Raw genomic sequence first — 57,671 nt, 5'->3', positions numbered from 1 at the left:
CAAGTTCATCAGGTGTTTTTGAAGTGATGGATTTATAAAAATCATCAAATTCAGAACGGTTTACACAGTTTCTCTTCTCGTATCTGGCATCGGTAGATTTGAGGGTGCCAAAATGATGAAGAGTCATATACTTGACAAAACTTTGAAGCTGATTTCCCATTGCAATAATATTTTTTACTTTACGGCTCTTTAAGTAAAGCTGCACGAAAGTATGCAGTCCGTGGGAGATATAGTCGTATACAAGATTCTGGTAATTGTCTGTCTTATACTGCATATCCTGTAAAACTTCCTGTATTCTCAGAGAACCGAGCATGATATTCTGCGTTGTAATTAAAGTTTTCTTGTCATAGAGAGATAACTGGATGCTGCCGCCACCGACATCGACAAGAAGCGTTCCCTCCTTTATAAGGCTATGGAAAGAATTTTCTTTAAGGGCTAATGATTTGTAACAAAGATAGCGCTGTTCAGAATTGCTAAGTATTTTTATTAAGAAGCCAGTGCGTTGCTTTACCTGGTCGAGTACAATTAAATTGTTGTCGGCTTCACGCAATGCACTGGTAGCAATTATCATATAATCATGTATATCATATTCTTTCATTTTATTTGAAAAACCGTTTAATATATTACATAGTTTATCTATGGTAGTATAGCTAATGTGTTTGGTAGAGTACGTTTCAAGACCGAGTCTGGCTGTATGGTGAACATATTCGATTTCGTGTACACCATATTTTTTTGAAATTTCATAAATGCGCATTGATGTTTCATGCGAACCTACATCAATTGCTGCGAAAATAGTAACTGCCATATGCTCCCTCCTTAAGTATTTTAATATTGTATATATTTTATGCTAATGAAGGAAAAAAAACCAGTGGTTTTACAAGCATTTTGAAAAAAATTACATGTTCTTTACATATGAGATTAAGCCATTTCAGCAATCCTGCTGACACCAACATAAATCTCAGAAATTTTATACCATGTCGGAAAGTCCGTTACTCCGGTTTGTGGCAGTCCAAACACTTTTTGGAATACTTTTACGGCATCGGCAGTTCTTTCACCATAAATACCATCCTGTGAGATTTTGGGGATAAGAGGGTATGCATCGGCTATAACATTTAACTGCTGCTGCAGTTGCAGAACTTTACTTCCGGATGCACCTATTGTTAAATCGTAACCGGGCCAGGAAGATGGGATTCCTGAAATTTCAGTTGAGCTGTTTATATAAACGGAATTACCATAAAATGCACGAAGTATCTCGATGGCAGAATATCCCTGGTCGCCAAGATATTTTGAATCCCACTGACGCATCCAGTCAGGGCAGGAAACCATTTTGCCATCGCAGTACTGCGTAAAAAGAGGCTGCCTTACATTAGGTCTTGAAATATAATTTGTAAAAATATTATCAACTATTCTTGAAATGTTTTTAAAAATATTTCTTCCGGGAATCCACTTTTGGTCGTAGGCGGTGGAAGATGTGATGGTGAAATTATAGCCTTTATTTCGGTACCATTCCGTATACACCCTGTTCAAAGTAATAGATTGTATAGCCAGAATATTTGCGGTAAGTGTTGCCTCGGGCCATGTTGCATAGATTTCGCTTGATGCAACATTTTTAATGTAATCTTTATATGTTACATAATAATCTTTGGCACGGCTGTCAGAAGGAGGTCCGTCGTGCACGATTACATATTCGGGGGTGTGTGTGCGATACTATGTAAATGGAAAGGAAATATAGATGTTTAAAATCTGATTGCATATGAAAAATTAACACTGTGATAAAGTCTCGACATATCGAAATCGTATTTACCCTTTAAAAATAAAATTAGATAGTATATAGTATATGGTATATGCAAACATCTAAGGAAGCTTTATTAAGTTTTGTGAAAAAGTGGAGTGATTTCCACGGAATGATTTTGATGGAATTATTTCAATGGGAGTAGTTCCATAGTAACTAGGAATGGGGAAAGTTTATGAGAAAGCGTAAACATAAAAATAAAAATTGGGAGAAACTTGACAATACAGCAGTGCTTTTCCCGGCAATAGCATCAGAAGAAACGACAAATGTGTATCGTATATCTGTCAATCTTACTGAGGAAGTTGATGCAGAACTATTGCAAAAAGCACTGGATATGGTGCTCCCGGGTTTTGACACATTTAATGTGTGCATGCAGAAAGGTATATTTTGGTATTATTTTGAGACAAATAATAAGCCTGCACCTAAAGTGGTAAAAGAACATGATTTTCCATGCCGATATATTGAGCCATACAGCAATAACAACTATTTGTTCAGGATTACTTATTATAGGAAAAGAATAAATCTTGAAGTATTTCATGTTCTTGCAGATGGCATGGGCGGCATAAATTTTTTGAGAGAAATTACTTATCAATATCTTAGACTGAAATATTCGGATATAGCTGCGGTAAAGAAAGACAGGCTTTCAGATTACACATCACTAAATACAGAAGATAGTTATGTCAAAAATTATAAGAAGAGCCATGCAAAAGGATATGCGACAAAGAGAGCTGTTGAAATAAAAGGCGAGAAACTTTCGAGAGGTGAGCTGGGTGTAATTCACGGCTATATGAGTGTAAAGCAGATAAAAGAGGCAGCAGGAAAATATGATGTAAGTATAAATGAATATTTTGTGATAGTCTTTATATACAGTATTTATGTTGAATATCTTAAAAGAATGAAATCGGATAAAGCTATTGTATGTGCCGTGCCGGTGAATTTAAGACCTTATTTTGATTCGATGACAACAAGAAATTTTTTTGTAATGGTAAGTGCGATATTTAAGCCGGATAATGAAGAGTATTCTTTTGAAGAGATTGCTGAAATTATTAAAAAAAGTTTAAGAGGCCAGATAGTAAAAGAGCATCTTGAGGAATTGTTTTCGTACAATGTATCAAATCAGAAAAATATTCTTTTACGTTCAATTCCGTTTTTTATAAAAAAAATAGCAATGAAGTTGGTTTATCTTTCATCTGCAAAAGCAAATACTTCAACTGTTACAAATATCGGAAACATAAAGACGGATAAAGAGTATTCACCGTATATAAAGAGTTTTCATGCAATGATATCGGTATCTGCAGGTCAGAATATAAAAGGTGCAATATGTTCATACGGCGATACGATGGTATTCACATTTACATCGATTTTAAGGGACACATCTATACAGAGAAGATTTTTCAGAAAAATAGTTGAAGATGGCGTTGATGTAGAAATAGAAAGTAATGGGGTGTATTATGATTGAATGTAAAAACTGTGGCATAAAAATAAAAGATAAAACAAAAGTATGTCCCATGTGTGATATGGTTTTGTCAGGTGATGATAAGCATAACGAAAACACATATCCCGATGTAAGACAGAAAACAAAGATACTTAGAAGAATAGTAAGCATCTTTTCATATTTTGCAATTGTTTTGGAGATAGTTTTTGTTGTCATAAATTATTATAATTTTAACGGAGTTAAATGGTCTGAAATATCAGGCGGTGCAATACTATATCTTATTTTGATGCTTCATTTCATAATAAATGACCATTACGGTCATATCAAAAAAATGTATGTGGGATTTTTAGGGGCATTATTTTATATTATGCTTGTTGACTTTGTGCTTGGGTATAAAGGATGGTCATTAGGGGTAGGTATGCCTGTGATTGTTCTTGTGCTTGATGTGATAATCATAATATGCATGATAATAAACAGGCAGAACTGGGAGAGTTATCTGCTTCTTCAGATATTTTGTGTTATACTCGGAATAGTCCAGATGTTACTCTATTTTACAAAGGTACTTCAAAGTCCGGTTCTGCCGTGGACAAGTTTTTTGATTTCACTTATACTATTTACTTCAAGTGTAGTTATTGGAGACAGAAAGGCAAGAAATGAATTAAAGCGCAAATTTTATATTTAATGCTGATGAGAGGTTGGTAATGATAAAAGAGATTGATAATATAAGTTTACGTGCAAAGATTGTAAGAAATATAATAAACTTGGTTTCATCGGGGTTTATAATAGGTCCGGCGATAAAAAAAGGCACTATAAGAAGGAGATTAGTTGAACCGCCATGGCATTGTCCTGGTGGTTATAAAATAACAAAAATCAGTATGAAACGTTTTGAGATGGAACTATTGTCTCCTGAAAACATAAACAGCAGGTTTGTTGTGTTGCAGCTTCACGGAGGCGGTTATATCGGCAAAATGAGAAATGTATACAGGAATTTCGCAAAGGAATATTGTGATATGCGTGGCGGTATAAAAACATTGTCAATAGATTACAGAGTTGCACCAAAAAATCCGTTTCCTGCAGCTCTTGAGGATGCAGTGGCAGCGTATAAATGGCTCCTTGCAACCGGATATGAAGGGAAAGATATAATTGTTGCGGGAGATTCGGCAGGCGGCGGGCTTAGTCTTGCACTGGGTCAGTTTTTAAGGGACAATGATATGCTGCTTCCGGCAGGATTTGTATTGATGTCACCCTGGACGGATCTTACGGCATCAGGTGTATCTTATGAAGAAAATTACACACTTGACCCTATGTTTGGAAATACAAGAGAGAGTATGATATACAGTGGGGAATATCTTGGAGGATATTCGCCGAAAGAACCTTATATATCACCTCTGTTCGGTGATTTTTCAAAGCTTCCACCAATGCTTTTTCAGGTCGGGGGCATCGAGATGCTTTTGAGCGATTCAATATCTGCCGAGAAAAAAGCCAGAGAAGCAGGATGCAAAACAAACATTACGATATATGAAGAAATGTTTCATGTTTTTCAGATGGGACTTGATAAACTCGAGGAGTCCAAAGAGGCATGGGAAGAAGTAAAGAGATTTGTTGAAGATTTTGCGGAGTAATAAACATCATGAATATTACATGAATATTTTATTGTCTTTTTGCATAAACGGAAATAATAAAAATAATATATAAAGAGCCTATATTTTAAAGTTTTTAAGTTGGTAAATCAGATGGAAGAAAAAAATATTATTGAAGATATTTCAAAAGAGAATGATATTTTTGAAACAGATGATAATGCGCCTGACTGTTATGAATTAGCGGCTCTTTTTTTTGTATATAAATTTCTTTTTATGGGAGAGTGTGATGGAATGTGTAACATATTTGAGAATTTCAAAAAATGATGCTGCAAAAGAAAGTATGCTAACTGAAAGTGCAGTTTTGGAGGATATCTGCAACAGTAATAACGCTGCTGACAGTATTAAAAATCAAAGAAAACTGCTTGAACAGTATATTCATAAAAATGGTCTGTTACATGTCGGTGAGTTTATTGATGAAGGATATACGGGTACAAATTTTAACAGACCCGGTTTTACAGATATGCTCGAATGGATTGAAAAAAACAATGTCGGGTGCATTATAGTTAAAGATTTGTCAAGACTTGGAAGAGATTATATCGAGACGGGCAGACTGCTTGAATATTATTTTCCTACGAAAAATATCAGGGTTATATCGGTAGCAGACGGTTATGACAGTGAAAGAGCCGATTATCATGAGAGAAAAATAACAATTCCCATTTTAAATCTGTTAAATGATTCATACGCGAGAGATATATCCTGTAAGGTAAGGTATTCACAGAAAGTAAAACGGGAAAGTGGAAAATATATAGGAGCATTTACGGTTTATGGATATAAAAAGGCTGACGGTGATAGAAACCGACTTGTCATAGATGATGCTGCGGCTAAGGTAGTGAGGCGTATATTTGAATTGCGTATTGCGGGATATTCCGCTGAAAAAATTGTGAAGATATTTAATGAAGAAAAAATATTATCTCCGTATATGTATAAAAAAATGAATAAAAGCAGGTACCGGACTTCTTTTAAAGGTTCAGAAGTCACATTATGGCAGCCGTATGCGGTAAGGAGAATATTAAAAAATGAAGTTTATACAGGTGTTTTGATACAGGGTAAAACAAAGAAAATAAATTATAAAATTGATAAGCGTCTGAAACTTAGTAAAGAAGAATGGATACGCTGCGAGGATGTTGTTCCTGCGATAATCTCTAAAAGTCAGTTTTTGGATGCAAATAAAAACGCACTCCATCGGGGATTACCACGCGGCTGAGAACGACCTCGCCTGATTCGTTTGTTTCTTTGATTTCATCTTCAGGGATTTTAGGAGGATATTCAGCATAAAGTGTGTGTGGAGGTATAACAAATACTTCCGCACTCTCAGGTTCGCTTTCATCAATAGGTATTAATTCAATATTTTGGATTGAAGTCTCACCGGGGAGAACTTCAGTACCTGATATTTCTACTTCTTCATATCCACGTGCACGCACAAGCACATTATATACTGAATATGGCTGATTGCTAAGAGGTGTCATGCTGTATTGAAGAGGTGGTGTTCTGAGTGTTATAACAGGCGTTTTACCGGATGCGTCTGTAGTCAGATTGTCTATGGCGCTATCACTAAAATCGGGGTATGTTATCTCAATTGAAGCATTTTCAACGGGTCTGCCTGAAACAGAGCTTGTTACAAATGCCTGAAAATAGCCTTTGTTGCTTATGTTATCATTATTCTGCAGGGGTGTCTCATTTATATCGGGTGTCTGTTCGTTTGTCGTGGTGTCCATGTTTAATAGCTCCTATTGATACAAAAAAGTTTATTAAAATATATTCACAGGGGATGAAAATGTGATAAACTGATATGGTGTTGTTTAAAAGGACAGATATAGATTATTTAATTATAATTTATAATAGATGTAATGCTGTTGGGGGCAAAAGGTATTTTAACCATTACATTATATAAATTTAAAATATGGAGGAAATCATGGAAACGATAAAAATAAAATATTTTTCGGATAAGATTGACAAGCTTGAGTATATTGGTGGAAAATCTGACTGGATAGATCTTCGTGCATCAGAAGAAGTTACACTTAAAAAAGGAGAGTTCGCACTTATTCCGCTTGGTGTCGGAATGAAACTTCCTGAGGGATATGAGGCTCATGTAGTGCCGAGAAGTTCTACGTTTAAAAACTTCGGTATTATACAGACAAATCATATGGGTGTAATCGATGGTTCTTATTGCGGAGATAACGATATGTGGCGTATGCCGGTGCTTGCAGTCAGAGATACGCAGATTCATGTGAATGACAGAATATGTCAGTTCAGAATTATGAAAAATCAGCCTGAGATAAACTTTGATGAAGTGAAACATCTTGAAGAAACAGACAGAGGAGGTTTTGGGAGTACGGGAAAACGCTGAGCATTATCTTGACAGTCAATAAAAAACTGATATATACTGTATTTTATATGGGTAAGAAAAATATTATATATTATTCTGAAAGGAAGATGATTTATGAACTACAAAGTTGCAGTAATAGCCGGTGATGGCATTGGACCTGAAATTGTGCGAGAGGCAAGAAAGGTTCTTGATAAAATTGGTGAAAAGTTTGGACATACATTTGAGTATAAGGAGCTTCTTATGGGTGGCTGCTCTATAGATGCTTATGGTGAGCCACTTACAGATGAGACGTTGCAGGCAGCAAAGGAGAGTGATTCGGTTCTTCTCGGTGCTGTCGGAGGAAATGTAGGACAGTCAAACTGGTATCAGTTACCGCCTGACAAGCGTCCAGAGGCAGGTCTTTTAAAGATTAGAAAAGGGCTTGGACTTTATGCAAATGTGCGTCCTGCTATTCTCTTTGATGAACTTAGTGGGGCATGCCCATTAAAAGAGGAAATTACAGAAGGCGGTTTTGACTTTGTAGTTATGAGAGAGCTTACAGGCGGACTTTACTTCGGTGACAGAAAGACAGTCGAGGAAAACGGTGTGCTTAAAGCTATAGATACACTTACATATGATGAAAATGAAATTCGCCGTATTGCAAAGTGGGGATTTGAATTTGCAATGAAAAGAAACAAAAAAGTCTGCAGTGTAGATAAGGCGAATGTTCTTGATTCTTCAAGACTTTGGAGAAAGGTCGTTAAGGAAGTTTCTAAAGATTATCCTGAGGTTGAACTTACAGATATGCTCGTTGACAACTGTGCCATGCAGCTTGTGCGTGATCCTAAACAGTTTGATGTCATCCTTACGGAGAATATGTTTGGTGATATATTGTCAGATGAGGCAAGTATGGTTACAGGTTCTATAGGAATGTTATCATCAGCAAGTCTTGGTGCTACAAAGCTTGGTCTTTATGAGCCTAGCCACGGTTCTGCACCTGACATTGCAGGACAGGACAAGGCAAATCCTATTGCAACTATTCTTTCAGCTGCAATGATGCTTCGTTATTCATTTGACCTTGAAAAAGAGGCAGATGCAGTTGAGGCAGCAGTTAAGCAGGTACTTAAAGACGGTTATCGCACAGTTGATATTATGGATGAAGGAAAGACACAGGTAGGGACTATCAGAATGGGTGACCTTATCTGTGAGAGAATATAGTAAAATTTCAGGAGGAATACAAAATGAGAAGTGATGTTGTAAAAAAAGGTATGCAGACAGCTCCACAGAGATCTTTGTTCAATGCATTAGGTCTTACTGAGGAAGAACTCGAAAGACCGCTTGTAGGTATCGTAAGCTCATACAATGAGATCGTACCGGGTCATATGAATATAGATAAAATTGTAGAAGCAGTTAAAACAGGTGTTGCAATGGCAGGCGGTACGCCTATCGTTTTCCCGGCAATAGCAGTATGTGACGGTATTGCAATGGGACATATGGGTATGAAATACTCACTTGTTACAAGAGATCTTATTGCAGATTCTACAGAATGTATGGCACTTGCCCATCAGTTTGATGCGCTTGTTATGGTTCCAAACTGTGACAAGAATGTGCCGGGACTTCTTATGGCAGCAGCGAGAGTAAATGTGCCTACAGTATTTGTAAGCGGAGGCCCTATGCTTGCAGGTCATGTAAACGGACAGAAGACAAGTCTTTCATCTATGTTTGAGGCAGTTGGTGCAAATGCAGCCGGAAAGATGAGTGATGAGGAAGTTGACAATTATGTATGCAATGCATGTCCTACATGTGGTTCATGCTCAGGAATGTATACTGCAAACAGCATGAACTGCCTTACTGAGGCAATAGGCATGGGACTTCAGGGGAATGGTACTATTCCTGCTGTTTATTCACAGCGTATCAAGCTTGCAAAACATGCCGGTATGAAAGTTATGGAGCTTCTTGAAAAGAATATCCGTCCAAGAGACATTCTTACAAAAGAAGCATTTATGAATGCGCTTACTGTAGATATGGCTCTCGGATGTTCAACAAACACAATGCTTCATCTTCCTGCAATTGCACATGAAGCAGGAGTTGAGATAAATCTTGACATTGCAAATGAAATCAGTGCAAAGACACCAAACCTCTGCCACCTTGCACCGGCAGGTCATCATTATATGGAAGAACTTAATGAGGCAGGTGGAATTTATGCGGTTATGAACGAGCTTGCACAGGCAGGACTTTTAAATACAGACCTTATCACAGCAACAGGAAAGACAGTAGGAGAAAATATCAAGGGATGTGAAAATAAAAATCCTGAGATTATACGTCCTATCGACGACCCATATATGAAGACAGGTGGAATCGCTGTACTCCGTGGAAATATTGCACCTGACAGCTGTGTTGTTAAGCGTTCTGCAGTTGTACCTGAAATGATGGTTCACGAAGGTCCTGCAAGAGTATTTGACTGCGAGGAAGATGCTATAGATGCCATCAAGTCAGGAAAGATTGTTGAGGGTGATGTAGTAGTGATCCGTTACGAGGGACCAAAGGGTGGCCCTGGTATGAGAGAGATGCTTAATCCTACATCAGCAATCGCAGGTATGGGACTTGGTTCAAGCGTTGCTCTTATTACTGACGGACGTTTCTCAGGAGCATCAAGAGGAGCATCAATCGGTCATGTATCTCCTGAGGCTGCTGTAGGTGGACCTATCGCTCTTATCGAAGAGGGAGACATCATTGCAATTGATATACCTGCAAATACAATAAATGTAAAAGTATCAGATGAAGAGATGACAAAGAGAAAAGAGGCATGGACACCAAAAGAGCCAAAAGTTAAGACAGGATATCTTGCAAGATACGCATCAATGGTTACATCAGCAGATAAAGGTGCTATTCTTCAGATTAAATAAATAGAAGAAAAATATACAAAGTTTTAGAGAAGAATGGAGATAAAAATGCAGTTAACAGGTTCACAGATAGTTATAGAGTGTTTAAAGGAACAGGGTGTTGATACAGTATTTGGCTATCCCGGTGGTGCAATTTTAAATATTTATGATGAATTGTATCGTCATCAGGATGAGATAAGACATGTGCTTACATCACATGAGCAGGGAGCTTCGCATGCTGCAGACGGATATGCCCGCTCAACAGGAAAAGTTGGTGTGTGCATGGCAACGAGCGGCCCCGGAGCAACAAACCTTGTTACGGGTATTGCCACGGCTTACATGGATTCGGTTCCAATCGTTGCTATTACATGTAATGTAGGAATTTCACTTCTCGGAAAGGATTCTTTTCAGGAGATAGATATAGCGGGGGTTACAACACCTATTACAAAATACAGTTTTATAGTAAAAGATGTAAAAGACCTTGCACCTACACTTAGAAGAGCGTTTGAAATAGCTAAAACAGGTCGTCCGGGACCTGTACTTGTAGATATAGTTAAAAATGCTACAAGTGATGTCACGGAATATGAAAAGGAAATTCCAAAGCTCATACCGAGAATGACAGACAAGATTGATGAGACTGCCGTAGATGAAGCTATTAAGATTTTGAGAAAATCAGAAAAGCCGATGATTCTTGTCGGCGGAGGAGCAGTTATAGCCGATGCGGATAAAGAACTTGCTGACTTTGTTAAAAAAGTTGATGCGCCTGTAACAGATACACTTATGGGTAAAGGTGCATTCAGCGGCGATGAGGAATATTATGTCGGCATGCTTGGAATGCATGGAACAAAGACTGCAAATTTAAGCGTATCAGAGTGTGATACACTTGTGGTAGTCGGCTCGAGATTTTCTGACAGAGTTGCTGCCGATACAAAGAGCTTTGCCAAGAATGCAAAAATCATTCAGATTGATATTGACGAGGCAGAAATTAACAAAAACGTGGAAGTTGATTTAAGTATTATAGGTGACATTAAGTCTGTTCTTGATATATTTAATTCAAGACTTGAGCAGCTTTATCACAAAGAGTGGCTCAGCAAGGTGCTTGCAAGAAAGGATGCACTTCCTTTGAATTATCATCATGATGTGCTCACGGGACCGTATGTCGTTGAAAAACTTTATGACATAACAGATGGCAATGCTATTGTCGCAACAGAAGTCGGTCAGCATCAGATGTGGGCTGCACAGTATTATAAATACAAGAAACCGCATACACTTATAACATCAGGCGGACTTGGTACCATGGGATACGGACTTGGCGCAGCAATAGGAGCTAAGGCAGGAAATCCGGATAAAGTTGTGGTAAATATCGCAGGTGACGGATGTTTCCGTATGAATATGAATGAGATTGCAACAGCAGTAAGAGAAGATATTCCTGTTATTGAGATTATCTTTAACAACAGTGTGCTTGGCATGGTTCGTCAGTGGCAGACTTTATTCTATGGTGAGAGATACTCTCATACTGTCCTTGACAATAATGTTGACTATGTAAAACTTGCTGAAGCTATGGGAGCAAAAGGTTATCGTGTCACAAAACAGGATGAAGTTGAGACAGTGTTAAAAGAGGCAATAGCATCGGGAAAACCTGCTGTTATTGAGTGTATTATACAGAGTGATGACAAAGTATTCCCTATGGTTGCACCGGGTAAGGGATTAGATGAAGTCTTTGACGAAAAGGATCTCGAAAAAGGCATATAATTTTTTGACATTGACTATATTGTGATAAAGTCTTACAATAATATATGTTGTTGTAAAATGTCAGATATTTATTCTGGCATGAGATATAGCACAAAATATAACAAATTAGTAACCAATTACAGAAGGAGGCACATGAAAGTGAACAGAGTTTATAACTTTTCAGCCGGTCCGGCGGTATTACCGGAAGAAGTATTAAAAGAAGCTGCAGATGAGATGCTTGATTATCAGGGCAGCGGAATGTCGGTTATGGAGATGAGCCACCGTTCCAAAGTTTATGACAATATCATCAAAACAGCAGAAAAGGATCTTAGAGAGTTGATGAACATACCTGACAATTATAAGGTTATGTTTCTTCAGGGTGGTGCTTCGCAGCAGTTTGCTATGATACCTATGAATCTTATGAAAAATAAGGTTGCTGACTATATTATTACAGGTCAGTGGGCTAAGAAAGCTTGGAAAGAGGCTTGCAAATATGGTAAAGCAAATGCGATTGCATCTTCTGAGGACAAAACATTCTCGTATATTCCAGACTGTTCGGATTTGCCAATTTCTGAGGATGCAGATTATGTATATATCTGTGAGAACAATACTATTTATGGTACAAAATACAAAGAACTTCCAAATACAAAAGGCAAGACACTGGTAGCTGATGTTTCTTCATGCTTTTTATCAGAGCCTGTAGATGTGACAAAATATGGAGTTATCTACGGTGGAGTACAGAAAAACATCGGACCTGCAGGTGTGGTTATCGTTATCATGCGTGAAGACCTTATAACAGAAGATGTATTAGAGGGAACACCTACAATGCTTCAGTATAAGACACATGCAGATGCAGATTCTTTATACAATACACCACCTGCATATGGAATTTACATATGTGGTAAAGTATTCAAGTGGCTCAAGAAGATGGGCGGACTTGAAGCAATGAAAAAGAAAAATGAAGAAAAAGCAAAGATTCTTTATGATTTCCTTGACCAAAGCAAGTTATTTAAGGGTACAGTAGTTGCAAAAGACCGTTCTCTTATGAATGTTCCATTTGTGACAGGTGACAAGGAACTTGATGCAAAATTTGTTGCAGAAGCTGAAAAAGCAGGATTTGTAAATCTTAAAGGACATCGTACAGTTGGCGGTATGAGAGCGAGTATCTACAATGCAATGCCAAAAGAAGGTGTTGAGAAGCTTGTTGAATTTATGAAGAAGTTTGAGGAGGAGAATGCATAATGTTTAAGTATACATGTCTTAATCCTATCGCTGATATAGGTTTAAATAATCTTACTGATGAATATACAAAGACAGATGATTTCGCAGAAGCAGACGCAGTTTTAGTAAGAAGTGCGGCAATGCATGATATGGAGCTTTCTGACAATCTCTGTGCAGTTGCAAGAGCAGGTGCAGGTGTAAATAATATTCCCCTCGACAAATGTGCAGATAAAGGTATCGTAGTTTTCAATACACCGGGTGCAAATGCAAACGGTGTTAAAGAACTTTTTGTTACAGGAATGCTTCTTGCAGCTCGTGATGTTGTAGGCGGTATCAACTGGGCAAAAGAAAATGCTGATAATGAGAACATCAGCAAAGATATGGAAAAGGCAAAGAAACAGTTCGCAGGAACAGAGCTTATGGGCAAGAAAATCGGTGTTATCGGTCTTGGTGCCATAGGTGTCCTTGTTGCCAATGTTGCAAACCGCATGAAGATGGATGTATATGGTGTAGATCCATTCCTCTCAGTAAACAATGCGCTTTCTCTTTCAAGAGATGTAAAGATAGTTAAATCTTATGAGGAGATTTACAAGAATTGTGATTACATTACAATTCACGTACCGCTTCTTGAAGATACAAAGGGAATGTTAAACAAAGAAGCGTTTGACCAGATGAAAGACGGCGTTGTTATCTTAAATATGGCGAGAGACACTCTTGTAAATGATGATGACATGAAAGCTGCTCTTGAGTCAGGAAAAGTTGCAAAATATGTAACTGATTTTCCAAATCCTGCAGTTATGAAGATGCCAAATGTTATTGCTACACCACATCTTGGAGCATCAACAGCAGAATCAGAGGATAACTGTGCAGTTATGGCTGTAGATGAGATAAGAAATTATATGGAAAACGGAAATATTATAAATTCTGTAAATTATCCTAATTGTGATGCAGGAGTATGTGATACGAAGGGAAGAATAACAGTTTGTCATAAAAATGTACCTGCAATGCTTAACCGCATTACAAATGTATTTTCTGAGGCAAACATCAATATAGCACATATGACAAATAAGAGTCGTGGCGATTATGCATACTGTGTATTTGATATTGATTCTGAGTCTTCAAAAGAAGTAGCAGATAAACTTTCAGCTATTGATGGAGTGTTGAAGGTAAGAGTTGTAAAATAATTTTAGAGAACAACAAACGGAAATATAAAGCATTTTAACGGAGAAGGCTATATAATTAAAGTTAGGTTTCAAAACTGTATTGGAATATTTTGTACTGATATATTTAATGTTTTTGTTTGAAAATTACAAATATCTGTCGGTACGTGGTTTCTGATACAGTTTTGTTTCTATAATAAAAAATGTGCAGGAACGGAGACTGAAATGAATTATAGTGAAGCCGTAAATTATATAGAGAATCTGCAGGCTGAGGCCGGCAGTGACCTTTCACTTAAACAGGTAAAATATTTAGCGGATATGATAGGGAATCCGGAGAATAAATCGAGAATAATACATATTGCAGGAACAAATGGCAAAGGTTCTGTAGGAAATTTTATTGCAGGAATCTTAGCAATGTCGGGATATACAGTCGGAAGATATGTATCCCCTGCACTATTTGACTATAAAGAAAAAATACAGAAAATTACCGGAAATATATACGGATTGCAGAAAGAATATATATCGGAAGAGGAAGTGGCAGATAATATCACATATCTTGTTGAGAAAACGGAAGAGATAAAAAAAGAAGGAAAAAAGACTCCCACGGCATTTGAGATAGAGACAGTCATGGCGTATAAAGTATTTGCCGACTGGAAGGTAGATGTAGCAGTAGTCGAGACAGGTATGGGGGGAAGACTTGACGCCACAAATATAGTAGAAAAACCGGTTCTGTCCGTGATAACATCTATTTCAATGGATCATATGGGTTATCTTGGCGATACACTTCTTGCGATAGCGAAAGAAAAATATGGTATTATAAAAAATTCTGTTCCGGTGGTTGCAATGAAACCGGAGGCGGACTGTCTTGAAGAATTAAAATATACATGCAGACGGCACAGTGCAAATCTTAGCATTGTATCGCGTGATGACATAAGACCTTACGAATTTTCGGTAGACAGGACTTCTTTTATATATGAAAATGAAAAATTTACACTCGGACAGCCGGGAATTTTTCAATTGGATAATGCAAGGCTGGCACTTGAGGCAGCCAAATTACTAAATAAATCGGGATTCAGGCTCATAAACAAACAATCGGTAAAAGAAGCACTGATGATGTGCAGATGGTCAGGAAGATTTGAGGTTGTATCACACAATCCGTATGTTATTGTTGACGGTGCACACAATCCTGACGGTGCAAGAATGCTTAAGTATTCTTTAAATGCATATTTTCCGGGAGAAAAATTCATTTATATAATTGGTGTATTTAAAGATAAAGATTATATGCAGGTATTAAAAAATACACTTCCGCATGCAAAAAGAGTTTATACAGTGAGTGCACCTGCTCCGCGCGGTCTTCCGGCTGAAGAACTTGCGGGATGTGTTTCTAAAGTGTCTAACAATAAGATAAATCATGTTGAGGCGAAGAAAAGTGTGAGGGATGCGTTGAACACTATTTCCAGGGAAAGAATTTCAGGCAAGATTGTTGTTTTCGGTTCTTTATCTTTTTTACATGAGGTATATGAGTATTTTGGAACATCACATTAGTGTACTGTATCATTGACAATGATTTTTTAGATTGTTATACTTTTTAGGAGTAAAGACATGGATTTTTTTGAGAAAAAAACAGAAAAGAGTATATTTTTTGGAATTTTGATATTTGTATCTGTTTTTTTGTTTAAGACAGATTTATGTCAGTCTGCTACGGTTGTGGGAGAAACATCCATGGCAGGAATGACATTGTATCTTGATAAATATTATGCGGATTCTGTAAAAAGAGAAGCTGCAGAAAAGGCAGAGCAAAAAAACAACAAAAAAAATGAAATCAGAAAAAAAGCTGACAAAAAAACAGAGTCAAATTTAAATGATACATTGGCAGATGCAGGGTATAAATACAATAATTTAGGTGTAGCCAATGTAAACGGTTCGTTGAATGTTCATTCAAAGGCATCAGCTTCATCTCATGTGGTAGGCAAGATGACGAAAAACAGCGGATGTGACATCAAGAGTATAAACAACGGATGGGCATATATTTCATCGGGCAAAGTTAAAGGATATGTCTTAGCAAAATATCTTTTGAAAAAAGATATTGCCAGACAGCGCGCAAAACAGGTTGCGAGACTTAAGGCGGTAGTAAATACTAAGACATTGAATGTCAGGACACTGCCTTCTATAGACTCCAAGGTGTGTGATACATTATCGCGTGAGGAGGAATATACTGTAGGAAACGCCAACATAGAAAAAGAGTGGTTAAAAAAATATATAAAAACACATTTAAATAAATCATTCGGTAAAAAGCAGCTTAAAAATGTCAACAAAAAAGCGATGTATCAGGATTTAAATAACTGGATAATGCTCTCAATTGATGAAGAAGATGTGTTTATAAATAAAGATTTTTTACAGTTTAATTATGCTCTTGACAAGGCAGTGACATATACTGAACCGCAGAATGACTTCGGTGGAACTGCAAGTCATTATACGGAAAAGAAGTCACTGTATTCAAAAATGGTTGCATTTGCTATGAAATTTTTGGGAAACCGTTATGTATGGGGAGGTACAAGCCTGACTAACGGTACCGATTGTTCAGGATTTACGATGAGGATATATGAGCATTTTGGGTATAAAATACCGAGAAATTCAAGGGCACAGGCAGCATTTACAAAGAGTGTAAGTTCTAAAGATGTGAAGGTTGGAGATTTGTTCTTTTACGGAAGTAACGGATATATAAGCCATGTGGCTATGTATATTGGCAATGGACAGATTATTCATGCAAGCAACAGAAAAGACGGAATAAAAATTTCAAATGCTTATTACAGGAAACCTATAAAAATAGGCAGAGTTATAAAATAATGTACTCTTGGTATCTTCTCAAAACGAAGAATTTAAAGAGTACATATTAGAAATATGGAGGAATAATTTTATGCAGTTTCAATGGTATCCGGGACACATGACAAAGGCCAGGAGGGCTATGCAGGAAGATATCAAACTGATAGATGTTATAATAGAGTTAGTTGATTCAAGAGTACCGCTAAGCAGCAAAAATCCGGACATAGATACTCTTGCAAACGGGAAGTCGAGAATACTTCTGATGAATAAGTATGACCTTGCCGACAAAAACGTGTCAGACAAATGGACAAGTTATTATGAGAGCAAGGGATATTTTGTCGCTGCCGTTAACTCTAAAAACGGAAAGGGAGTTAAAGCAGTACATGATGTTATACAGAAAGCATGTAAGGAAAAAATAGAGAGAGACAGAAAAAGAGGAATTTTAAATCGTCCGATAAGAGCGATGATTGTAGGAATACCGAATGTCGGAAAGTCTACATTTATAAACAGTTTTGCCGGAAAAGCTTGTGCAAAGACGGGAAACAAGCCCGGAGTTACAAAGGGAAAACAGTGGATAAGATTAAATAAAAGTGTTGAACTTCTTGACACACCGGGAATCCTCTGGCCAAAATTTGAAGACCAGCAGGTTGGCTTAAATCTTGCGTTTATAGGTTCAATAAAAGATGAACTTTACAATGTTTATGAGCTTAGCCTTCTTCTGCTTGATTATCTGATAAAAAACTATCCCGGTATGGTTGCAGAGTTTTACGGAATAGAAGATTCTGAGTCAAATAATGAACTTCTTGAAAGAATTGCTGTTAAGAGAGGCTGCTTGAAAAGCGGAGCTGAGTATGATCTTGATAAAGCAGCAAGATGTCTTGTTGATGATTTTAGAAATGGACGTATTGGTAAGATTAGTCTTGAAATTCCTCAGTAGGATATAATTGGGAGCAGGATTGTATGTATGATTATGAACAGATAGAAGACAGTTTGAGATTTTGTGACAGAAAAATATACTTATCACATATTGATGACCATAATACTAAGAAATATTCTGAATCAGAGAAGAAAAAATGGGAAGATATTGCTAATGATATATTAAAAGAAAAAAATACACAAAATGAGACAGAATCCGTAGAAGATGAAGTTTCATATATTCAGGTTGCGGCGGATTACAGAAAAAGAGCTGATGAATATATTCCGTTTTACAAAAGAACAATCTGTAATCTGTTTGTTCTGGTATTTTGTATAGTCATCGCTTTTGGAGTGGCAGGTCTGATTACAAACTATGTGGCATTTCAGAGTACGGTTGAGGGAATTTCCATGCAGCCTGTACTTGAAAATAATGATTCTATCATAATAGATAAATTTTCGTATAAGATAGATTCTCCTAAGAGATATGATATAGTGGTATTTCCGATAGAAGATACTGACGCAGACGGTAAAAAAAGATATTTTATAAAAAGAATAATAGGTTTGCCGGGAGAAACGGTATATATTGATGATGGCAGGGTATACATAAACGGTTCTCTTTTGAAAAGTGAAAAGTATGGAAAGGAACTTATGAAAGAAGCCGGAACTGCAAGTGAACCGCAGACACTTGCCTCAGATGAATATTTTGTACTTGGGGACAACAGAAATATGAGCACGGACAGCAGAAGTGAAACAGTTGGACTGGTTAGAAAGGAAGATATAACCGGTAAAGCTGTATTCAGGATATGGCCGTTTAAAAAATTTGGAGGATTAAATTGAGTAAATCAATAAATGATATAAAAAACGAGCTTGCAAATGCCGATAAAGAAACAAGAGAGAGTCTGATTGAAGTTTATAAAGGCGATACAAGGAAAGGTGTGGCAAAACTTATAGAAAAGTATGAAAAACAGAAGATTGCACTTGAAAAAGAGTATAAGAGACTGGAACTTATGCATCAATTTGAAAACAAATATTCAGATTATGAGTTCATAGCAGGAATTGACGAGGCAGGCAGGGGACCGCTTGCTGGACCTGTAGTAGCGGCAAGTGTTATACTTCCTAAGGATTGTGAGATTCTTTATCTGAATGATTCAAAACAGGTGAGTGCAAAAAAAAGAGACGAACTTTTTGATGAAATTAAAGAAAAAGCCGTTGCTTATGGTATTGGAGTTTCGTCACCGGGAAGAATAGACGAGATAAACATTTTGCAGGCAACATACGAAGCCATGCGTGCAGCCATCAAACAGATGTCTGAGACTAAATCGCCTGACATACTGTTGGTTGATGCTGTTCACATTCCGGAAGTTCAGACAAAACAGGTTGGAATCATAAAAGGTGATGCAAAGAGTGTTTCTATTGCAGCAGCAAGTATCTTGGCAAAAGTTACAAGGGACAGATTTATGATTCAGATGGATGAGATGTACCCAATGTATGGTTTTGCAAGCCACAAAGGATATGGTTCAAAAGCACATATTGAGGCCATTAAAAAATACGGGCCGTCACCGATACACAGAGAGACATTTATAAAAAACTTTATAGATTAGGGGATTTATATATGGCAGATAACAGAAACAAAATGATTTACGGAAAAGATATTGTCGGAAAGAAAATACAGGATAAATCAGCAGTTGCTTTGGAATATACATTACATGATAAAGCACCTAAGGTTATTGCATCGGGAAAGGGCTATCTTGCCGAAAAGATTATAGATAAGGCAGAAGAGGAAGATATTCCTATACATCAGGATGCAAAGCTTGCCAAAAGTCTTGAGGATATAGAAATAGGAGAGTATATTCCTCCGGAACTTTATCATGTTGTGGCTGAAGTGCTGGTATTTGTTGATGCCATGGATAAGATAAAAGGGAAGGTAATGGACAAAAAAGATAATGAGAGAAATAAATAAAAGAAAAATTGGTTCTGCTTATGAGCAAAAGGCTGTGGAGTATCTTAAAAATCACGGCTATAAGATTGTCAGGCAGAACTATTTTTGTAGTTACGGGGAGATAGATATTATTGCAAAAAAGGATAATATAATTGTATTTGTGGAAGTAAAATATAGAAAAAGTTCAAAGTCGGGACTTGGGGAGTCGGCTGTCAATAAAAACAAGCAGATTCATATAATAAATTCGGCTAAAAACTATATGGCAGAAATATATAAAACAGATGAACTTCCATGCCGTTTTGATGTAATAGCGATAAACGGTAATCTGCTGCATCACATAGAAAATGCATTTGACGGGTGTTGACGGTAAATATAGACTATCAATTAGATGTAAAACGATTTTTAAGAGAGAAATGAGGATTATTATGTCTGATAACAAAAAGCGGATAGAACAAATGATAAATTCAAACGAGATAAGTAAAAAAGAGTGTTATTGTGTGGAAAATGAAGGCGTTCCTTTGATAAAATTTCACTGTCTCGACGAATATGGATTTGTCACATTAGCTTTCTCTACAAGATTTGGGGGTGTCAGCGGAGGAGAATATCTTTCAAGCCTGAATTTTGGATGGGACAGAGGTGACGATGATGCAAATGTAAAAGAGAATTATAAGAGAATGTGCAAGGAATTGAAAGCAGATTATAAAAAACTCGTACTTTCAGACCAGGTACATGAAGACAAGGTTGAGTATGTCGATGAACAATATACAGCAGGTGAGGAAATAAAGAAAAAATTAAAAATGACGGACGGAATGGTGACGGATAAGAAAGGACTTGTACTTGCAACGTCATATGCTGACTGTGTGCCGTTGTTTTTCGTTGACACAAAGAATAAAGCTATAGGTTCATCACATTCAGGATGGAGAGGGACGGTTGCACAAATAGGCAGAAAAACTGTTGAGAAGATGAAAAAATGTTTTGGAACTGATGCAAAAGACTTAATCTGCATAATAGGACCATCTATTTGTCAGAATTGTTATGAGGTCAGCAGGGACGTAGCGGTAGAATTTGAAAAGGTATTTAAAAAAGATACGGAAAGGGTTTTGAAACGAAATCCGGGAACAGCTGATAAATATCTGTTAAATCTTTGGGAGGCAAACAGGATAATTCTTGAAAAAACAGGTGTACCGTCAGAAAATATACATGTGAGCGGACTTTGTACATGCTGCAATCCTGATATATTATATTCTCACAGGGCGAGTGGCGGAAAGAGAGGAAACCTGAACGGTTTTATAATGCTTGAAGATTAAAAAGAATAAAACAGGGCAAAACGCTGGTTTTGCCCTGTTTTTCGCTATGTTGCGAGTATTTTTCCTATAAAAAATTATTTGATTATTTATTGTTGTGTTTCTGTACGATATCCTGAATTCTCTGAGTTGCATCTATAAGGTCGTTTACGCTTGTGTCGTGATTGAGGGTATCTATAATGGCTGAAATATATTTACTAAGGTCAACGCTGTGATAATATGGTTTGTTTTTAACTTCATCAGGACAGTAACTTAAATTTGTAGTGTAAATTGAGTCAAAGATGTTTTCATCATATGCGGCATCTAACTCAGCTGTACCATTTGAAAACAAACCGAAAGTTACACATATAAATATTCGGTTTGCACCGCGTTCTTTCAATCCGCGTGCAACGTCTAAGATAGTGTGGCCTGTGGCTATCATATCGTCGATAAGAAGTATGTCTTTGCCTGAGACATCGTTGCCGAGAAATTGTGTTGATACAACAGGGTGTTCACCGTCAACAAGTTTTGAATAGTCCATTCTCTTATAGAACAATCCCATTTCAACACCTAATGCACCGGCGTAGTAAACAGCTCTCTTCATGCCGCCAAGGTCAGGAGATATTACCATAATATGCTCAGGGTCGATTTTTATATCCGGATTTGCCTTAACCACTGTGTCTATAAATTGGAAAGAAGTAAAGAAATTGTCAAAACCGTGATTAGGGATTGCATTTTGGACACGGTTGTCATGTGCATCAAAAGTGATAATTGTTTCAACACCCATAGATACAAGTTCCTGAAGTGCCTGTGCACAATCGAGTGATTCATTTATATAGCGGATGTGCTGTCTGCCCTCATATAGATACGGCATTATGACAGTGATTCTTCTCGGATGGCCGCTGCATGCCATAATGACACGTTTCAAGTCCATGAAAAAGTCATCGGGAGACATGTTAGTAGTCTTGTTTCTCATAGTGTACTGCTGTCCGTAATTTACCGTGTCAACGATTATGAAAAGGTCGACGCCTCTCATGGATTCGTTGATGACACATTTTGCTTCACCTGTGCCAAATCGTGGACAGTCATACGATACAAGATAATTTTGTGTGTCATATCCCGTCATTTTAAAATCAGGTTTTTGCATCTCAGAAAGTGCTTTGTGGCGTCTTGCTATTATTTCTTTGTTTATCTTTTCGCCGAGTTCCTGTTGATTGCCAATAGCGACTATTTTAAGCGGAGCAAGTGGCATGGAATCCTTAAATTTTCTACTAGACATTGTTAACCTCTCTCTGCATCAGAATATATGCGTTTATTTTAAGTTCATGAATTAGTTATACATAACTACCTTAAAATAATATAACTTTTTTATGAAATATCGTCAAGGGCTTAAAGATAACGAGGTTGATTTTTTGTTGAATTTGTGGTATAAAATAGTTTGTTGTGTTTTGCTTTAAAACAATATTTAAAAGTGAATATTGTTGGCAATATAACATTACAAAAATAATATATAATATTTGGAGGAATTATTTTGAAGAAATATAGTAAATTACTGGCAGTAACACTTTGTGCATCGATTGCACTTGCATCTACAGGATGTGGGGGCACAGATAAGCTGAAAAATGCGATTACAAATAATAAGACAGCGTCCTCTGACAAAGCTAAGGATAGCAGCGATGGAAATGTAAAATGTCTTGATTATGTTACACTTGGCGATTATTCAACGATTAACATAAAAAAGAGTGAGATAGACAAATCTACAAAAGAGCAGATTACTAAAAATATCAAGAGCACAGGTGATTATACTAAAGTAAAAAAAGGAAAAATAAAAAAAGGTGATATAGTAAATATTTATTATGTCGGAAAAGTAAACGGCAAGACATTTGAGGGTGGCAGCCTCACAAAAAAGACAAATAAGGCAGGATATGATCTTGAAATAGGTTCAAATACATTTATTGACGGTTTTGAGGATGGTCTTATAGGCAGGAAAATAGGTTCAAAATGTAAGATAAAGGTGACATTCCCTGAACAGTACAGCCAGAATCAGGATTTGGCAGGAAAAAAAGCCGTATTTTCTGTTACTATCAATTTCAAGGAAGTATATCCTGAACTTTCAGACAAGTTTGTAAAGAAAAACATGAAAGATTTTGACAAGGATTACGAAAATACTGCAGCCGGATATACAAAATATGTAAGAGATAATCTTTTAGCTGAAAAAGCATGGAGTACATTTTATGATACATGTAAAGTAAATGACTATCCTGAGTCAAAAATGAAGACAATGAAGACACAGTTAAAGACATCTATAACATATTATCTTCAGAATAACGGTTATACACTTGAGAACTATCTTAAGTCACAGAACTCATCAATGTCTGATTTCAACAAACAGCTTGAGACAACAGCTAAAACAGATGTTGGAAAACAGCTTGTTTATGGTGCTGTTGCAGAGAAAGAAAATATAACAGTTTCAGATAAGCAGTATAAAGAAGAAGTTAAAACATATCTTACAAATTATAATTGTAAAAACGAAAAGGAACTTAGTTCGACATTCAAAGATTATTACGGAGTAGATGCAAAGACAATCATCACTGAAGATATCTTATATAAGAATGTAAAGAACTTCCTTATAAAAAATGTAAAAGAATCTTAAATCACACATGCAAAACGATATTGAAAGTGTGTTATTAAGGTAGAAACGGAGATTTAAATGGCTAAACCAATAGTTGCAATAGTTGGACGACCAAATGTTGGAAAATCAACGCTTTTTAATATGCTTGTGGGTGAACGTCTGTCGATAGTAAAGGATACACCGGGAGTTACAAGAGACAGGATATACGCCGATGTAAATTGGCTTAATTATCACTTTACGCTTATGGATACAGGAGGAATCGAACCTGAGACAAACAACCAGATGCTGCGTCATATGAGAGAGCAGGCTGAGATGGCAATTGAGATGGCGGATGTTGTAATGTTTGTTGTCGATGTTAAGCAGGGTGTTGTCGATGCAGATTATAAAGTTGCGGAAATGCTCAGAAAAGCGCAGAAAAAGATTGTTCTTGTTGTAAACAAGGTAGATAATTTTGACAAACTCATGCCTGATGTGTACGAATTTTATAATTTAGGTCTTGGAGACCCATATCCTATATCATCAATTGGAAAACTCGGAATAGGTGATATGCTTGACGAAGTTACGGCTCTCTTTCCGGAAAATGAGGATGATGCTGAAGATGAAAGACCAAGGATAGCCATAGTTGGAAAGCCAAATGCAGGTAAGTCATCTATCATCAATAAACTTTTAGGTGAAAACAGGGTTATTGTATCTGATGTTGCCGGAACTACAAGAGACGCTGTAGATACGGCTGTAAAGTGGAATGGTAAAGAATATGTATTTATCGACACGGCAGGTCTTAGAAGAAAGAATAAGATTAAGGAAGAGATAGAGAGGTATTCGATACTAAGAACCGTATCAGCAGTGGAAAGAGCAGATGTTGTTGTTCTTGTAATTGATGCAACTGAGGGCATAACAGAGCAGGATGCAAAGATAGCAGGAATTGCCCATGACCGTGGACGAGGCATGATAATTGCCGTAAACAAATGGGATGCTATAGAGAAAAACAACAAGACAGTATCAGAATATACACAGAAAGTAAGAAATATATTATCGTTTATGCCGTATGCAGAAATTATGTTTATATCGGCGCTTACGGGACAGAGACTTCCAAAATTATTTGATTCCATTGAGGTTGTAATACAGAATCATTCTCTTAGAATTGCCACGGGAGTTCTAAACGAAATTCTTACTGAGGCAGTAGCAATGCAGCAGCCACCTTCAGATAAGGGACGAAGACTCAAAATTTATTATATGACACAGGTAAGTGTTAAACCGCCTACTTTTGTTATATTTGTTAATGATAAGAGACTTATGCATTTTTCATATACGAGATATTTGGAAAACAAGATAAGAGAGGCATTTGGATTTGCCGGTACACCTCTTAAATTCATAATAAGAGAGCGTAAAGAAAAATAAAAAGTGTATTAATTTATGCACTACAATAGTTGCGTGCAAAGGAGGCTCATAAAATGGGCGAAAGTATGATTCACAACATTATATGTTTAGTGATAGGTTATTTTTGCGGATGTATATCAAGCGGATATTTTGTCGGAAAATTTCATCATATTGATATAAGAGAGCATGGGAGCGGCAATGCCGGAACGACAAATGTTTTGAGGGTTTTAGGAAAACTGCCTGCGCTCATAACATTTGTCGGTGACCTGGCAAAGGCAGTTCTGCCAATACTTGTCATAAGAGTGTTTTTATCACCTGACAACTGGTATCTTTTGTGTTTATATATTGGTCTTGGTGTTGTACTTGGACATAATTATCCGTTTTATCTTGGATTTAAAGGTGGAAAGGGTATTGCTGTTACGGCGGCTGTTGTAATGTCGGCTGCGCATCCTCTTTTTATACCCGTCGGAACATTGATATTTGCTTTGATAGTTGCACTGACTAGGTATGTATCGCTTGGGTCGCTTGTGGTTGCATGGTACATACCGGTAAATACAGTGCTTATGCATAGAAATGACAGTGAATTTGTACATATGATGGTAATCAGTCTTTTGTTTACGGCTTTTGCATATTTTCAGCACAGGCAGAACATAGTAAGATTGATTCATGGAAAAGAAAATAAGATTGGTTCAAAGAGTGATAAATAACAAAATAACACGAAAGAATGATTTTTACATATAAAATGACTTTTATGTGCAAAATGACTTTTGCATACAATAAAGTTGTTTGGAAATGAGGTTAATTATGAGTAAAGTCAGTTTTTTAGGTGCCGGCAGCTGGGGAACGGCACTTGCAATAATGTTGGCAAATAATGGTCACGATGTGACTCTTTGGTCTGCTGTTGAATCGGAAGTTGAGATGCTGCAGACACACAGAGAGCATAAAGACAGACTTCCGGGTGTAAAACTTCCTGAGTCCGTAGTTGTGACAAGTGATCTTGAAAGTGCGTGCAAGGGTTTTGATTTGATAGTTTTTTCGGTGGCTTCGCCTTATGTCAGAGTAACAGCGAAAAATGCTTCAAAGTTTATTCCTAAGGGTCAGAAGATAGTTAATGTTGCAAAGGGAATTGAAAATGATACATTGATGACACTTAGAGACATTATCTGTCAGGAAATGCCTGAAAGAGATGTATGTGTATTATCGGGTCCAAGCCATGCAGAGGAAGTTTCAATCGGTATGCCTACTACTGTAGTGGTTGGTTCTACAACGAAAGAAACAGCAAAGTATGTCCAAAAGATATTTATGAATGACCGTTTCAGGGTTTATACAAGTCCTGACATAATAGGAATAGAGCTTGGTGGCTCAATAAAAAATGTCATTGCACTTGCGGCAGGAGTTTGTGACGGACTTGGACTTGGAGACAACACAAAAGCAGCTCTTATTACAAGAGGTATAACTGAGATAGCAAGACTTGGTGTAGCCATGGGCGGACATATGGAGACATTCTGCGGTCTTTCAGGAATCGGAGACCTCATTGTCACATGTACAAGTACACACAGCCGTAACCATAATGCAGGGGTGCTTATTGGAAAAGGAATGTCTATGGATGAGGCAATGAAAGAAGTAAATCAGGTTGTTGAGGGTGTGTATTCAGCGAAAGCTGCATATTCACTTGCAAAGAAATACAAAGTGTCAATGCCTATAGTAGAACAAATAAATGAAGTTTTATTTGATGGAGTTTCTGCTACCGATGCAATACAGGCATTACTTACGCGTGAGGAATGCCACGAGTATCAGGGGCTTGTTTGGGAAGACGATAAATAAACTTTTAAATTCTTAGATTTGTCATATGTAATCTGACATAAAGTATTATCGAATTATAGAATAAAAGTATTTGTGGTATGAAGTAATTTATGTCGGATAAAGTGCATAATCTTAAAAAAAGATTATGTGGTACAAATTATGAATGGATATGATAATAATGAAGAAATGCCAGTTGATACACGTTCTCAGAAAATTTTGAGAGCGCGGCTGGCATTTTCTGACAATTACGAGGAAACAGAGGAAAGTGGCAGAGAAGCAAAGTCGCTTATGACAAAGATTACATTGCTTTTGCTTCTTTTTTCGGCTGTTCTTGTTTTGTGTTTTGGAGACCTGACAATTGGAAATTACAGTAATAAACCTATTAAACAGGCATTATCGAAAGAGGGAACAGTCTGGCATGATATGGTTGAATTTACCGGAAACATTATAAGTGACGTTATGGAGGATTTGAATGAGAAAACTTGCTTTAAGTGATGAGATATTATTATCAGTTGATAAGCCGGCGAGATATATCGGTGGTGAGATTAACATGGTAAAAAAAGATCCGTCAAAAGTAGATATACGATTTTGTATGTGCTTTCCCGATGTATACGAGATAGGTATGTCACATCTTGGCATACAGATTTTGTATGATATGTTCAATTTGAGGGATGACATATACTGTGAAAGAGTTTATTCCCCGTGGGTAGATTTGGATAAGATAATGCGAGAACAGGATATTCCGCTTTTTGCATTAGAGAGTCAGGAGCCGATAAAAAATTTTGATTTTCTTGGAATAACGCTGCAATACGAGATGTGTTACACAAATATTTTACAGATTCTTGATTTGTCAAAGATACCTCTTTTAGCAAAAGACAGGACAATGGATGACCCATTTGTTATAGGCGGAGGTCCATGTTCGTACAATCCTGAACCTATAGCAGATTTCTTTGATATTTTTTATATAGGAGAGGGAGAAACGGTTTATTTTGACCTTATGGATGCCTATAAAGAGTGGAAAAGATCAGGCAAAGACAGAGTGGAATTTTTGAAAGCGGCGGCTAAGATACCGGGTATGTATATACCACAGTTTTATGAGGTACAGTATAATGAAGACGGTACACTGAAAGACTTTTATCCTATCGTGGAAGAAGCACTAGAAACAGTTATCAAGCAGGTTGAACTTGATATGTCAGAGACATATTATCCTGAAAAGCCGCTTGTACCGTATATCAAAGTTACCCAGGACAGAGTTGTGCTTGAAATCCAGCGTGGCTGCATAAGAGGCTGCCGTTTCTGTCAGGCGGGTATGCTTTACAGACCTATTAGACCGAGAAGTCTTGATTTTCTTAAGAAAAGAGCGGCTGCAATGCTTAAAGCAACAGGTCATGAGGAAATTTCATTGAGTTCATTAAGTTCAAGTGATTACAAAGAACTTCCTGAACTTGTTTACTGGCTTATAGACGAGTATAGGGACAAGGGAGTAAACATATCACTTCCGTCACTCAGAATAGATGCGTTTGCACTTGATGTAATGTCGAAAGTACAGGATATAAGAAAGTCAAGCCTTACATTTGCACCGGAGGCAGGAACACAGAGGATGAGAAATGTTATAAACAAAGGTCTTACCGAGGAAAACATTCTTACAGGTGCGATGGATGCGTTCAGGGGAGGATGGAACAGGGTAAAACTCTATTTCATGCTCGGACTTCCGGGAGAGACATATGATGATATAGAAGGAATAGCGGTTTTGTCTGACAAGATTGCAAGAGAGTATTATACGATTCCAAAAGACCAAAGAAACGGAAAAGTAAGCATTGTCACAAGTACATCGATATTTGTACCAAAGCCGTTTACACCGTTTCAGTGGTCACCTATGAATACGAAGGAACAGGCGAAAGACAAGAGGAATTTCCTGCTTGGAAAAGTCAGAGAGCAGCTTAACCAAAAGAGTATCAAATACAATTGCCATGACGCGGATGTATCGGAACTTGAGGGTGTATTTGCAAGAGGTGACAGACGCCTTAATAAAGTTATACTTGAAGCTTACCAGAGCGGATGTTTTTATGATGCATGGTCAGAATATTTTAAATATGAAAACTGGATTAAAGCATTTGAGGACAACGGACTTGATATGGCATTTTATATTGGTCGTGAAAGACCTGCTGACGAGTTGTTCCCTTGGGATTTCATTGACATAGGTGTGACTAAAAAGTTTATGCGCAGAGAATATGAAAATTCATTAAAGGCACAGGTTACACCTAACTGTCGTGAAAAGTGCGCCGGATGTGGAGCTATGAAATTTAAGTGCGGTGTCTGTGTTGAAAATCTTACGGGCAATGATGAGAAAGGAACGGGTGAGTGACATGAAAGCAAGATTAAAATTCAGTAAAGTCGGTTCAATGCGTTTTATCGGTCATCTTGATGTAATGAGATATTTTCAAAAGGCATTCAGGCGTGCTGAAATTGAGGTAAGTTACAGTAAAGGTTTTTCGCCGCATCAGCTCATGTCATTTGCGTCACCGCTTGGAATAGGACTTAGCAGCGATGCAGAATATCTTGATGTGACACTTGAAAAGAGTGATTCTCCTGAAAAGATGACAGAGCGTATAAATGCTGTTATGAATGATGAAATAACAGTTAAAGATTTCACTATACTTGATGATGATGCAAAGCCTTCAATGGCAATGCTCTCGGCATGTGATTATATGATATGCATAAAACCTGATAAGGACAATCCGCTTACTGATGACGCATTTGCTGAGGAAGCAGTAAGAAAGATAAAAGAAGCAGAAAAAATTGAAATATTAAAAAAGACAAAACGCTCAGAAAAAATAGTTGACATAAAGCCAAATATTTATCATATTGAAACTGATATTGCGGCTTTTTATGATGATACGAAAAATGAGTATGGCAGACTTGAAATAGACACATCATTTTATAAGCCTGTAATATATTGCCAGCTCACAGCAGGAAGTGTCGTAAACATAAAGCCTGAGCTGGTTTTAGAAGCTGTCATGCAGATGAATGGTTTTGAATATAATCCGCTTGATTACCAGATACACAGGCTTGAAATGTATGCAGATGAGACTGCTAAAAAGGGTGAGGTTCATCTGCTTGGTTCAGAGATACCGTGTAAACTTGTACCGTTATCAGAGTTTGGGAAACAGGAGATGGCATAGCAATGGCAAATCAGTTATTGATAACTAAAAAGGGCAGTGGCGTGTTATCTGTGAAAGTTGAGGATGGAAAGATAGCACAGATACAGGCTCAGCCTGAAAATGAGCAGGCACTTTTAGGAAATATTTATGTCGGGAAAGTTAGAAATATTGTCAAAAACATAAACGCAGCTTTTGTGGAATATGAGCTGGGAAAGATGGCGTATCTTTCGTTAGAGTCAAGAGTATGTCCGATACATACGGATGGTGTTGTGTCAGATGGGACAAGGGTGCTTATCGGTGACGAGATAATCGTTCAGATAGAGAAAGAGGCGGTAAAAACCAAGCCGCCCACACTTTCGGGTGCTCTCAATTTCCCGGGAAAATATGTTGTACTTATATATGGCGAAAAGACGGTTAGCATATCTTCAAAGATAAAAGATTTCGAAAAAAAACAGCGGATAAAGGAACTGCTTCAAAATAACATAGACGGAGATTATGGCTTTATAGCGAGGACAAACAGTAAAGATGCATCGGAAGAAAAGATTTTAAATGAGATAGCATTTCTTAAAAAACAGCTTGAAGACATAAAAAAATTTGGTATTCACAGGACAAAATTTAACTGCCTTTATCATGCACCTGCTGCCTATCTGTGCGATATAAGGGACTCTTATGATTCGCTGCTTGAAAGTATAATCACAGATGACGATGTAATATATGAAAAGATAACGGAGTTTGTAAAAGTATATCAGCCGGAAGACATAAATAAAATCAGGCGATGGGATGAAAATGACGGAAAACTCGATGCAGTTTATGATGTTACAAAGACTTTGGAACATGCACTCATGCCAAAAGTCTGGCTGAAAAACGGAGGTTATCTTATAATACAGCCTACAGAGGCACTGGTATCTGTCGATGTCAATACCGGAAAAGCCATCTCAAAAAAGAGGGATGTACAAAAAACATTTTTGAAAGTAAATCTTGAGGCTGCCACACAGATAGCAAGACAGTTGAGACTTAGAAATCTGTCAGGTATGATTTTGATAGATTTTATTGATATGAAGAGTCCTGAGTACAACAAACAGCTTATGGACAGGCTTAAGAGCGAATTTGCCAAAGACCCGGTAAGAACAATACTTGTCGATATGACAAAACTTGGACTCATCGAAGTCACAAGAAAAAAAGTGAGAAAACCACTTTATGAGCAGATAAAGGAAATTGAAGTTTAATAAATCATGACATTAACGCCATGAATACACAAATAAATTACAGTTTAGGAGGAACAGATATGGATTTTTATATGCCAACAAAAGTATGTCAGGAGAAAAATGCAGTAAAAAATCATGGTGCCGAGATTGCATCATTTGGAAAAAAGGCACTTATTGTCACAGGTAAGTCATCATCAAAGAAAAATCATTCTCTTCAGGATGTCATAGATGTACTTAACGAAAATGCTACAGAGTACGTTGTATTTGATGAGGTGCCACAGAATCCGTCAGTGGAGCTCATAATGAAAGCGAGCGAGTTTGGACGCAATGAGGGCGCAGACTTTGTTATCGGAATAGGCGGCGGTTCACCTATGGATTCAGCAAAGGCGATAGCACTTATGATACAGAACAGGGATACAGACGAGGAGATATTATATCAGAACATAGAACTTCGTGCGATTCCTGTCGTTGAGATACCTACAACTTGTGGAACGGGTTCGGAAGTTACGCCATATGCCATACTTACAAGACACGATAAAAATACGAAACAGAGTATTAGTCATAAGATTTATCCTGAACTTGCATGCATCGATCCGGAATATCTTTCGGCAGCACCGGAAAGCGTGATTAAGAATACGGCAGTAGATGCACTTGGACATATGATAGAAAGTTATTTTAACTCTAAGGCAACAGATTTCAGCAGAATGTTATGTCAGTATGGAATATCAGTGTGGGCAGAAAACATACCTGTACTCCTCGGAGATGAAGCTGACTATGAGGCATATGATTCTCTTATGCTCGCGTCATGCCTTGCAGGAATGGCAATCACACATACAGGCACATCAATACCTCATGGACTTAGCTATTATCTTACATATAATAAAGATATACCACATGGAAAGGCGGTTGGTCTGTTTTTGCCGGGCTACCTTAAAGTTATCCAAAAGGAGATGCCTGATGAAGTATCAGAGGTTCTTGCAATGCTTGGATTTGATGAAATTGAGCAGTTTGCATTCCTTATAAAACAGCTTCTTGGTGATTATGAGATAACGAATGAGGACGTAAAGAAAATGACAGACGAGATAATGGCAACACCTAGAAAATTAAATGCCGTTCCGTTTAAGGTTGCAAGGGAAGATGTAGAGGATATGGCGGCTTACTTGGCGTAGGTTTTTTTGTTAGTGAAACTGTTGCAGATTGTGAAGTCAGATAAGATATAATATTTAATACTGCAGGCACGCTTTCGTTATATTGTCACTTGCAGCGGAACATAAAATTTATAAATGAACAGATACTTTGGATATGGAATGGAGTGATACGATGCAGCAGGATGAGATAATTTTGAGAAAAGGGATAGTACATATTCTGGATGGAGAACTTGGGTATCCGGTTTATTCGGAGCAGCAGATTGATATTACACCTGATCTTAATGATTTTTTTACCGGACATATTTTTAAGATAATGTCCGGTGATGATATGAAAAAATGTTATTTTGATGAGGATGGTTCAGATATTTACAAATTGCTTAAGGATTTCTCTGAGGATGATTTTATAGAGTTCAGCAAAGATATTACAAAGAGGCTTTATGACATAATGAACAGTAATCTTGCAATACCGTCGGCTGATCTTGCCGTTATATCATTCAGTCTGCACAGTGTCATGTATCTTGCCATTTTAAAGATGAATTACAAAGAGAGCTTTGTTCATATGACGCAGTCGGAGGAAATTGGCAATGTAAATAGTATAATTAAGTACCGTTCGACACTTCCTGCATCTTCATCAAAACTTTCAGAAGCAGTTATAATAAATTTAAGTGATTATACGGTAAATATAATCGAGAAAAAGTATGAAGTAAACGGTGAAAAATGCAATTATCTCTCAGAACGTTATCTTAACTGCCATGCGGCAATGTCATCAAAATCAAAACTTGCTATAGTGACAAAAGCGGTTGAACAGGTCAATAAAAAGCACTTTGAGGAAGAACCGGTAAAGCAGATGGAGGCAAAGCGCATTATCAAAGAAGAAATCGAGGAGACAGGCGCAGTTGATGTCGAAAAGATAAGCGAAAAGCTTTACGGTAAAACTCCCGACATAAAAGAAGAATTTGACGCAAAGATGGAAAAATATCATATGGAGAAAGCTCAGGTAAAACCGCAGAGCAGTGCGACTACAAAGAAGTTTGAAAAACAGTATTTAAAGACGGACACGGGGATAGAGATAAATATTCCTATGGAGCAATATCAGGACATAAATCAGGTTGAGTTTATATCAAATCCTGATGGGACAATATCCGTTATGATAAAGAATATCAATAAAATATCAACAAGATAAAAGAATGGAGAAAATGATGTTTCGCTTATGGGCAAAGAAGTTTAAAGACAACAGAATGCTTGATGATATAACAATAACAGACCAGTCAAAGGAAAAGAACAGGACGAAGAAAGTGTTCGACAGTTTAGATGAAGTATGTTACGCATTTGATTTAGGGCGTCCGATATGGCTTGACAAAAACATAAAAGAATTTAAGAAGATGGACAAAACACGCTTTGACAGTGATAATTTCATAGAGGGAATAGACTTTGATTATCTTGAAATTCATGTAATAGAGGAAGATGAAATTTGGGAGTAGGAATGTGTCTGATTGAAATCTGTGAGCAGGAAAGTAGGTATTTACATTTTTCTTTCGACATGATAAAATACTTCGGTAATGAGTAGCACAGACAATCGCGGCTGCAAATGCCGAAAGGCTGCAGGTGAGGAAAGTCCGGGCTTCATAGGGCAGGATGCCGGATAACGTCCGGTGGAGGTGACTCCCAGGCCAGTGCAACAGAAAATAACCGCCTGTTTATGCAGGTAAGGGTGAAAAGGCGAGGTAAGAGCTCACCGCGCTTCTGGTAACAGAAGTGGCTGTGTAAACCCCATCCGAAGCAAGACCGAACAGAGATGATACGGCTGCCCGTCGTGTCTCGGGTAGGTTGCTTGAGCCTGATGGCAACATCAGGTCTAGATAGATGATTGTTTTGATACAGAACTCGGCTTATAGTGTTGCTCATTTACTTTTTATTGAAAAATAATATACAATTTACAATTGATTTGATACTTATATAAAAATATAGAAGAAGAGGAAGATAGTGATGCCACTTACACCAATGATGCAAAAATATATGGAAACCAAAGAGGAATACAAAGATTGTATTCTTTTTTATCGCTTAGGGGACTTTTATGAAATGTTCTTTGAAGATGCGAAGATATGTTCAAAAGAACTGGAACTTACGCTTACCGGAAAGAGCTGCGGACTTGAAGAGAGGGCACCTATGTGTGGTGTTCCTTTTCACGCCGTAGATACATATCTTAATAAGCTTGTAAGCCGTGGTTACAAAGTGGCAATCTGTGAACAGGTTGAGGATCCTAAACAGGCAAAAGGTCTTGTAAAGCGTGCAGTTGTAAGAATTGCAACACCGGGAACGAACCTTAATACACAGTCTCTTGACGAGACAAAAAATAATTATCTTATGTGCATCGTTTATACGACAAATGCATATGGGGTATCATATGTTGATGTTACGACAGGTGAATATTATGTGACAGAATTTGACAGTGAAAATAAGCTGCTTGATGAGATTTTTAAGACAGCCCCATCTGAAATTATATGTAATGATTCGTTCCTTGTTTCAGGCATTGATTTGGAGGAACTTCATATCAGATTGAATGTCGTGGTATCGGCTGTTGATAACTGGCATTTTGATGAGAGTAAATGTGAGCAGGCTCTTATGGAGCATTTTGGTGTGTCATCGCTTGACGGACTTGGTCTTGCAGATTACAGTATCGGTGTTACAGCTGCCGGTGCAGTTATGCAGTATCTTACTGAGACGCAGAAAACTTCAATGGATCATATTACGTCTATAAGACCATATATCACAAACCACTATATGCTTCTTGACCGTTCGACAAGAAGAAATCTTGAATTATGTGAGACTATGCGTGAAAAGTCAAAAAGAGGTTCTCTGTTCTGGATACTTGATAAAACTAAAACTGCTATGGGTGCGAGATTGCTCAGAAATTCCATTGAACAGCCGCTTATAAATATTGATGAGATAAATACACGTCTTGACATGATATCGGAATTTAATGACAATGCTATATCAAGAGAAGAACTTAGGGAATATCTAGGTCCGATATATGATATTGAGAGACTTATAAGTAAGATAAGTTACAAAAGTGCGAATCCAAGAGATCTTATTGCATTCAGGCAGTCGCTTTCAATGCTTCCTCACATAAAATATATACTTTCGTCATTTTCTGAATCTAAATTAAAAGAATACGGAGAAGAACTCGACGAACTTTCGGATATATACAAGCTTATTGACGAGTCCATAATTGAAGAACCTCCGATAACCGTAAGAGAGGGTGGAATTATTAAGGACGGATTCAATGAGGAAGTCGATAAATTAAGAAAAGCAAAGACCGAGGGAAAACAGTGGATTGCTGATTTGACTGAGGAAGAGAAAGAAAAGACAGAGATTAAAAATCTTAAGATTAAGTATAACAAGGTATTTGGCTATTTCTTTGAGGTTACAAATTCATACAAAAACCTTGTACCGCCTGAGTGGACTGTAAAGCAGACATTGTCAAACTGCGAGAGATATATTACACCTAGACTTAAGGAACTTGAAGATACAATTCTTGGTGCCGAGGAAAAATTGTTTACACTTGAATACAATATATTTAACGAAACTCTCGATGCGATATACAGTGAGATAGGAAGAATACAGCAGTCAGCAAAGATTATTGCGCAGATAGATATGTTTGCATCAATGGCAGTTGTTGCAGAACAGAATAATTATGTACGTCCTGATATGAGTACGGACGGATGTATTGATATAAAAAACGGCCGCCATCCGGTTGTTGAAAAGATGATAAAAAATGACATGTTCATCTCAAACGATACTTTCCTTGACAATGACAACCACCGAATTGCTATTATCACAGGGCCTAATATGGCGGGTAAATCTACATTCATGCGTCAGACTGCACTTATTGTCCTGATGGCACAAATCGGCTCGTTTGTTCCGGCTGAGAGTGCAAAAATTGGCATTGTTGACAGGATATTTACAAGGGTAGGAGCTTCGGATGACCTTGCGAGCGGCCAGAGTACATTTATGGTTGAGATGACTGAAGTATCAAATATTCTTAGAAATGCGACTAAGAACAGCCTTATAATACTGGATGAAATAGGAAGAGGAACTTCTACATTTGACGGTCTTTCCATAGCATGGGCAGTTGTTGAGTATATAGCAAATACAAAACTTCTTGGAGCAAAAACTCTTTTTGCCACACATTACCATGAACTTACGGAGCTTGAAGGAAAACTTGACAGTGTAAATAATTACTGTATTGCCGTCAAGGAGCAGGGCGACGATATTGTTTTCCTCAGAAAGATAATAAAGGGTGGAGCGGACAAGAGTTACGGAATACAGGTGGCGAAACTTGCAGGTGTTCCGGAGACTGTTCTTGACAGAGCGAAGGAGCTTGTTGAAAAACTGAGCAACAATGATATTGCAAACAAAGCAAAGGAAATAGATGTTGAGTACGAGCCTGATGACTATAATTATGATATAGAGAAGCAGACTAAGCATAAAAAGCGAGGTAGAAAAAAGACATCTTCAGAAATAGAGTCGGAGCAGCTTGGACAGATATCAATGTTTGATATGGGAGGTTCAAATGTGAAAACTGAGGATATAATACTTGAACTTCATGACCTTGACCTCTCAACGACAACTCCTATTGACGCAATGAATATTTTGTATAAGATGCAGATGAAATTAAAACAGAGAATTTAAATTTATGATGCAAGGGTCAAAAGCAGATAGCAATGAAGCAATTCGTGGCATTATTATAGAATATTCAGAAAGAGAAAGGAGGCGTGGATTATGTCTATTATATTGCTTGACCAGGACACGATTAACAAAATTGCAGCAGGAGAGGTTATTGAAAGACCTATGGCTGTTGTCAAGGAACTTGTTGAAAATTCAATTGATGCGGGTGCAAATATGGTGACTGTTGAGATTAAGGACGGCGGCAAGAATTTTATCCGCATTACAGACAATGGCTCAGGTATTGAAAAGAGTGATATTGAACTTGCGTTTACTCCGCATGCAACGAGTAAGATAAAAGGTGCCGCGGATCTTCTCGAAGTTTCAACACTCGGTTTCAGGGGTGAAGCACTAGCGAGTGTGGCGGCGGTTTCTCATCTTGAGATGATTACAAAAGTTAAGAGTGAAGATGTGGGATACAGATACCAGATTGATGGCGGTGAAAGAAGAGAACTTGAGACTGTAGGGTGCCCGGATGGAACTACTATCATAGTCAGAAATCTGTTTTACAATACACCTGCAAGACTCAAATTTTTAAAATCACATCAGACCGAGGCAGGTTATATAGGTGGTGTAATTGAACGTCTTGCTCTTTCACATCCTGAGATTTCTTTCAGATTTATTGCCCAGGGTCAGACAAAACTTCACACTTCGGGAAATGGAAACCTGAAGGATACGATTTATCAGATTTACGGCAGAGATATAACTTCAAATGTTCTTACAGTTGACTTGTCAGATGAAGTATGCAGCATTGGGGGATTTATCGGGAAACCGGTTGTATCAAGGGGAAACAGGGCATATATAAATTATTTTATAAATGGCAGATATATAAAAAGCAATATAATAAATAAAGCGATTGAAGAAGCGTATAAACCGTATACAATGCAGCACAGATACCCTTTTACGGTACTTCATTTTCAAATTAAACCTGAGTTTATTGACGTAAATGTTCATCCGCAGAAGATGGAAATTCGTTTTACAAATGAGAGGGAATTATATAAGACCATCTATGACTGCATAACAGCGAGACTTACGCACAGGGAATTTATTCCAGAAGTGACATTTGAAGAAAATAAAAATGCTAAAGTTACTGACATCAATAAAAGTGCCGGTATTTTCGACGATAATGAAAGCAATAAAAATGCCGGTATTCCCGGCGATAATGAAAGCAATAAAAGTGCCGGTATTCCCGGCAACAATGAAAACAAGAATAGCAGTGAAGAAGCTGAGAAAATTGCAATTGTTGAAAAAAAGGTGATTGATGCTGGTGAAACACTTTCGAGAATAGGAAAAGTGGAACTTCACAGACCTGATGAATACCAGAAGAAGCAGATGTTTGCTGAACTTATGAAAAAAAAGGAAAAGCAGGATGACGGTCTTGCTAAATCCGGACAGTCAGGTGTTATTGCAGCAGAAAAAAATATTGAAATATTACATGAAAAAGCTCCTTACAATATAAAACAGGAGACACTTTTTGAGACTGGAGTTTTACAGGAAAACAAGACAAAGGATATAAGAATTGTCGGACAGGTATTTTCAACATATTGGATATTACAATATGAGGATAATATGTATATGGTTGACCAGCATGCTGCACATGAAAAAGTATTATACGAAAGATTTATGAAACAGATTTCAGAAAATAAAGTGATGGTGCAGATGGTAAATCCACCGATAGTTTTAAGTCTTTCAATGGTTGAACAGCAGGTTGTCGATGATAATATTGAAATTTTTAAGGAACTTGGATATACGATAGAGGCGTTTGGAGGCAGGGAATATATAGTGACAGGAATTCCTGCACAGCTTCCGGATATAGCTACGACAGACCTTCTGATGGAGATTATAGATGACCTTGTCAACGGGAAAACCAGTCTCTCTAAGGATGTGCTTCTTGAGAGGGTTGCAACAATGTCATGCAAGGCAGCGGTCAAGGGAAATAATGAACTGCCTCTCGAGCAGGCTCATGAGCTTTTAAAAGAACTTATGTCGCTTGAAAATCCATACAATTGTCCACATGGAAGACCAACAATGATACGCATGAGCAAATATGAGATAGAAAAGAAATTTAAACGAATTGTTTAGGAAACAGTATATCGGAAATCCAGCCGAAATGACTCGTTTTGAGAAGATACCGAGAGTACATACGGATATGAGGGAGAAAATGATGGAAAAGAAACCTCTTATAATAATTACAGGGCCAACGGCAGTTGGAAAAACAGAACTTTCAATTTTGCTTGCAAAAAAAATCGGAGGAGAGATAATATCAGCCGATTCAATGCAGGTATATAAAGATATGGATATAGGCACGGCAAAGATAATGCCTGAAGAAATGCAGGGAGTAAAGCATTATCTTATAGATGAGTTAGAACCTGATGAAGAATTTAACGTGACTGTTTTTAAACAGAAATGTGATAAATATATAGAAGAGATATACAGTAAAGGAAAAATACCGATAATTGTCGGTGGGACAGGCTTTTATATACAGGCGGTTTTATATGATATAGATTTCACAAAAACTGATGCAGCCGATTCATATAGAAAAGAATTGCAGAGATTTGCCGATGAAAATGGAAATATAGCTTTACATGACAGATTGAAAGAAGTTGATGAAAAATCGGCTGCACATATTCATCCGAATAACGTAAAGAGGGTTATAAGGGCATTGGAATATTTTGAGCAGACGGGTGAAAAAATATCAGAGCATAATGACGAGCAGCAGCAGAACGAATCACCGTTTAATTTCAGATATTATGTTTTAAGACTTCCCAGAGAAATATTGTATGAGCGCATAAATAAGCGTGTGGATATTATGAGGGAAAAAGGACTTACTGAGGAAGTAAAAAGACTTATGGACATGGGCTGTACTAAGGATATGGTGTCAATGCAGGGAATAGGTTACAGGCAGATTATTGACGCACTTGAGGGAAGATGCAGTATAGATGAGGCATATGATAAGATAAAGCTTGATACAAGGCATTTTGCAAAAAGGCAGTTTACATGGTTTAACAGAGAAAAAACTGTTACATGGATTGATAAAGATAAATTTAAGGATGAAAATGAATTGTTGGAATATTGTTGTTCAGATCTGAAAAGCATAAAGATTGAGAGATGGAGGATAAAAGCATGAGTGATTTATTAAAAGAACAGTATATGGCAGCAGGAATAAGTGAGGATGTTTATGATTTCTGCGAAAGTATAGCAGACAGTTTGAAAGAAAGATTTGAAAAAATAGATGAAGTGGCACAGATAAATCAAATAAAAGTTCTTCGTGCCATGCAGAAACAGAGGGTAAGTGCCGGATGTTTTGAGTCTTCTACAGGTTATGGATATGATGACCTTGGAAGAGAGACACTCGAAGCGGTATATGCAGACGTTTTCCATGCGGAATCGGCACTTGTGCGTCCACAGCTCACATGTGGTACACATGCACTCACAACGGCATTGTCGGCAGTTTTGAGACCGGGAGATGAACTTTTGACACCTGTCGGCAAACCATATGATACTCTCGAGGGAGTTATAGGAATTAAAGGTGATGATAATCCGCCGGGGTCTTTAAAAGAATTTGGAATAAGCTACAGACAGGTTGATTTGCTTGAGGACGGTTCATTTGATTTTGATGCAATCAAAAAAGCAATAAACGAAAAAACAAAACTTGTAACTATCCAGCGTTCAAAAGGCTATGCGACAAGACCTACACTTTCGGTTGAGAGAATAGGTGAGCTTATAAAATTTATCAAATCGATAAAGCCTGAAGTAATATGCATGGTTGATAATTGTTACGGTGAGTTTGTCGAGACTATAGAACCGACTGATGTCGGGGCAGACATGTGCGTGGGCTCTCTTATAAAAAATCCGGGTGGCGGACTTGCACCTATAGGCGGTTATATCGTAGGAAAGAAAGAGCTTATAGACCTTTGTGCGTACAGACTTACCGCACCGGGACTTGGAAAGGAAGTCGGTGCAACTCTCGGGGTAAATAGAGCATTTTATCAGGGATTTTTCCTTGCACCTACAGTTACGGCGGGAGCTTTAAAAGGTGCGATATTTGCCGCTAATGTGTATGAGAAGCTTGGATATAAGGTTGTGCCTGACAGCACGGAGTCAAGACATGACATTATACAGGCGGTTACACTCGGTTCACCTGAGGCAGTTATTGCATTCTGCAAAGGAATACAGGCTGGCTCGCCGGTTGACAGCCATGTTGCCCCGGAACCTTACGCAATGCCTGGGTATCACAGCGATGTAATTATGGCAGCAGGTGCGTTTATACAGGGCTCATCTATAGAACTTAGTGCAGACGGGCCTATAGAACCACCGTATGCAGTATATTTTCAGGGTGGACTTACATGGTATCATGCACGTTTCGGAATCACAATGTCACTTCAATATATGAAAAATGAGGGCATAATAAGCCAATTGTAATAAAAAATTAAAAAATGCCGTTTTTTGTTGAAGAATAGTGTTTTTTGGTATATAAAAAAGAAAAATACACATATTTTTCATATATGAATGCTATACAAAGATTTTTTTTTGTGATAACATTGTGGATATGTGATATAAATGTCATTTTCCTTTTGATTAAGGAGAAAAATATGGCAAAAATAAATGTAAAACAGCTTCCAATATCAGAGAGACCATATGAGAAATGCCTTAAATATGGTGCATCAAGCTTATCTGATGCAGAACTTATGGCTGTCATCATAAAAGCAGGCACGAAAAAAGAAAATTCAATTCAGCTTGCTTCTAAGGTGTTAAGCAGAATTCCCGGAGGAAAAATAAGTGGATTATTCCAGATGTCTGCCGTACAGCTTATGGATATTGACGGTATTGGTAAAGTCAAAGCGATACAGCTTTTATGTCTTACGGAGATTACTAAGCGCATGATGTCAGCTTCATACAGTGATGAATTATTTGTGTGCGACAATCCTGAAAAAATCGCACTCCGTTTTATGCATGAAATGCGGTTTGAGGAGACAGAGCAGGTGAGGGTTCTTCTGCTCAATGGTAGAAATGCATTGATAAAAGATGTTGTACTGTCGAACGGTTCTTTCAATTCGGCTATGGCATCACCGAGGGAAATCTTTTATAATGCATTGAAAAACAAGGCTGTGTCGATTATAGTTATGCATAATCATCCATCGGGCAATCCGATGCCGAGCAAGGAAGATATACTGATAACAAAACGTCTTATAGAGGCAGGAAAACTAATCGGAATAGAACTCCTTGACCATATAATACTTGGTGATAACAGGTATATAAGTTTAAAAGAAAGCGGATATGCATTTTAGGTATATACCGTATATAAAAAGGAGATTTTGTAATGGCACAAAAGACCTATGGTATAGATTTTGGTACAGATACCATCAAGATATATAAAAAGGGACAGGGAATAATTCTTCTTGAAAAAAATGTGGTGTCTACCGTCGGAAAAGAAAGACGTCCTGTTGCGATAGGTGAGGAAGCGTTTGAAATGTTTGAAAAGGTTCCGCCCAGTATAAATGTTTCATTCCCATTAAGCCATGGCGTTGTATCAAAAATTGACGATATGATAGCATTGTGGAGTTTCATGGGTTCCAAAATAGCACGAAGCAGGAGAATGAAAGGATTTCAGTTTTATATAGCTGTTCCGGCAGACATAACCGAAGTCGAAAAGCATGCATATTCAAGAATTGTTTCTGAGAGTGATTCAAAACCTAAAAAGGTATGTCTTATAGACAAGCCGATTGCAGATGCGTATGGACTCGGACTTGATGTTGAAAAGGCTAACGGTATTCTCATTGTAAACATTGGTGCCGACACGACAGAGATAAGTGTATTAAGCCTTGGCGGTATTGTTGTATCAAGACTTTTGCCATATGGCGGGAAATATTTTGATGACCAGATTAAAAACTATATAAGAAAACAGTATAATTTTGTTATTGGTCTTAAGACTGCCGAGCAGATAAAGAAAAAACTTGTATCGGCTTTTCCGACCGATGGGGAAATAGAAGTTATGGGAAGAGATGTTGTAAAAGGACTTCCAGGAAAACTCAATATAAATGCTGCGGAAATTTTTCCGCTGGTAAATGATGTCTTTTACGAAATCGCTGTATCTGTTAAAACCATACTTGAGAGAACACCCCATGAGATTTCTCATGATATTGTACATAACGGAGTTTATCTCACGGGAGGTTCATCATGGATAAGCGGACTTGACCAGCTTATCGCAAATGAGACATTTCTTAAAGTCAACACTACAAGAAATGCCCAAAAAACAGTTGTGACGGGGCTTGGGTATTTGGCAGAACATCCGAAACTTGCTGCAAAATATGCAATTGAACTTAAATAAAAGGAAGGAATATAGCAATGCGCAAAAAGACTAAAATGATTATAGATCCGAAATATATTCTGATTGCCATTTCTGTGATCTGTGCCATTCTGATAGTTGTTTCTTTTAAATTTCAGGATAAGATGGGACCTGTTCGTTCTATAGTAGGTGATGTTGTGACACCTATGCAAAAAGGAATAAATACAATCGGAGTAAAAATATCAGACAAGATTGATTATATAAACAGTGTTAAAAAGCTTACCGATGAAAACAAATCGCTTAAACAAAAGCTTGATGAGACAAATGCGGAGAATAAACTTTTGCAGCAGGACAAGTATGAACTTGAAAATTTCAGAAAACTGTATGACCTCGATGAGCAGTATGCGAATTATCCAAAAGTTGCGGCAAGAGTAATTAGCGGTGAACCTGATAACTGGTATAATGAATTTATTATTGATAAAGGGACAAGCGACGGTCTTGCAAAGAATATGAATGTAATGGCAGGAGACGGTCTTGTCGGAAGAATCGTAGAAGCGAATAAATCTTATTCAAGAGTACGCTCAATAGTCGATGATTCAAGTGAAGTCAGCGGAAGCTTCCTTAAAACATCAGATAAGTGTATCGTAGAGGGAAATTTATCTATGATGAAAGAAGGTAAAATTAAAATTACCGGACTTGACAGGGATGCAAAAATTAAAGATGGTTATGAGGTGGTAACTTCACAGATAAGCAGTGTTTATCTGCCGGGAATATTGATTGGATATGCAAAGAATATAAAGAAAGATGCAACAAATATAACGCAGTCGGGAGAACTTATTCCGGCGGCAGATTTTTCAAGTCTTGATATGGTGCTTGTCATAACAAAGGTTAAGAATTCAAAGGACTTAGAGGAGATACTTAGCAAATGAAAAACTACATAAGTATGTTTATTATGATAATAGTTGGTTTTGTTCTGCAGACAACAATATTCAGGAGTTTACAGATTGCAGATGTTTCTCCAAATATACTTGTTATCCTGACAGCCATAGCCGGTACAATGTACGGGCAGTATAACGGACTGTTTACAGGGGTGGTATGTGGACTTTTCATAGACCTTATGTACAGTTCAGTTGTGGGAGTAAATATTTTTATATATGCGGTGATTGGTTTTATTATGGGTATTACAAACAAAGTTTATATAGAGGATGACATTATACTTCCGATAATGACAATCACGGCAGGAGATTTGATATACGGAGTGCTGTTTTATATATTGAAGTTTCTTTTGAGAGGAAGACTTGAACTTTTAGAGTATATCAAAAATACTATACTTCCGGAATTGATATACACAGTTATAATAGGTGTGTTTGTATTTAAATTTGCACGTTTAATTGACAAAAAACTCAATCCGCCTAAGCAGGTTAATCTTGGAGTTGAGAGTGAGTTAAAGGATGATTAAAATATAAAGACTTGCTTTCTGAAAGAGAGGTTTGTATATGTGGGAAACAATTAAAGATTATCTAAAAGGATTATTTAATTCCCGTATTGCGATAATCGTCATAATATATATCATATTTTTTGCCATTATTGGCAGTCGTTTGTTTATGCTACAGATTGTTGATGGTGAAAAATATACAAGTGAGGCTCAGAAGAGCACACAAAAGACCAGAACAATAAAAGCTACAAGAGGAAATATATATGATTGCAACGGAGTGCTGCTTGCATATAACAAGCTGTCGCACAATGTAACATATGAGGAGACAGACGCAACAGCAAAAATGACATCGGAAGAAAAAAATGACATGATATGTAAACTTATCCGTGTCATAGAGAGCAACGGAGGAACATTATCCGTAGATTCATATTTAAAGCTCAACGATAAAGGTGAGCCTGAATTTACCGTGTCAGGAAATACTCTGCTCAGATATAAGGCAGAAGTGTACTCAATAACCGTAAGCGAATTGAAGAAAAAAGAGAATAAAGAGCTTATGGATGCAACGGCAAAGGATATATATGAATTTTTGAGATATGATATGAGTTCGCAGAGCCCGAAATTCGACATATCAGATAAGTATGATGATAAAATGGCAATTAAAATTCTTGATATAAGATATGCGATTTTTATAAACAGGTATCAGAAATATCTTCCTATTACAATTGCTCAAAATGTAAATGATAAGACTGTTGCGGCAATCAAGGAAAATAATAATGAACTTATAGGTGTAAACATAAGAGATGATACAAAGAGAGTTTACAATAAGAGCAAGTATTTTGCACATATGCTTGGTTACACCGGAGCAATAACATCCGAGAAACTTGAACAGATAAAGAAAAAGGATGCAAAGACAGATTACACAACAGATGATCAGGTGGGTATTTCAGGACTTGAAAGTGTTTACGAAGATTACCTTAAAGGAAAAAAAGGTAAAGAAAAGCTGAGCATAAATTCAAGTACAAGCCGCGTTGTCTCGGTTGATGAAACAATAAGCCCGACAGCGGGGGATGATTTATATCTGACTATAGATGCAAAACTTCAGGAGGAATGTTATAATCTTTTGGAAGAAAATCTTGCCGGAGTTCTGATAAGCAGAATAAATAACAGTTCAAGTGCCGGTTCAAAGGGAACAAACTCGACAGATATAAAAATCCCGATATATGATGTATATGAGGCATTATATAAAAACAATATTATAGATGTAACGCACTTTACTGATAAAAAGGCAACTTCTTTGGAGAAAAAGACATATCAGAAGTTTAAAAGCAAATCTAAGAGTATTATATCTGATATGAAAAAGCATCTTGCAGCTAATTATACAAAAGGTTCAAATAAAATTTCAGATGATATGAATGATTTTCTTGATTATTTTTATGAACTGCTCAAGAAAAACAGCATTGTACTTGTAAATCAGGTTGATACCACAGATTCTGTTTACAAAGGTTTTGTTAAAGGCAATACAAGTCTCAGCCAGTTTTTACAATACGCTATTTCAAAACAGTGGATAGACCAGGAAAAAATTGATATAAAAAGCGGTTATTACACATCAGAAGAGATTTATGGAAAACTCTTAGAATACGGTTTTAAAAACATAAAGAATGACACGGGATTTGCAAAACTGATTTATGGATATTTGATTCATCATTATGAACTTTCGGGCAAGGATACATGTCTTTTGCTTATGGATCAGAAAGTTGTCAAAAAGAGTGATACAGATTACACAAATTTACAGACAGGAGCGTTATCACCATATTCATATATTATAAAACAGATAAAGAAGCTTCAGATTACACCGGGAGATTTAGGTCTTGAGCCGTGCTCAGGCTCACTTGTGGTGACTGATGTAAAGACAGGTGATGTAAAGGCTATGGTCACATATCCAAGCTATGACAATAATAAGATGGCAAATAAGGTTGATTCAGAATATTACAATAAAAAGCTTATTGAAAATTCGTCATCACCGCTTTTAAACAGACCGACTATGCAGGAGATGGCTCCGGGTTCAACATTTAAAGTAATATCATCTATTACGGGACTTGAGGAGGGAGTAATATCACCTTCTACGCACATATATGACCATACTGTATTTTCGGATATAGACCACCCGGCTAAGTGCTGGAGTACGGTTTCACACGGAGACCTTACAGTTTCATCGGCTATCGAAGTGTCATGTAACTATTTCTTCTACAAAGTGGGATATATGCTTTCCGGAAAGACATCTTCCGGCAGCATAAATTATCCAAGAGGTATAGCAAGGCTTAAAAAATATGCAAAAAAATTTGGACTGACTGATAAATCAGGCGTTGAAATTCCAGAGATTTCACCTCATTTTGCAACAACAGATGCAGTAAGAGCTGCAATTGGTCAGGATACACATGCATATACACCGTCACAGCTTTCAAGATATGTGACAACTGTTGCAAACAGTGGAACATGCTATGACCTTACACTTGTAGATAAGATTAAAAATGTAAACGGAAAGACGGTTTTAAATAACAAAGCAAAAGTGAGAAACAAAGTAAATATAAAGCAGTCCTCGTGGGACGCGGTGCACAAGGGGATGAACCTTGTTGTGAACGGTTCAAGAAGTTCCATAAGTTTTATGTTTAAAAATGTAAAAGCAACAATTGCCGGAAAAACAGGTACTGCACAGCAGAGTAAATTCCATGCGAACCATGCATATTTCATATCGTATGCCCCATATAAAAAGCCGGAAATTTCAGTAACATGCGTAATTCCAAATGGATACGCTTCTTCAAATGCGGCACAGACGGCGAGAGATGTGTATAAATATTACTTTGGAAAAAAAGGTTCAAAAGCTAAGAAAAAGGTGTCAGGTTCTGTCAAGATGCCTGAATCAAGCATATCACATATAGATTAAAGAATAAGGAGGGGGAAAACAAATGAAAGAGACAGTTGTTATCAAGGGAACAAAATCAGGACTCATCCTTGCACTCGACAGTTCCATTCCATATGAGCAGTTGAAAAAAGATGTTGCAGAAAAGTTTCGTTCATCCGATGAGTTTTTGGGAGAAGCATCGAAGGCAATAAGTTTTCAGGGAAGAATACTTGATGATGAACAGCAGGAAGAGATTATTTCAATAATACATGAAAATTGTCATTTAAATATAGTGTGCATAGCACTTGATGACCCTGCAAAAGAGGAACAGTTTTCAAAGGCAGTAGAAAATAAATTTGCTATGCAGGATGCCAACACGGGTCAGTTTTTTAAGGGAAATCTCCGCTCAGGACAGGTTCTTGACGTGGAGACAAGCATAATAGTTATAGGTGATGTGAAAGCAGGCGCAAAAGTGGTGTCTAAGGGAAATGTAATAATACTTGGTTCTCTAAACGGAACGGTATATGCAGGTTCTACAGGAAACAGTAATGCATTCGTGATTGCACTTGATATGAATCCGATGCAGATTAAGATAGCAGATGTGATTGCAAGGGCACCCGACAAACCGGCAAAATTAAAAAAGAAGAATAAACCTGAGACTAAGATTGCCTTTTTGGAGGATGGAAACATTTATATTGAGACATTAGATAAAGATGTAATGGACGATATAAAATTGTAATTGTAGACATAAAATGTTTTTTTTGATAAAATTATTATTAAAATATTAAATTTCTTTTAACAGGAGGAAACAAAAAATGGGAGAAGTAATAGTAGTCACATCCGGAAAAGGCGGTGTTGGAAAGACAACTACGACTGCCAATCTTGGCACAGGTTTGGCGATGGAGGGAAAGAAAGTTGTTCTTATTGACACAGATATAGGACTTCGTAATCTTGATGTTGTAATGGGACTCGAAAACAGGATTGTATACAATCTTGTGGATGTAATCGAGAATAACTGCCGCATAAAGCAGGCACTTATAAAGGATAAAAGACATCAAAATCTGTATCTGTTACCTTCAGCACAGACAAAGGATAAGACTGCAGTAAGTCCTGAACAGATGAAAAAGCTTGCAGATGAACTTAGGAATGAATATGATTACATAATTATGGACTGCCCTGCCGGGATAGAACAGGGATTTCAGAATGCCATTGCAGGTGCAGACAGAGCATTAGTTGTCACAACACCTGAGGTATCTGCGGTAAGAGATGCTGACAGGATTATAGGACTTCTCGAAGCAAACGAAATATCAAAGACCCATCTTATCGTAAACAGATTGAGATCTGATATGGTTAAAGAGGGTAATATGATGTCAAGTGATGATGTCGTGGATATACTTGGCATCGACCTTATAGGAATTGTACCTGATGATGAGCACATTATCACATCAACAAACAACGGAGAACCTTTAGTAGGCTCTAACTGCCTTGCAGGACAGGCATATATGAACATATGCAAGAGAGTTATGGGAGAAGATGTTCCTTATTTGAACCTTGATGTTAGGGAAGGATTTTTCCAAAAATTATCAGCAATTTTCAAAAAGAATTAAATACTAAATTTTAAATTATAAATTTTATGGAGGAGCATGATGGGCATTTTCTCAAATTTTTTTAGGAGCTCCGAGAGCAGCAGCGATGTTGCAAAAAGGAGATTAAAGGTAGCCATCACATCGGACAGGGCAGTGTGTTCGCCGGAGTTGATGGAGCAGATGAAAAATGATATTATTCAAGTTATTTCAAAGTATGTTGATATTGATACGGATGGACTTGATATAAAAGTAACAAAGACGGAACTTGACGAATCATCGGGAACAGTTAATGCGCTTTTGGCAAATATTCCTATTAAGGAGGGTTCAAGAAACTTCCGCAAATAAAGGAAAGGTTAGGATGAGTTGTAATGATTAACCGAATCAGGCAGTACGATTGGAAAAAGTATAACTTTTCACTTTTATGTGTAGTAGTTATACTTTGTATATTGGGATTATATTGTGTAAGAATGGCAGGAGGTACGACAAAAGGTGCTTCTCTTATGAAGGGGCAGTTAGTTGGATTGATATTGGGACTTATTATTGTGGCAATTGTATCTGTTATAGACTACCATTTTATATGCCAGTTCTGTGTTGTATACTATATAGTAGGTATTTTACTTACACTTGCCGTACACACACCTTTGGGAACTGACAATTACACCGGAGCATACAGATGGATAAAGCTTGGACCTATCACATTCCAGCCGACTGAACTTATGAAAATAATACTGATAATCACACTGGCGGCATTATTTTCAAGGCTTCATTCAAAACTGGACAAGGTATCGACATTGGTAAAAGTCTGCGTTGTCTCAGCAATTCCGGTACTTGCAATTTTGACACAGCCTGATTTGTCGTCAAGTCTTGTCGGTGTATTTATAATGTGTGTCATGATATTTATCGGTGAGGTATCATATCGGATTATTGTGCCTATACTCATAGCGGCAGTACCTATATGTGGCTTCTTGGCGTGGTATGTACAGATACCTGGCAATTTAATATTGCACAATTATCAGTATAACCGAATACAGGCATGGCTTCATCCTGACACTTATCCGAACGCTGACAACTTAAATTGGCAGCAGAATTCAGCTATTAAGGCAATAGCATCAGGACAGCTTTACGGTAAATTTATTCAGGACGGTGGAAAAGGTCTTGAAAGCAGAACTTATAATGGTGTAGGTATCAGGGAAAGTGATTTTATATGGTCTGTTGTAGGAGAAGAATTTGGATTTTTGGGTTGTTGTTTGGTATTATTGTTGTTTGCAATAGTTATATTTAAATGTTTTATGGTAGCAAAGAAAGCGCAGGATTATCTTGGAAAGATGATAGCTGTTGGGGTATCTGCCATGTTTATGTTCCAGGTATTTGCGAATATATGTGTAGTAACTTTTATCTTTCCAAATACAGGACTTCCACTGCCTTTTATAAGCAATGGTTTAAGTTCCATGATATCAGCTATGATAGGGATAGGGTTAGTTATGAATATAGGTATACAGCCTGCCAAATCAAGCAAGGAAGGTTTTACCATGAGAAATCTTAATCCACCGGGAGAGGATGAGATTGATGAGATTGGGCTGGATATTTAAAATATATGGATAATAAATGATAAGATAAAAAACAGGGGTGAATAAGATGAACATTGGACTAATTGCACATGATGCAAAAAAAATACTTATGCAGAATTTTGCTATTGCATACAGAGGGATTTTGAGTAAACATGATATTTATGCGACAGGTACAACCGGGCGCCTCATTGAAGAGGTTACAAATTTAAATATTCATAAATATCTTGCGGGACATCTTGGCGGAGAACAGCAGCTTGCGTCACAGATAGAGCATAATCAGATAGATATGGTTATCTTTTTGCGTGATCCTCTGTCGCCAAAATCACATGAACCGGATGTTAATAACGTTATTCATTTATGTGACACATATAATATTCCGTTTGCAACAAATCTTGCTACGGCAGAATTACTTATAAAAGCTCTCGATAGAGGAGATCTCGAATGGCGTGAAATATTAAAAAAGGAAGGATTATAGACTGATATATAAAAGGTTTATTTTCGTGGTTACAGGCATGAATGTAATAAAAAAAAGATGCAGGATTATTTCTATTGCATTGATAGCATCGTTTGTGCTGACAGGCTGTCAGACAGATGTATCGATATTTAATAACTATGATGTTATTTTGCCACATGATGGGCAAAATGCGTTCGGAACAAAAGAGCAGCAGCTTTTTTCTTCAAATATATGTGTTGTTCCAAAGAAAAAGCAGTCAGAAAAAGACTTATTTATGACCGCAGGTGCTTCTCTTATTTTTGACAATACAGACAACAAAATGCTTTATGCTGATAACATATATCAGAAAATGTATCCGGCAAGTACAACAAAAATTGTGACAGCACTTGTAGCATTAAAATACGGAAATCTTGATGATGTGGTAACAATCGGATATAATGCTACACATATTACGGAATATGGGGCAAAACTGTGTGGTTTTGCAGAGGGTGATAAAATCACTCTGAAAAAACTTTTATACTCATTTTTGATATGTTCGGGTAATGATGCAGGTATTGCCATAGCCGAACATATATCAGGAAGTGTTGAAAAGTTTGCAGAGCTTATGAATAAAGAGGCAAAGAGCCTTGGATGTTCAGGTTCAAACTTTGTCAATCCGCACGGACTTCATGATGATAATCATTATACAACACCGTATGACCTTTATCTTGTATTCCATGAGCTGTTAAATTATGATGTATTTATGGATATAATAAACCAGTCTTCTTATAAAGCGGAATTTAAAGGCGCAGACGGTTCTAAAAAGACATTATGGTTTTCGTCAACAGACAAATATCTTCTTGGAAGTGCCAAAGCACCTGATGGTGTCACGGTTATAGGAGGAAAAACAGGTACAACGTCGATGGCAGGTTCAAATCTTATATTGTATACAAAGAATGACAACGGTAAAGATTATATATCGGTTGTAATGCATGCCAGTGATTCCTTTAGTTTGTATTCACAGATGAGTCATTTGTTAGAAATGGAAAATAAATAAAAAGCCCGTCTATATGATGAGCCTGTCAGGGACTCATATATCATATAGATGGACTTTTTTAATGTTATAGGAAACTTTTTGTTTCCTATAACATTAAAAATACTCCGTGAGGATGCATACTAATATTCTCCGGCAGAGCGTATACGACCATAATAACTGATGGCATAAAGTCCGCCAATGCCTACTGCGGCATATATAATTCTCGAAAGTATGGTCATATCTCCGAATAAGACTCGTACAAGGTCGAATCTTAAGAATCCTATAAGTCCCCAGTTGACTGCACCAATTACAACAAGTGTCAGTAAAATATAATCTAATGTTTTCAAAATATGCCTCCATTCATTTTTATTTTATTTCTATTATGCGTGATGTCTGTTTAAAATATTCATTGGAAAGAATTGTAAAAAAAAATTAAGAACGATTTTTGGGTTGCGTATTTTTATTTATTAGGTGTATAATATTCAGGCGTATTTATTAAATATATTGGAAGGAAGGAAACTGTTTTGAACAAAAATAAATCAATAATATCATTGTTTCTTATTATAGCACTTATTTGTGGAAGTATTACAGACATGGCTTATGTATCTGCTGATAATAAAAAAATATCAGATACTAATTGTTTTGATTTATCAGTTGTTACAGGTGGTGCGGTTACCGCTACACCTCCGGCTATAGAAGAGACACCAATACCTGAACCGACGAGTAAGCCGACTCCGAAACCGACTGCAAAGCCAACGAAAAAGCCTGTTAAAAAGCCGGCAAAAAAACAGGTGCTCACAGTGAAAGTATCTCAGCATGGCAAAAGACATGTCCGTTTGAGATGGAACAGTATAAAATATATTGACAGATATAAAATCAAAATTTCGGGAGGATTGAAAAAGACAGTAAAACTCAGCAAAAAAAAGCGTACATATATTTTTAAGATTGATGAGGGAAAGGTTTATCATGTAAGAATTACTGCACTTAAAGGGAAAAAGAGAGTCTCTAAGTCGAAGAGAATTACAATCTGTAAACCTGTAAAGGCATCAACAGTCAGATACACAAAGCTGTCAGATGACAAAGTACTTATCACATGGAAGCGTGGCAGACACACTAAAACTTTTCAGATTTACAGGAAGACAGGTAAAGGAAAATATAAAGTAGTAGGAAGTTCAAAAAAAGCACGCTTTGTAGATAAGAATATAAGTGCAGGAAAAAATTATAAGTATATAATAAAATCGATAAATATAGCTTCAAAGACAAAATACAGTTCAAATAACAGAGGAACATGTTTTACAACAAAGAAGATTGTAAATACATCACATCAAAAATATACATATACAGAAATAAGTGCGGATATATCTTTACTTAAAAGGACATATTCAAGATATGTGAGTGTAAGAACAATCGGAAATTCATGTGACAACAGAAAGTTATATGATGTGGTAATAGGAAATACCGGTTCAGGGCGTTCGATTATAGTCATAGGTGCACTTCATGCAAGAGAATATATGACAGCACAGTTATGTATGGCTCAGATAGAAGACTATCTGAAAAATCACAATAATAAAAATGCGTCTGAGGCAACAGCGGGTGTTTTGAATAAAATTGCCATACATTACATTCCGATGGCAAATCCGGACGGCGTTACAATTTCTCAGTTTGGAATGTCAGGGATAAGAAACAGCACATTGAGAAAAGCTTTAAGAAAAATGAAAGTTGTGGGCGGCACCAAATATTGGAAATCCAATGCAAGAGGTGTTGATCTGAATAAGAACTTTAATTATAATTACATTGCAAAATATGGTGGAAAAAGGGGAAGTGACGGATATACAGGTGAGTCTGTAAACAGTGAACCGGAAACCAGAGCAATAACTGCTTTTCTTGAAAAAATGAAAAATTCACGAACATTAAAAGGCCTGATAAATTATCATGCGACAGGTTCGATACTTTTTGGTGAAGCGAAAGGCAGTGTTAAGCCTGTTGTCACTAAAATGTATAATCTTGCGAAAAAAATAACAGGATATGCGGACAGCAGCAGTTATGAGGAGAACATAAATGAACATTCCAAAAAGAAAAATATCGGAAATCTGAGAGAATATGCCATGTATAAGAAGGGAATACCAAGCATAACATTGGAGATTGGAAAGAAAGCATGCCCATTATCGGCAAATGAATTTCCTTCAATCTGGCAGAAAAACAAGAGTCTTGTTATAAAAGAAGCAAAGTTATTTACGGAATGATTTAAAAGTATTAGCAGGAAATGAGGGATAAAAATGAGATATAAACTTGCAGTTTTTGACATGGATGGAACAATTTTAAATACACTTGAGGACCTTGCAGACAGTACAAATTATGCACTGAAAGCAAATGGGCTTCCTGAGAGAACAATTGATGAAGTCAGAAGATTTGTAGGAAACGGGATAAGACTTCTTATAGAACGTGCTGTTCCTACAGATACAGACAAGGAACTTACAGACAAAGTTTTTGATACATTTAAAGAGTATTATAAGACACATTGTGCGGTGAAAACCAGACCCTATGACGGAATAAAAGATGTATTGTTAGAACTAAGGAAGACCGGATGCCTTACGGCAGTTGTATCAAATAAAGCTGATTTTGCCGTTCAGGATTTGCGCAAAGATTATTTTGATAATTTATTTGATTTTGCAATAGGCGAAAGAGAGGGCATTAAGAAAAAACCTGCACCTGACAGTGTTTTTGAGGTGTTATCAAAATTGAATGTTGAAAAAGCCGATGCCGTTTACATAGGTGATTCGGACGTTGATTTTGCAACATCGGTGAATGCCGGAATGGATGTTATAATGGTCGGCTGGGGTTTCAGAGATGCGGAATTTCTTCGTGAAAAGGGAGTAAAGAGGATTATAAAACAGCCGTCAGAGATACTTGATATTATTCTGGAAAAGTAATTAAAATTCAGAATAAGTTATAAGATTTATAAGATAATGAAAGATTGGGCTGTTAAGAAAAGAGGAAATCTGATGTCAGAGAAAACGAAAGGTATTTTGTGTATTATATTTTCGGCATTGTCGTTTGCATTTATGAGTTTGTTTATAAAACTGTCAGGCGATATACCGACGCTGCAAAAATCTTTTTTTAGAAATTTTGTGGCTGCAGTTGTTGCGTATGCCATGCTGAAGAAAAATCACACACCTTTAAAATGTAGTAAAGAAAGTTTTAAATATGTATTTGGGCGGGCTTTTTTTGGAACAGTAGGAATATTTTGTAATTTTTACGGTGTGGATCATTTAAATATTGCAGATGCATCAATGCTCAATAAATTATCCCCTTTTTTTGCGATTGTTTTTTCATATTTTATTTTAAAAGAACGGGTTGAGCATTATCAGGTGCGTTGTCTTATTTCTGCTATTATAGGTGCAATGTTTATTTTGAAACCGTCAGGAGATGCAATGTTATCCATACCTGCACTTATTGCAATGATAGGAGGTATGGGAGCGGGTATGGCTTACACACTTCTTAGAAAAGCTACAGGAATGGGTGTTAAAGGACCATTTATTGTATTCTTCTTTTCTGTGTTTTCATGTATATGTTCACTGCCGTATTGTATATTAAACTATACACATATGGAGCCGATACAGTGGTTTTATCTTTTTATGACCGGAGTTGCGGCAACATTTGGGCAGTTCTTTATAACGGCGGCATATTCACATGCACCGGCAAAAGAACTTTCGGTATACGATTATTCAAATGTAATCTTTGCGGGGATACTTGGATTTATAATACTTGGTGAGATACCAGATGTATTCAGCTATATCGGATGTGTACTTATAATAGCACCTGCTGTTATAATGTTTATAATAGGTAATAAAAAAGAAAAACAGGAGGTGTAGAATTTGAAAAAAGAGTATGAGGAAATGAAAGATAATCTGATGGATATTATAAAAGAAGAGCAGGCAAAACTTGGGTATCGGAAAGAAACCATAAGATTGTATTATCCGCTAGGTTCACTGAATCATCTTTTGAAAATAGAATGTGATATATCCGGCATGAAAGAGATATTATCAGATTTCTGCAGAGAGGTAAGTGAATCTTTTGGAGATATTGAAGTTTCAAATGACGGTGAAAGATTTTGCTTTAAGATACCTGATAAAGGAGTAGAATATGTTCATGATAATCTGTCGGACGATGAATTTATCTGTGGACTTGTCAGACTTGTGGCAGACCACGGCTGTACGATTGACAAAGTAAAAGAATATTTTTTAAAGTTTAGTGATGATATACATTATGAAAAAATTTCAAATGGCGAGTTTGACTATCTTTTGTATTTTAATAAAGGAAAGCCTGACAAATATTATTACTGTTTTACAATTGATGAATTTCATGTCATATATCATCGTTTTCTCAAGAATGATTATGAGGATTTTGGCTTTTGACAAATAAGTATTTTTAAATTATGGTTTGGCAGGTACAAAACTGCAATGCATGGAAAACAGCACAAGAATGGAGAATAGAATGATTTGGTGTGTGGAAGATGATGACAGTATAAGGGATATTGAGATATATACATTAAAGAGCACAGGATTTGAAGCGAGGGGGTTTGTCGATGGTGATTCATTTTGGAAGGAACTTATAAGTACAGACAGACTTCCGGAACTTGTTCTTATGGATATCATGCTTCCGGGAGAAGATGGAATTGCACTTTTAAAAAAAATGAGAGAATTATCAAAGACAGAAGATATTCCGGTGATAATGGCAACAGCGAAAGGTATGGAGTTTGATAAAGTGCAAAGTCTTGATATTGGAGCTGATGATTATCTTGTAAAACCGTTTGGCATGATGGAAATGGTTTCAAGAATAAAAGCGGTATTGAGAAGATGTTCTCCTAAAAAGAAAGAGCATATATATTCAAATGGATGTATAAACATGAATATTGATGCTCATATAGTAAGCGTAAATGATAATAAAATAGATCTTACATATAAAGAATATGAGATATTAAAACTTTTTTTGAGCAATCAGGGTATAGTTTTCACAAGGGACCAGCTGTTGTCTGAAATATGGGGAGTTGATTATTTTGGTGAGACGAGAACAGTAGATATGCACATAAAAACACTGAGACAGAAACTTGGAGAGAGTGGCAGAACTATAAAAACTGTCAGAAATGTGGGCTATAGAGCTGACTTGAAAAAGTAAATTCCAGTGCAAGAGTAAATTCCATTGGCTTTTAAATTTGATTGATTTTGTGGGAGGTTTTTTAACAAAATCTCCT

The 57,671-nt window shown here is 37.0% G+C and carries 54 protein-coding genes, 1 other RNA gene and 1 pseudogene (1 of these 56 running past the window's edge); 51 read left to right on the top strand and 5 right to left on the bottom strand.

Annotated elements, in window-relative coordinates:
• Positions 1-805: the 5' portion of a Ppx/GppA phosphatase family protein gene (locus ACZLXV_RS09890; protein WP_482383297.1), read on the bottom strand. Its footprint begins 767 nt before the window's first position; only the first 805 of its 1,572 coding nucleotides appear in the window; the start codon lies at positions 803-805; the stop codon falls past the left edge of the window.
• Between the two features lie 113 nt (positions 806-918).
• A pseudogene (locus ACZLXV_RS09885) lies at positions 919-1,704 on the bottom strand (peptidoglycan-binding domain-containing protein); the annotation flags it as partial.
• Between the two features lie 263 nt (positions 1,705-1,967).
• Between ACZLXV_RS09885 and ACZLXV_RS09880 the strand changes: the two are divergent.
• The 5 genes from ACZLXV_RS09880 (at position 1,968) to ACZLXV_RS09860 (ending at position 6,071) form a co-directional block, all read left to right on the top strand.
• A complete protein-coding gene (locus ACZLXV_RS09880) occupies positions 1,968-3,251 on the top strand; it encodes a hypothetical protein (protein WP_367335545.1) in 1,284 nt (427 codons plus the stop codon).
• On the top strand, positions 3,244-3,909 hold the full coding sequence (locus ACZLXV_RS09875; protein WP_482383296.1) for a DUF6320 domain-containing protein: 666 nt from the start codon (positions 3,244-3,246) through the stop codon (positions 3,907-3,909). The genes ACZLXV_RS09880 and ACZLXV_RS09875 overlap by 8 nt, the downstream gene beginning before the upstream one ends.
• 19 nt (positions 3,910-3,928) lie before the next feature.
• Positions 3,929-4,849 (top strand): alpha/beta hydrolase, encoded by a 921-nt coding sequence (locus ACZLXV_RS09870; protein WP_482383295.1) that lies wholly within the window; start codon positions 3,929-3,931, stop codon positions 4,847-4,849.
• A 111-nt stretch (positions 4,850-4,960) separates the two neighbouring features.
• On the top strand, positions 4,961-5,131 hold the full coding sequence (locus ACZLXV_RS09865; protein WP_482383294.1) for a hypothetical protein: 171 nt from the start codon (positions 4,961-4,963) through the stop codon (positions 5,129-5,131).
• Positions 5,094-6,071, top strand: a complete 978-nt coding sequence (locus tag ACZLXV_RS09860) for a recombinase family protein (RefSeq protein ID WP_482383293.1) — start codon at positions 5,094-5,096, stop codon at positions 6,069-6,071. Before ACZLXV_RS09865 ends, ACZLXV_RS09860 begins: the two co-directional genes overlap by 38 nt.
• Here ACZLXV_RS09860 and ACZLXV_RS09855 read toward each other — a convergent pair.
• Entirely contained in the window at positions 6,010-6,582 is a 573-nt protein-coding gene (locus ACZLXV_RS09855) for a carboxypeptidase-like regulatory domain-containing protein (RefSeq protein WP_482383292.1), read from the bottom strand. The genes ACZLXV_RS09860 and ACZLXV_RS09855 overlap by 62 nt on opposite strands.
• A 197-nt stretch (positions 6,583-6,779) precedes the next feature.
• Here ACZLXV_RS09855 and ACZLXV_RS09850 point away from each other — a divergent pair, with 197 nt between their 5' ends.
• From ACZLXV_RS09850 to pgeF, 14 genes are all read left to right on the top strand, one after another.
• Complete coding sequence (locus ACZLXV_RS09850; protein ID WP_022223551.1) at positions 6,780-7,214, top strand: dUTP diphosphatase; 435 nt, start codon at positions 6,780-6,782, stop codon at positions 7,212-7,214.
• A gap of 93 nt (positions 7,215-7,307) precedes the next feature.
• The gene (gene leuB / locus ACZLXV_RS09845) at positions 7,308-8,390 is read left to right on the top strand and encodes a 3-isopropylmalate dehydrogenase (RefSeq protein ID WP_022223552.1); all 1,083 of its coding nucleotides are present in this window, start codon (positions 7,308-7,310) and stop codon (positions 8,388-8,390) included.
• A 23-nt stretch (positions 8,391-8,413) separates the two neighbouring features.
• The gene (ilvD, locus tag ACZLXV_RS09840; RefSeq protein ID WP_482383291.1) at positions 8,414-10,078 is read left to right on the top strand and encodes a dihydroxy-acid dehydratase; all 1,665 of its coding nucleotides are present in this window, start codon (positions 8,414-8,416) and stop codon (positions 10,076-10,078) included.
• A 45-nt stretch (positions 10,079-10,123) separates the two neighbouring features.
• On the top strand, positions 10,124-11,806 hold the full coding sequence (gene ilvB, locus ACZLXV_RS09835; RefSeq protein ID WP_482383290.1) for a biosynthetic-type acetolactate synthase large subunit: 1,683 nt from the start codon (positions 10,124-10,126) through the stop codon (positions 11,804-11,806).
• 138 nt (positions 11,807-11,944) lie between these two features.
• The gene (serC, locus tag ACZLXV_RS09830) at positions 11,945-13,027 is read left to right on the top strand and encodes a 3-phosphoserine/phosphohydroxythreonine transaminase (protein ID WP_367335553.1); all 1,083 of its coding nucleotides are present in this window, start codon (positions 11,945-11,947) and stop codon (positions 13,025-13,027) included.
• Positions 13,027-14,190, top strand: coding sequence for a phosphoglycerate dehydrogenase (locus ACZLXV_RS09825; RefSeq protein ID WP_022224969.1), 1,164 nt, complete (start codon positions 13,027-13,029; stop codon positions 14,188-14,190). Before serC ends, ACZLXV_RS09825 begins: the two co-directional genes overlap by 1 nt.
• Positions 14,191-14,391: 201 nt before the next feature.
• Positions 14,392-15,711 (top strand): bifunctional folylpolyglutamate synthase/dihydrofolate synthase, encoded by a 1,320-nt coding sequence (locus ACZLXV_RS09820; protein ID WP_367335555.1) that lies wholly within the window; start codon positions 14,392-14,394, stop codon positions 15,709-15,711.
• 57 nt (positions 15,712-15,768) lie between these two features.
• Positions 15,769-17,013, top strand: coding sequence for a C40 family peptidase (locus ACZLXV_RS09815; protein ID WP_482383289.1), 1,245 nt, complete (start codon positions 15,769-15,771; stop codon positions 17,011-17,013).
• Positions 17,014-17,083: 70 nt separating this feature from the next.
• Complete coding sequence (gene ylqF, locus ACZLXV_RS09810) at positions 17,084-17,926, top strand: ribosome biogenesis GTPase YlqF (RefSeq protein WP_022224966.1); 843 nt, start codon at positions 17,084-17,086, stop codon at positions 17,924-17,926.
• A gap of 23 nt (positions 17,927-17,949) precedes the next feature.
• Positions 17,950-18,741 carry a signal peptidase I gene (gene lepB, locus ACZLXV_RS09805; RefSeq protein ID WP_482383288.1) on the top strand — a complete coding sequence of 264 codons (792 nt, stop codon included), beginning with the start codon at positions 17,950-17,952 and terminating at the stop codon, positions 18,739-18,741.
• Positions 18,738-19,505 (top strand): ribonuclease HII, encoded by a 768-nt coding sequence (rnhB, locus tag ACZLXV_RS09800; RefSeq protein WP_482383287.1) that lies wholly within the window; start codon positions 18,738-18,740, stop codon positions 19,503-19,505. Before lepB ends, rnhB begins: the two co-directional genes overlap by 4 nt.
• Positions 19,506-19,516: 11 nt before the next feature.
• Positions 19,517-19,864: an EscU/YscU/HrcU family type III secretion system export apparatus switch protein gene (locus ACZLXV_RS09795; protein ID WP_482383286.1), complete on the top strand. Its 348-nt coding sequence runs from the start codon at positions 19,517-19,519 to the stop codon at positions 19,862-19,864.
• Positions 19,848-20,207 (top strand): YraN family protein, encoded by a 360-nt coding sequence (locus tag ACZLXV_RS09790; RefSeq protein ID WP_022224962.1) that lies wholly within the window; start codon positions 19,848-19,850, stop codon positions 20,205-20,207. The genes ACZLXV_RS09795 and ACZLXV_RS09790 overlap by 17 nt, the downstream gene beginning before the upstream one ends.
• Positions 20,208-20,268: 61 nt before the next feature.
• Positions 20,269-21,150 (top strand): peptidoglycan editing factor PgeF, encoded by an 882-nt coding sequence (gene pgeF / locus ACZLXV_RS09785; RefSeq protein ID WP_482383285.1) that lies wholly within the window; start codon positions 20,269-20,271, stop codon positions 21,148-21,150.
• An 82-nt stretch (positions 21,151-21,232) separates the two neighbouring features.
• On the opposite strand, the gene ACZLXV_RS09780 is transcribed toward pgeF, so the two are convergent.
• Positions 21,233-22,405, bottom strand: a complete 1,173-nt coding sequence (locus ACZLXV_RS09780; protein WP_482383284.1) for a ribose-phosphate pyrophosphokinase — start codon at positions 22,403-22,405, stop codon at positions 21,233-21,235.
• A gap of 252 nt (positions 22,406-22,657) precedes the next feature.
• Between ACZLXV_RS09780 and ACZLXV_RS09775 the strand changes: the two genes are divergently transcribed.
• The 27 genes from ACZLXV_RS09775 to ACZLXV_RS09645 all read left to right on the top strand — a co-directional run bounded on the left by ACZLXV_RS09775 (position 22,658) and on the right by ACZLXV_RS09645 (position 52,441).
• On the top strand, positions 22,658-23,779 hold the full coding sequence (locus ACZLXV_RS09775; protein WP_482383283.1) for an FKBP-type peptidyl-prolyl cis-trans isomerase: 1,122 nt from the start codon (positions 22,658-22,660) through the stop codon (positions 23,777-23,779).
• A gap of 57 nt (positions 23,780-23,836) precedes the next feature.
• On the top strand, positions 23,837-25,156 hold the full coding sequence (der, locus tag ACZLXV_RS09770; RefSeq protein WP_022224958.1) for a ribosome biogenesis GTPase Der: 1,320 nt from the start codon (positions 23,837-23,839) through the stop codon (positions 25,154-25,156).
• Positions 25,157-25,209: 53 nt separating this feature from the next.
• Complete coding sequence (plsY, locus tag ACZLXV_RS09765; RefSeq protein WP_482383282.1) at positions 25,210-25,842, top strand: glycerol-3-phosphate 1-O-acyltransferase PlsY; 633 nt, start codon at positions 25,210-25,212, stop codon at positions 25,840-25,842.
• Positions 25,843-25,939: 97 nt separating this feature from the next.
• Positions 25,940-26,959 (top strand): NAD(P)H-dependent glycerol-3-phosphate dehydrogenase, encoded by a 1,020-nt coding sequence (locus ACZLXV_RS09760; RefSeq protein ID WP_482383281.1) that lies wholly within the window; start codon positions 25,940-25,942, stop codon positions 26,957-26,959.
• A gap of 138 nt (positions 26,960-27,097) precedes the next feature.
• Positions 27,098-27,433: a hypothetical protein gene (locus ACZLXV_RS09755; RefSeq protein ID WP_022224955.1), complete on the top strand. Its 336-nt coding sequence runs from the start codon at positions 27,098-27,100 to the stop codon at positions 27,431-27,433.
• A complete protein-coding gene (locus tag ACZLXV_RS09750) occupies positions 27,411-29,303 on the top strand; it encodes a TIGR03960 family B12-binding radical SAM protein (RefSeq protein WP_482383280.1) in 1,893 nt (630 codons plus the stop codon). The genes ACZLXV_RS09755 and ACZLXV_RS09750 overlap by 23 nt, the downstream gene beginning before the upstream one ends.
• A 1-nt stretch (position 29,304) precedes the next feature.
• Positions 29,305-30,120 carry a TIGR03936 family radical SAM-associated protein gene (locus ACZLXV_RS09745; protein ID WP_482383279.1) on the top strand — a complete coding sequence of 272 codons (816 nt, stop codon included), beginning with the start codon at positions 29,305-29,307 and terminating at the stop codon, positions 30,118-30,120.
• A 2-nt stretch (positions 30,121-30,122) separates the two neighbouring features.
• Positions 30,123-31,325, top strand: a complete 1,203-nt coding sequence (locus tag ACZLXV_RS09740; RefSeq protein WP_482383278.1) for a ribonuclease E/G — start codon at positions 30,123-30,125, stop codon at positions 31,323-31,325.
• 59 nt (positions 31,326-31,384) lie between these two features.
• Positions 31,385-32,473, top strand: coding sequence for an iron-containing alcohol dehydrogenase family protein (locus ACZLXV_RS09735; protein WP_482383277.1), 1,089 nt, complete (start codon positions 31,385-31,387; stop codon positions 32,471-32,473).
• Between the two features lie 133 nt (positions 32,474-32,606).
• The gene (locus ACZLXV_RS09730) at positions 32,607-33,635 is read left to right on the top strand and encodes a nucleoid-associated protein (RefSeq protein ID WP_482383276.1); all 1,029 of its coding nucleotides are present in this window, start codon (positions 32,607-32,609) and stop codon (positions 33,633-33,635) included.
• Positions 33,636-33,651: 16 nt separating this feature from the next.
• The gene (locus tag ACZLXV_RS09725) at positions 33,652-33,933 is read left to right on the top strand and encodes a hypothetical protein (protein ID WP_482383275.1); all 282 of its coding nucleotides are present in this window, start codon (positions 33,652-33,654) and stop codon (positions 33,931-33,933) included.
• Between the two features lie 79 nt (positions 33,934-34,012).
• An RNA gene (rnpB, locus tag ACZLXV_RS09720) (RNase P RNA component class A) lies at positions 34,013-34,360 on the top strand.
• A gap of 78 nt (positions 34,361-34,438) precedes the next feature.
• A complete protein-coding gene (mutS, locus tag ACZLXV_RS09715; protein ID WP_482383274.1) occupies positions 34,439-37,144 on the top strand; it encodes a DNA mismatch repair protein MutS in 2,706 nt (901 codons plus the stop codon).
• A 90-nt stretch (positions 37,145-37,234) separates the two neighbouring features.
• Positions 37,235-39,259: a DNA mismatch repair endonuclease MutL gene (gene mutL, locus ACZLXV_RS09710; RefSeq protein WP_482383273.1), complete on the top strand. Its 2,025-nt coding sequence runs from the start codon at positions 37,235-37,237 to the stop codon at positions 39,257-39,259.
• Positions 39,260-39,341: 82 nt separating this feature from the next.
• Complete coding sequence (gene miaA / locus ACZLXV_RS09705; RefSeq protein ID WP_482383307.1) at positions 39,342-40,304, top strand: tRNA (adenosine(37)-N6)-dimethylallyltransferase MiaA; 963 nt, start codon at positions 39,342-39,344, stop codon at positions 40,302-40,304.
• Positions 40,301-41,599, top strand: a complete 1,299-nt coding sequence (locus ACZLXV_RS09700; RefSeq protein ID WP_022223599.1) for a methionine gamma-lyase family protein — start codon at positions 40,301-40,303, stop codon at positions 41,597-41,599. The genes miaA and ACZLXV_RS09700 overlap by 4 nt, the downstream gene beginning before the upstream one ends.
• A 170-nt stretch (positions 41,600-41,769) precedes the next feature.
• On the top strand, positions 41,770-42,465 hold the full coding sequence (gene radC, locus ACZLXV_RS09695) for a RadC family protein (protein ID WP_367335084.1): 696 nt from the start codon (positions 41,770-41,772) through the stop codon (positions 42,463-42,465).
• A gap of 32 nt (positions 42,466-42,497) precedes the next feature.
• Positions 42,498-43,505: a rod shape-determining protein gene (locus ACZLXV_RS09690; protein WP_022223597.1), complete on the top strand. Its 1,008-nt coding sequence runs from the start codon at positions 42,498-42,500 to the stop codon at positions 43,503-43,505.
• Positions 43,506-43,522: 17 nt separating this feature from the next.
• Entirely contained in the window at positions 43,523-44,392 is an 870-nt protein-coding gene (gene mreC, locus ACZLXV_RS09685) for a rod shape-determining protein MreC (RefSeq protein WP_482383272.1), read from the top strand.
• Positions 44,389-44,922, top strand: coding sequence for a rod shape-determining protein MreD (mreD, locus tag ACZLXV_RS09680; protein ID WP_482383271.1), 534 nt, complete (start codon positions 44,389-44,391; stop codon positions 44,920-44,922). Before mreC ends, mreD begins: the two co-directional genes overlap by 4 nt.
• 37 nt (positions 44,923-44,959) lie before the next feature.
• The gene (locus ACZLXV_RS09675) at positions 44,960-47,839 is read left to right on the top strand and encodes a penicillin-binding transpeptidase domain-containing protein (RefSeq protein WP_482383270.1); all 2,880 of its coding nucleotides are present in this window, start codon (positions 44,960-44,962) and stop codon (positions 47,837-47,839) included.
• A 22-nt stretch (positions 47,840-47,861) separates the two neighbouring features.
• Positions 47,862-48,536, top strand: coding sequence for a septum site-determining protein MinC (locus ACZLXV_RS09670; RefSeq protein WP_482383269.1), 675 nt, complete (start codon positions 47,862-47,864; stop codon positions 48,534-48,536).
• Between the two features lie 76 nt (positions 48,537-48,612).
• Positions 48,613-49,404, top strand: coding sequence for a septum site-determining protein MinD (minD, locus tag ACZLXV_RS09665; protein ID WP_022224586.1), 792 nt, complete (start codon positions 48,613-48,615; stop codon positions 49,402-49,404).
• 39 nt (positions 49,405-49,443) lie between these two features.
• Positions 49,444-49,728: a cell division topological specificity factor MinE gene (minE, locus tag ACZLXV_RS09660; protein WP_022224585.1), complete on the top strand. Its 285-nt coding sequence runs from the start codon at positions 49,444-49,446 to the stop codon at positions 49,726-49,728.
• 23 nt (positions 49,729-49,751) lie between these two features.
• Positions 49,752-50,972: an FtsW/RodA/SpoVE family cell cycle protein gene (locus tag ACZLXV_RS09655; protein ID WP_482383268.1), complete on the top strand. Its 1,221-nt coding sequence runs from the start codon at positions 49,752-49,754 to the stop codon at positions 50,970-50,972.
• Between the two features lie 46 nt (positions 50,973-51,018).
• On the top strand, positions 51,019-51,426 hold the full coding sequence (mgsA, locus tag ACZLXV_RS09650; protein ID WP_022013453.1) for a methylglyoxal synthase: 408 nt from the start codon (positions 51,019-51,021) through the stop codon (positions 51,424-51,426).
• 37 nt (positions 51,427-51,463) lie between these two features.
• The gene (locus ACZLXV_RS09645; protein ID WP_367335092.1) at positions 51,464-52,441 is read left to right on the top strand and encodes a D-alanyl-D-alanine carboxypeptidase family protein; all 978 of its coding nucleotides are present in this window, start codon (positions 51,464-51,466) and stop codon (positions 52,439-52,441) included.
• A gap of 119 nt (positions 52,442-52,560) precedes the next feature.
• Here ACZLXV_RS09645 and ACZLXV_RS09640 read toward each other — a convergent pair whose 3' ends face one another.
• Positions 52,561-52,767: a DUF378 domain-containing protein gene (locus ACZLXV_RS09640; protein WP_022224582.1), complete on the bottom strand. Its 207-nt coding sequence runs from the start codon at positions 52,765-52,767 to the stop codon at positions 52,561-52,563.
• 177 nt (positions 52,768-52,944) lie between these two features.
• On the opposite strand from ACZLXV_RS09640, the gene ACZLXV_RS09635 reads away from it, so the two are divergent.
• The 5 genes from ACZLXV_RS09635 (at position 52,945) to ACZLXV_RS09615 (ending at position 57,595) form a co-directional block, all read left to right on the top strand.
• Positions 52,945-54,663 carry a M14 family zinc carboxypeptidase gene (locus tag ACZLXV_RS09635; RefSeq protein ID WP_482383267.1) on the top strand — a complete coding sequence of 573 codons (1,719 nt, stop codon included), beginning with the start codon at positions 52,945-52,947 and terminating at the stop codon, positions 54,661-54,663.
• Positions 54,664-54,696: 33 nt separating this feature from the next.
• On the top strand, positions 54,697-55,350 hold the full coding sequence (locus ACZLXV_RS09630) for an HAD family hydrolase (protein WP_482383266.1): 654 nt from the start codon (positions 54,697-54,699) through the stop codon (positions 55,348-55,350).
• 72 nt (positions 55,351-55,422) lie between these two features.
• Positions 55,423-56,292, top strand: a complete 870-nt coding sequence (locus tag ACZLXV_RS09625; RefSeq protein WP_367335095.1) for a DMT family transporter — start codon at positions 55,423-55,425, stop codon at positions 56,290-56,292.
• Between the two features lie 3 nt (positions 56,293-56,295).
• Entirely contained in the window at positions 56,296-56,835 is a 540-nt protein-coding gene (locus ACZLXV_RS09620) for a DUF3877 family protein (RefSeq protein ID WP_482383265.1), read from the top strand.
• A gap of 79 nt (positions 56,836-56,914) precedes the next feature.
• On the top strand, positions 56,915-57,595 hold the full coding sequence (locus tag ACZLXV_RS09615) for a winged helix-turn-helix domain-containing protein (protein WP_482383264.1): 681 nt from the start codon (positions 56,915-56,917) through the stop codon (positions 57,593-57,595).
• The last annotated feature ends 76 nt before the right edge of the window (positions 57,596-57,671 follow it).

This window comes from Butyribacter sp. (assembly GCF_056818865.1).
This window is presented reverse-complemented; position numbering and strand designations above follow the sequence as displayed.

Coding starts and splice junctions, on each gene's coding strand:
- ACZLXV_RS09870 (WP_482383295.1), top strand. CDS start 3,929: ATGATAAAAGAGATTGATAATATAAGTTTACGTGCAAAGATTGTAAGA.
- radC (WP_367335084.1), top strand. CDS start 41,770: ATGGCAAAAATAAATGTAAAACAGCTTCCAATATCAGAGAGACCATAT.
- mgsA (WP_022013453.1), top strand. CDS start 51,019: ATGAACATTGGACTAATTGCACATGATGCAAAAAAAATACTTATGCAG.
- ACZLXV_RS09730 (WP_482383276.1), top strand. CDS start 32,607: ATGGAATGGAGTGATACGATGCAGCAGGATGAGATAATTTTGAGAAAA.
- ACZLXV_RS09860 (WP_482383293.1), top strand. CDS start 5,094: ATGGAATGTGTAACATATTTGAGAATTTCAAAAAATGATGCTGCAAAA.
- mutS (WP_482383274.1), top strand. CDS start 34,439: ATGCCACTTACACCAATGATGCAAAAATATATGGAAACCAAAGAGGAA.
- ylqF (WP_022224966.1), top strand. CDS start 17,084: ATGCAGTTTCAATGGTATCCGGGACACATGACAAAGGCCAGGAGGGCT.
- mreD (WP_482383271.1), top strand. CDS start 44,389: ATGAAAAACTACATAAGTATGTTTATTATGATAATAGTTGGTTTTGTT.
- ACZLXV_RS09820 (WP_367335555.1), top strand. CDS start 14,392: ATGAATTATAGTGAAGCCGTAAATTATATAGAGAATCTGCAGGCTGAG.
- minE (WP_022224585.1), top strand. CDS start 49,444: ATGGGCATTTTCTCAAATTTTTTTAGGAGCTCCGAGAGCAGCAGCGAT.
- ACZLXV_RS09780 (WP_482383284.1), bottom strand. CDS start 22,405: ATGTCTAGTAGAAAATTTAAGGATTCCATGCCACTTGCTCCGCTTAAA.
- ACZLXV_RS09645 (WP_367335092.1), top strand. CDS start 51,464: ATGAATGTAATAAAAAAAAGATGCAGGATTATTTCTATTGCATTGATA.
- mutL (WP_482383273.1), top strand. CDS start 37,235: ATGTCTATTATATTGCTTGACCAGGACACGATTAACAAAATTGCAGCA.
- ilvB (WP_482383290.1), top strand. CDS start 10,124: ATGCAGTTAACAGGTTCACAGATAGTTATAGAGTGTTTAAAGGAACAG.
- ACZLXV_RS09790 (WP_022224962.1), top strand. CDS start 19,848: ATGAGAGAAATAAATAAAAGAAAAATTGGTTCTGCTTATGAGCAAAAG.
- ACZLXV_RS09690 (WP_022223597.1), top strand. CDS start 42,498: ATGGCACAAAAGACCTATGGTATAGATTTTGGTACAGATACCATCAAG.
- ACZLXV_RS09725 (WP_482383275.1), top strand. CDS start 33,652: ATGTTTCGCTTATGGGCAAAGAAGTTTAAAGACAACAGAATGCTTGAT.
- ACZLXV_RS09825 (WP_022224969.1), top strand. CDS start 13,027: ATGTTTAAGTATACATGTCTTAATCCTATCGCTGATATAGGTTTAAAT.
- ACZLXV_RS09855 (WP_482383292.1), bottom strand. CDS start 6,582: ATGGACACCACGACAAACGAACAGACACCCGATATAAATGAGACACCC.
- ACZLXV_RS09700 (WP_022223599.1), top strand. CDS start 40,301: ATGAGTGATTTATTAAAAGAACAGTATATGGCAGCAGGAATAAGTGAG.
- ACZLXV_RS09735 (WP_482383277.1), top strand. CDS start 31,385: ATGGATTTTTATATGCCAACAAAAGTATGTCAGGAGAAAAATGCAGTA.
- ACZLXV_RS09655 (WP_482383268.1), top strand. CDS start 49,752: ATGATTAACCGAATCAGGCAGTACGATTGGAAAAAGTATAACTTTTCA.
- ACZLXV_RS09850 (WP_022223551.1), top strand. CDS start 6,780: ATGGAAACGATAAAAATAAAATATTTTTCGGATAAGATTGACAAGCTT.
- mreC (WP_482383272.1), top strand. CDS start 43,523: ATGCGCAAAAAGACTAAAATGATTATAGATCCGAAATATATTCTGATT.
- minD (WP_022224586.1), top strand. CDS start 48,613: ATGGGAGAAGTAATAGTAGTCACATCCGGAAAAGGCGGTGTTGGAAAG.
- ACZLXV_RS09630 (WP_482383266.1), top strand. CDS start 54,697: ATGAGATATAAACTTGCAGTTTTTGACATGGATGGAACAATTTTAAAT.
- ACZLXV_RS09880 (WP_367335545.1), top strand. CDS start 1,968: ATGAGAAAGCGTAAACATAAAAATAAAAATTGGGAGAAACTTGACAAT.
- ACZLXV_RS09760 (WP_482383281.1), top strand. CDS start 25,940: ATGAGTAAAGTCAGTTTTTTAGGTGCCGGCAGCTGGGGAACGGCACTT.
- pgeF (WP_482383285.1), top strand. CDS start 20,269: ATGTCTGATAACAAAAAGCGGATAGAACAAATGATAAATTCAAACGAG.
- ACZLXV_RS09615 (WP_482383264.1), top strand. CDS start 56,915: ATGATTTGGTGTGTGGAAGATGATGACAGTATAAGGGATATTGAGATA.
- ACZLXV_RS09745 (WP_482383279.1), top strand. CDS start 29,305: ATGAAAGCAAGATTAAAATTCAGTAAAGTCGGTTCAATGCGTTTTATC.
- ACZLXV_RS09875 (WP_482383296.1), top strand. CDS start 3,244: ATGATTGAATGTAAAAACTGTGGCATAAAAATAAAAGATAAAACAAAA.
- ilvD (WP_482383291.1), top strand. CDS start 8,414: ATGAGAAGTGATGTTGTAAAAAAAGGTATGCAGACAGCTCCACAGAGA.
- leuB (WP_022223552.1), top strand. CDS start 7,308: ATGAACTACAAAGTTGCAGTAATAGCCGGTGATGGCATTGGACCTGAA.
- der (WP_022224958.1), top strand. CDS start 23,837: ATGGCTAAACCAATAGTTGCAATAGTTGGACGACCAAATGTTGGAAAA.
- ACZLXV_RS09795 (WP_482383286.1), top strand. CDS start 19,517: ATGGCAGATAACAGAAACAAAATGATTTACGGAAAAGATATTGTCGGA.
- ACZLXV_RS09625 (WP_367335095.1), top strand. CDS start 55,423: ATGTCAGAGAAAACGAAAGGTATTTTGTGTATTATATTTTCGGCATTG.
- ACZLXV_RS09670 (WP_482383269.1), top strand. CDS start 47,862: ATGAAAGAGACAGTTGTTATCAAGGGAACAAAATCAGGACTCATCCTT.
- miaA (WP_482383307.1), top strand. CDS start 39,342: ATGGAAAAGAAACCTCTTATAATAATTACAGGGCCAACGGCAGTTGGA.
- ACZLXV_RS09675 (WP_482383270.1), top strand. CDS start 44,960: ATGTGGGAAACAATTAAAGATTATCTAAAAGGATTATTTAATTCCCGT.
- ACZLXV_RS09740 (WP_482383278.1), top strand. CDS start 30,123: ATGGCAAATCAGTTATTGATAACTAAAAAGGGCAGTGGCGTGTTATCT.
- ACZLXV_RS09865 (WP_482383294.1), top strand. CDS start 4,961: ATGGAAGAAAAAAATATTATTGAAGATATTTCAAAAGAGAATGATATT.
- ACZLXV_RS09815 (WP_482383289.1), top strand. CDS start 15,769: ATGGATTTTTTTGAGAAAAAAACAGAAAAGAGTATATTTTTTGGAATT.
- ACZLXV_RS09750 (WP_482383280.1), top strand. CDS start 27,411: ATGAGAAAACTTGCTTTAAGTGATGAGATATTATTATCAGTTGATAAG.
- ACZLXV_RS09755 (WP_022224955.1), top strand. CDS start 27,098: ATGAATGGATATGATAATAATGAAGAAATGCCAGTTGATACACGTTCT.
- lepB (WP_482383288.1), top strand. CDS start 17,950: ATGTATGATTATGAACAGATAGAAGACAGTTTGAGATTTTGTGACAGA.
- plsY (WP_482383282.1), top strand. CDS start 25,210: ATGGGCGAAAGTATGATTCACAACATTATATGTTTAGTGATAGGTTAT.